This is a genomic window from Algoriphagus lutimaris (genome assembly GCF_017051705.1).
GTDB classification, from domain to species: domain Bacteria; phylum Bacteroidota; class Bacteroidia; order Cytophagales; family Cyclobacteriaceae; genus Algoriphagus; species Algoriphagus lutimaris.
Window position 1 is genome coordinate 1,323,129 of the sequence record NZ_JAFIDJ010000001.1, and the last position, 57,671, is coordinate 1,380,799.

The window sequence follows — 57,671 nt, forward strand, 5'->3', positions numbered from 1 at the left end:
TAAAAAAATCACCTTATCTGAAGAGCATTGTCAATCAATTTCAAGAACACACTACTGTAAATCTGGTAAGAATTCTGAGGCTTGCCCCTGGTGCCAATGTCAAAGAACATACAGACCCTACTTTAGGATTACACATTGAAAAATCTGTCATTCGATTAACTATTCCAGTACTAAATGAAAACACTCATTTTTACTTAAACAAAGAACCAGTCCTGATGAAGCCCGGTGAATGTTGGTACTTGCGTCTCACTGATCCTCACTATATTTTAAATCCCAGTCAAACAGAGCGAATTAATATCACCATCGATATGATTCCCAATCAATGGGTTTATAAACTCATTGGAAATAGCATTCTTTGAAGTTTCCTAGTTTGAATCAGTTTAAAGTAAAATAAACATTCATACTCTTATAATGGATTTTCTATCCCTTAAAGGAGAAATCAATTTTATTGCTTCAGCTTCCTCAAACAATCAAGCAAGCTCGTGGTTTATTGAAAATAACAAGGTTTCAAAAGATTTATCTTAACAACCATTTTGAATACCTATTTGCTCATCAACAAAAAACATAAACCATTGAAAAATTATTTAATCATTGGAGCTTCTTCAGGAATCGGAAACACCCTTGCAAAAATTTTAGCTGAATCTGGGCATACAGTATTTGGAACTTATTTTAAAAATACTGTGGAATCTGAAATCCCAAACCTCTCGTTCAATCCATTGAATGTATTGGAAGAAGACTTCAACCTGGATTTTTTGCCTGAAAAGCTTGATGGAATTGCTTATTGTCCCGGTAGTATCAATTTAAAGCCATTTTCCAGAATTAAACCAGAAGAGTTTGTTCAAGACTATGAACTTCAGGTAATTGGAGCGATTAAAATCTTACAAGCAGTTTCATCCCGTCTTAAAGCTTCAGGAAATTCTTCTGTAGTTTTATTTTCTACCGTAGCTGTCCAAAATGGATTTAATTTCCATACCCAAGTGGCTGCCTCCAAAGGAGCAATTGAAGGGTTGACTCGATCTCTTGCATCAGAATGGGCTCCATCCATCCGGGTGAATGCAATCGCTCCTTCCATAACAGACACTCCATTAGCTCAAAAATTATTGAATTCAGAGGAGAAAAAATCAGCGAATGCACAACGGCACCCGTTAAAAAAAATAGGAAGTACTCAAGATATTGCAGAAATGGCCAATTTTCTACTTTCAGAAAAATCCTCTTGGATCACAGGACAGGTTTTTCATGTAGATGGAGGAATGGCTGGAATTAACTAAAATACATATGTTCGGATTATTCAAAAAGAAGTCTAAAATAGACTTGCTAAAAGAAAAGTATCAAAAGCTTCAACAGGAATCTTATAAGCTTTCTACAGTCAATCGAATGGAAAGTGATAAAAAACTGGCAGAAGCAGAAGAGGTATATCAAGAAATTAAAGCTTTAGAAACGAAAGAAAATTAAATGAAAATTCTGCTGGCAGGTGCCTCTGGATATATTGGAAAAAGAATCCTCCCTGTTTTATTGGAAAAAGGGTATCAGGTTATCTGCTGCGTGAGAGACAAAAATCGTTTTAACCCGCCGGAAGAAAATAATCATCTTTTAGAAATAATAGAAGTAGATTTTCTTGATCGAGATTCACTAAAAAATATACCTCGGGACATTCAGGGAGCTTATTATTTATTACATTCTATGGCCGCTTCCTCAGATTATGAGGAGATGGAAATGAAGTGCGCCCAAAATTTCAAAGAGGTCGTCAATCGCACCGATGCCAAACATGTAATTTATCTCAGCGGAATCATCAATGATTCAGAGTTATCTAAGCATCTAAAATCCAGAAAGGCTGTAGAAGAAGAGCTGGCAAAAGGTAATTACCACTTTACTACGCTTCGAGCTGGAATCATCATTGGTTCAGGGAGTGCTTCTTTTGAAATTATCCGGGATTTGGTGGAAAAACTTCCGGTGATGATTACCCCCAAATGGTTGAATACAAAATGTCAGCCAATTGCAATCTCTGATGTGATCAAGTTTCTAGTAGGAGCACTTTTCAAAGAAGAGCTGTATGATCAAAGTTTTGATATAGGAGGACCAGACATACTAACCTATAAAGAAATGCTTTTGGGTTTCGCAGAAGCAAGAGGCTTAGAAAGGAAAATATTTATTGTACCGGTGATGACTCCCAAAATCTCCTCCTATTGGCTTTATTTCGTTACTTCAACTTCTTATAATTTAGCGACTGCGTTAGTAAGCAGTATGAAAATAGAAGTTATATGTAAAGAAAGTAAAATCAATGAAATCCTGCAGATCACTCCTATTGATTATAAAACAGCCTTAAAAAGAACCTTATACAAAATTGATGAACATGAGATTTTATCCAGTTGGAAGGATTCATGGAGTAGCGGAGTCATCAATAAGAAATTAGCCCTACGGAGAAATGTCCCAACTTATGGTTGCTTCAAAGATGTCCGGACTAAAAAAGTAGAGAGTATTCAAAAAGCCAAGGACAAAATTTGGAATATAGGTGGAGATACTGGTTGGTATTATGGCAATTGGTTATGGGAAATCAGAGGTTTTTTGGACCAATTATACGGAGGAGTCGGGCTCCGAAGAGGGAGAAGTCACCCTTCCAATTTATCACCTGGAGACGCATTGGACTTTTGGAGGGTACTTTATGCGGATAAAGAAGAGGGTAGGTTATTACTTTTTGCAGAGATGAAACTTCCGGGGGAAGCCTGGTTAGAGTTTAGTTTTAAAGATCATGTATTAACCCAAACCGCTACCTTTCGCCCTTGGGGTCTTTCAGGAAGAATGTATTGGTTTGCAGTATTCCCGTTTCACGGATTCATTTTTCAAGGAATGATCAATAAAATCACCGAAAATCTTGATTCTCCAAAATAGCCAATTGAAAACATTTTTTCTTTATCCTACTTGGGCAGGATAGCTAGTTCCATTTTCCCTTTTAAATTAAACTGTATTAATCTGATCCTCAAGGCTACACTTGAAATCTTTTTATTGTTGAGTTGATTTACCCTTTATACCCAAATACCCTTTCCTATGAAGTTATCAAAAGTGACTTTTGCCCTTTTTTGGATTTTATTTTTTCTCAATTCCAGCTTTGCCCAAAAGAAACCCAACATCGTACTCATCATGGCTGATGACCTAGGTGGTCGGGATTTACCGGTATATGGAAATCGCTTCAATGAAGCTCCAAATATTTCCAAACTTGCATCTCAAGGTATGGTGTTTTCAAATGCCTATGCAGCTCCAGTATGCTCCCCTACTCGAGCTAGTATTCAATCTGGACAATATCCAGCACGAGTAGGAATTTTCGATTTTATTCCAGGGCATTGGAGACCCTATGAAGAGGTCACTGTTCCCCATCATGAAGTTCAGCACCTACCCAATCAAATAATAACAATTGGAGAAGCTATGCAGTCCGCTGGTTACAAGACCGGGTATTTTGGGAAATGGCATTTAGGAAACAATCCAGAACATCTTCCTCAAAACAGAGGCTATGACCAAGCCCATACGTATGTAGGAGGAGGTTTTTATAAGCCCAAATTTACTCCTGAATATCAATCAAATGAGAAGAAGCGCTTAAGTGAAGTACTCACGGATATGGGAATTAATTTTCTCGAAGAAAATCAAGAAGAGCCTTTCTTTCTCTTCATTTCCCATTACGATGTTCATGTTCAATTAGATGCTGATAAAGAATTGATTTCTAAATACCTGAACAAAGAAAATGACCCAAATTATTCCAATAATGCAGTTTATGCTGCAATGATCGAACATGTGGATCTCAGCGTTGGAAAGATCATGGAAACTCTTGAGAAGTTAGGATTAGCAGAAGAAACCCTCTTCATTTTTTATTCGGATAACGGTGGAGTCAATAATCGGTTCGATCACATTCCATTATTGGCAGGAGGCAGTTTGGAGGTGTATCCAGAAGGTCATCCATTAAGATATATAGCCACTACAAACATCCCTTTAAGAGCTGGAAAAGGAACGGTGTATGAAGGTGGAGTTCGAGTTCCATTGATTGTGAGATGGCCTGGAAAAGTAAGGTCTGGAATCAAAACTGAAGCCTTGGTTTCCAGTGTAGACTTTTTCCCAACTTTTGTAGAATTAGCACAAGGAACAATGCCTGAAAAACAGGTATTTGATGGAATTTCGATGCTTCCTGTTCTCACTGAAAATAAGATTGATTCTGAACGCGAGCTTTTTACTCATTATCCAGTATACCATCACACGGTCCCCATGTCTGCGCTACGAAAAGGGAATTGGAAAATCATTGAAAACCTGGTATCAGGAGAATTCTCCCTTTATAATTTGGAGTTTGACTTAAGTGAAATGACTGATTTAAAATTCAGCTATCCTGCAAAACTCGAGGAAATGAAAACTGTATTAAAAAAATGGCAACAAAACACAAAGGCACAGATGCCAAAACCAAATCCAGATTTCGATCCAGTCAACAGATATCAATGGGGTAAAAACCCATATGCAAATTAGATAATCCCAATTCTACATACTTTAAACAAATAGCTATCTTGTAACAGGCACACCACCTTATTTTTTTTATGAAAGCAATTGTTTTAGAAAAATATGGACTTCCCAAGGAGGTATTGAGGGTACAAGAAATTGATCTCCCACAACCAAAAGAAAAAGAGGTTCTCGTTAAAATTATCACTACTTCAATCAATGACTATGATTGGAGTATGGTCAGAGGAAAGCCCTATCTCTACCGTCTCATGTATGGGTTAACCAAGCCAAAAAACAAAATTTTGGGAATGGAGCTTTCAGGAATCATAGAAAAAGTTGGGGCTCGAGTCAGTAAGTTTAATGTGGGGGATGAAGTATATGGAGATATTTCAAATTTTGGCTTCGGAACTTTCGGTGAATATATCTGTGTACCAGAACATGAATTACTTCCAAAACCTAAGGCCCTAAGTTTTGAAGAAGTAGTGGCCATTCCACATGCTGCTACCTTAGCCTTTCAAGCTTTACAGGATTTAGGGGGAATAAAGACTGGGAAAAAGATTTTAATCAACGGAGGTGGTGGCGGAGTTGGAACAATAGGTGTTCAACTTGCCAAAACTTACCAATGCCATGTCACCGGTGTAGATTCCGCTGTCAAATTAAGCAAAATGAGGGCGCTAGGGTTTGATGAAGCAATTGATTATACCACCACTGATTTTACCCAAACTGGCGAACAGTACGATTTGATATTGGATTGTAAATCTACCAAATTACCCAAAAGCTATTTGAAGGCATTAAAGAAAAATGGAACCTATGTCACTATTGGTGGTCATATTAAAAGCCTCTTGAGTATTTTTATTTGGAGTAAACTCAAGCGAAAAAGTTCAGGTAAAAATCTGCTCATTCTGAGTTTGATTCCAAATAAAGATCTAGAAAGTATTACTCAATTTATGCTCAAAAATGAGTTCAAACTTCAAATTGATGGGCCTTATTCTTTTGATAAAATACCTGGATTGGTTCAATATTTTGGTAACGGGCTTCATCAAGGGAAAATAGTGATCAAAATAGGATCCAAATGAAAATTTCTTCCGGATTTCAGGGACAAGCCAATCAAAATAGCGAAATTATATGGGCTTCTAACTAGTAATTTATCTCATGGCATTCATAGATTATTATAAAACATTAGGCATTTCGAAAACTGCAACGGAAAAAGAAATAAAAGCTGCCTATCGAAAACTGGCTCGGAAATACCATCCGGATCTTAATCCAGACAATAAAGAGGCTGAATTAAAATTCAAAGAAATAAATGAAGCCAATGAGGTGTTAAGCAATCCAGAAAACCGGAAGAAATACGATAAGTACGGAAAAGATTGGAAGCATGGAGAGGAATTTGAAAAAGCTCAACAGCAAAGGCGTCAGCAATCACAGTATACCCAACATGAATCCGGTCAAGGAAGCTTCTCGGGTCAGGATTATTCAGATTTTTTTGAATCCATGTTTGGCGGAGGTGGAAGAACCTATTCCAGTCACGGTCAAAGAACTCCAAAATTCAAGGGACAGGATTACAATGCTGAATTGCATTTGGATCTCAAAGATGTTTATTCAACCCAAAAGCAAATACTAACTGTAAATGATAAAAAAATAAGATTGACCGTACCTGCGGGAGTAGAAAATGGACAACAAATCAAAATCAAAGGAAACGGAGGGCCAGGTATCAATGGCGGTCCTAATGGAGATTTATACATCAAATTTATCATCACCAACTCCACCCCATTTAAGAGAGAAGGAGACAATTTATATAAAGATGTTGATCTGGACTTATACACCGCCATTTTAGGAGGAGAGATCATCATTGACACATTTGACAGTAAGGTAAAGCTCAAAATAAGTCCAGAAACCAAAAATGGCACCAAAGCCAAATTAAAAGGAAAAGGCTTTCCAGTATACAAAAAAGAAGGGCAGTTTGGAGATTTGATAATTACTTACCATATCAAAACTCCCACGGGGTTAACCGAACGTGAAAAAGAATTATTCAAAGAATTACAAAAACTTAGAACTCATGGTTGAGACTCACTTAATAGCTATCAAAACCATCTGCTTAAACTATGGTATTGACAATTCCTTTGTAGAAGAGCTAAATGAAATTGGATTGATCCATATTGAATTCGTTGAAAAGGACTGGTATATTCATCAAGATCAAATTTCAGATCTTGAAAAAATGATTCGACTGCATAACGAGTTAAATCTTAACTTGGAGGGCATTGACGTGGTTTTTAATCTTTTACAAAAAGAAAAAGAACTGAAAGAAGAGCTTACCATGCTCAGAAACCGGTTAAAATTGTATGAATAGGTTTAAGACATTAAATTTTCTTTTGTAATTGCCACACATGAGGTATCATGGCAGATTATTCAATTTGTCTTCATCATACCTAATCCATTGAATCTTTCTTATATGAAAAAAATACTGATAGTAATCATTTTTTTATGTCTATCTACACAGTCTATCCTAGCCCAATCAACTTCCAATCTTCTTTCTAAAGAAGAGGTTTTGGAAGATTTAGACTACCTATATAAATCTTTAATTGAAGCTCATTATCAAGTATATGCGTATGTCACTGAGCAGGATTTTAAATCTACTTATCAAAAAGTAAAGGGATCCATCGAGCAGGACAGTCTGAGTTTACTGGAAACCACTACAGCTTTCCAACAATTAATCTCAGCCATTAACAATGGACATACAGAAATTACATTTCCAGGTCAATCTTACGCTGAATATGCCTATTCTGGAGGAACAGTTTTCCCTTTAGAAATTGCCTTTGAAAATGGTAAACCATTGATTCGAAAAAATTGGTCGAAAGAAGATCAAATCAAACTAGGCTCAGAGCTAATTAGTGTAAATGGGATTCCGATATCGGATATATTATCAAAAATTTATCCTCAAATTTCTGCTGAACGCCCCTACTTTAAACAAGTAAAATTAGAGTTGTTTTCTTTCCCCAGATACTATTGGCAACTATTTGGCATGCAGGATTCTTTCAGAGTAGAAATAGAGTCAAAGGGTACAAGATCTAATTATACGCTAGATGCCATTCGAGTCATTGAAGATTTTGAAATGAAACGGGATGAGATTCTAAACACTAAGTTGGAATTGAAATTCCTAGGTAATTCGGCCTATTTAAATACTGGCAATTTTGGAGGTGATGAACAAGCATATCAAAAATTCATCGATTCCGCTTTTGTTGAAATTCGGAATAATAAAAGCGAAAATTTAATCCTTGACCTTAGAAATAATGGAGGTGGGGATAACTCTTATAGTGATTATTTGATTTCTTATTTTGCAGATAGACCATTTACATGGAATTCAAAATTCACTTTGAAAACCAGTAGTTTTTTGAAAGACCATGTTAGAAAAAATAATGATACAACTACCCGGTATTCGAGAGAAATTCTTTCACACAAAAATGGGGAAATATTTGATTTTACATTTGAGGATATTCAACCTCAGCCACTAGAAAAGAGATTTACTGGTGAGGTGTTTGTACTAGTAAACAGACAATCTCATTCTCAATCAGCTGTTACAGCAGCTCAAATTCAAGATTATAGATTTGGTAAAATAGTCGGTGAGGAAACTGGAGATTATCCTTCTTTATATGCATCAGTTTTTAGATATAAATTACCCAATTCAGGAATAGAAGTCCAGGTTTCCAAAGGATATATTGTCCGGGTAAATGGAAGTACCGCAGAAGAAGGTGTAATTCCAGATATTTATATAAAAGACTATCTATTAGATGAGAAGGATGAAATTTTAGAAGGCTTATTAAAGCGGTTGAATTAAAGAAATAAAATCATATCCATAAGTTATCAGTCCACCATATGAAGAAGTTATTATTCACACCTTTGATTTTTCTTCAGCTTCTGGTGAATGCACAGGAAGTTGAATTTATTACAAATTCTAGATTGATTCTTGGAGGTGAAAAAGAAAAATCGGCTTCCATTAGCGCTGGAGATATAGATCAGGACGGAGATATAGATGTGGTGGTGGCAGATGGAAGGCATTGGCCTCAAACCAATAAGGTTTTTTTCAATAATGGATTCGGAATTTTTACCGTATCCCGTCTGCTCGATGATGTTTATGAAACAAGTTATGCTACAGAACTGGCTGACTTTGATGGAGATGGGGATCTGGATGTGGCCGTAGGAAACGATATGGCTCCTAATGCTATCTACCTCAATGACGGAAAGGGAAACTTCACCAAGTCTGGTACTTTTGGAAATGATTACTCACCCACAAGAAACCTAAAAACAGTAGATATAGATGCCGATGGAGATATCGATATCTTAATTACCAATCGAGGCCGTGTCAATGAAATTTGTCTGAATAACGGACTAGGGGAATTTAAAGAACGGATAGAGTTTGGATCATCTGATGATTCAACCATCGATGTGGATGTTGCCGATATTGATCAAGATGGAGACATGGATCTGATTTTGGCAAATAGGGATGGGCAACAAAACTATATCTACTTAAATGATGGAAACCTAACCTTTGATGTAAGAATAATTTTTGGAACTGGCTCAGATGAAACCAGATCAGTTGGAGTAATCGATATAGACTCTGACGGCTTTCTGGATATCATTACAGCAAATATTGGAGAGCCAAATGCGATCTATTTCGGAGATTCAAACTTCAGTTACCAACGAAACATTATTTTTGACTCTAGTTCAGATGAATCCTATTCTTTGGATTTTGGAGATTTGGACAATAATGGCAGTATAGATATTGCTATTGCCAATTCAGGAAGTCCTAATAAAGTCTTTTTAAATTTTCAGAATGCTGAAATCTGGAAAGAATTTCAACTTTCCAGTGGGGATTTAGATACCTATGATATCATCATAAATGATTTAAACAATGATCAGAGATTGGATATCATTGAAAGCAATTCCGATGATCTCAATTACTTTTATTTTAATCGAGTGAAACAAACATCCAATAAATGATCTTTTAGATTGGCTTGTAGGTATTTTTTTAGATCCTTCCTCCTGCTTGGTAATCCAATTATACAAATACACCTTCAGCCACTACTAAATACTTACTTATATCTTCCTGATTTTCAATTTTTTTACTTCGTCCAATTCCATGTGCTTTTTATAAATTAAATTGAATTCAATTTTTAGATTTTATGAAAAACCGTATTCAAGTACTTGTTACTTTTGACTTATATTCTTCTTTTACTCACAAAAAGATTCCGAGGAGAATTTGTAATTTGGAACGTATGACATTTCATAATCCTTTATTTTGTTCATGAAAAAAATACTTTTCTCCTCATTTATATTCCTTCTCACATCTACTTCTTTTGCTCAATTAATAGATTCTAATTCAAAAGAAAATTACCTGAATGATATGAAGGATGAGTTAACTGTCGAATGGCCAAAGAACAAAACGATTAATCTGGTATTTCATGGACACAGCGTACCGGCTGGATATTTTAAAACTCCAGAGGTTAATACCCTGAATTCCTACCCTTTTTTGGCTTTAAAAGGAATCAAAGAAGCTTATCCCTTTGCGGTAGTCAATGTGATCAATACCTCTATTGGAGGGGAGAACTCTAATAGTGGGCAAAAGAGATTTAAAAAGGAAGTTCTCCCCCATCAACCCAACATCTTGTTTATTGACTATGCATTAAATGACCGCGGAATTGGCTTGGATCAATCTCGAAAAGCATGGGAAAAAATGATTGTCAAAGCTTTAAAGAAAAATATCAAAGTAATCCTTTTAACTCCATCACCTGATCTTAAAATAGACCTTACAGAGTCCGGAAATGAATTAGATTTACATCGCCAACAGATAATTGGATTGGCAAAAAAATATCAAGTGGGATTGGTGGACAGTTACTCTCTTTTTCAAAAATTAAAAGAGAACTGTAACTGCCTGAATGAGTATATGTCTCAGGGAAACCACCCCAATGAAAAGGGACATCAACTTATAGCTAAAGAAATCTTGACTTACTTCTGATTTACTTTTTTCCAGAATTAATAGTACCAAGTCTGATCGTTCTTCTACTACTCTTTTTTACTAAAAAACAGGTTGGTTTGAGTTTCCTTTGATAATCCGAGAATTCCTATTTCAAAAAGTCCTATTTTGTAGTAAGTAAATTCAATTTCAAACTAATTATAGGTCATTATGAAAAAAAATATTTTAGTAGGCCTGGTCATTTTTTCTAGCATTTTTCTAGCATTTATACTTGTAAAGGATAATCCCGCCGGCAAATTTTTGAATTCCATGAGCCAGCATCAAAGGCAAAAAGTACTGTATTCTTTTGATGACACTACAAAAACCCAATGGCATTATATTCCAAGTTCTATGTTTCCGAGGGCTGGTATTTCGTTGGCAGAGTTAAATGTCACCCAGAAAAAGCTACTACATGAATTACTACAATCTTCTCTTTCTGAAACAGGGTATTTAAAAACCAAAAAGATTATTGATCTAGAAAATGTTTTAAGAGAAATGTCTGGTGACTCGGTGATGCGTGACCCAGAAAAATTCTTTGTGGCATTTTACGGTAATCCTGAAACAGATAGCCTTTGGTCTTGGTCCTTTGAAGGGCATCACATATCCTTAAATTTTACAGTTCTGAATAATAAACAAACCATTGCACCAAGATTTTTTGGGGCAAACCCTGCAGTTATTCCTTCTGGACCAAGAAAAGGGGAAAGAACTTTAGAAAAAGAAGAGGAGCTAGGTTTTCAATTGATCAATTCTCTCGATTCAGAGCAGAAAGCCATAGCTATTTTCCAAGAGGCCCCCATAAATGATATAGTGACAAGAAACTCAATCGAAGTAAACCCATTATCTCCAGAAGGGATCAAATTCGATGGGTTAAATTCCAGTCAACAAAAGGTATTCTTAAGACTTATTGATGAATACCTATCAACTATGCCTGAAGAATTGGCAAAGGAAAGGATGAAAAATATTCAAGAAGAAGAACTGGGTGAAATCAGATTTGGATGGGCAGGAGCTACTAAATCAGGTGCGGGACATTATTATAGAATTCAAGGGAAGTCATTCTTAATAGAATTTGACAATACACAAACCAATGCAAATCACATCCATACAGTATGGAGAGATTTTGATGGGGACTTTGGAAAAGACCTGATCAGAGAACATTATGAAAACTCAGACCACCACAACCATTAAACTTGAATACTAATTTAAAGTCTGAAAAATAGTGATTGATGTGAAATTGCTGCTTTAGAAAACTTTCAATGGCTTGAATGACAGATTTATTTACCTTCTTATAATTTGTGTCAAAGCCACATTATTTGAGTTTATTTATTAATTAGGTAATCCTTCCAAAAAAAAGCATTTGAAATATGAATCATCGGTCAATTTTGATAGGAATATTGTTTTTTACGCTTCTTCCTATTGCTTTAGCCCAAGAAGTAGTCCTTTACAAAGAAGTAGATACGACTCAATTATTCATAGAAGTGATCTATCCCGAAGAAATGGACCCATCCCAAGAATACCCAGCTATGGTCTTCTTTTTTGGAGGAGGATGGGTAAGTGGAGATAGATCCCATTTTGAACACCAAGCTGATTACTTTGCCAAGCGAGGACTGGTTTGTTTTTTAGTGGACTATAGGACAAGAAGCAAGCATCAAACCAGCCCTTTTGAATCCTTGAAAGATGCAAAATCTGCGATTCGATATATCAGAAAAAATGCAGTAGAGTTCCATGTTTCGCCTTCCAAAATCATCGCTTCTGGAGGATCCGCAGGTGGACATTTAGCTGCTGCTACGGCATTGAGTTCTGATTTTAATGAAAGGACAGATCCTTTGGACATCAGCCCAATACCAAACGCTTTGGTCTTGTTTAACCCAGTAATCGACAATGGTCCAGGAGGCTATGGATATGAAAGGATTGGGGAAACATATTCTAGCTTTTCGCCGCTTCACAACATTAGAGCAGGAGCCCCTCCTACTCTTTTGATGCTCGGTACTCAAGACCGTCTTGTTCCTGTTATTACCGCTGAATATTATAAATTGGTAATGGAAAAGGTAGGTAGTATATGTGAATTAAAGCTGTATGAAAATCAGCCTCATGGCTTTTTCAACTATCCCAATTTTGAATACTATCAAAAGACTCTTTTGGCAGCTGATGAATTCCTCCAAACCCTTGGCTATTTAGATGATCAGCCCAAAGTAAAAATTGAATAGCCTAAAAAAACAAAAAGGGAAAGCACAAAAGTACTTTCCCTTTTTGGTGTTCTTTTTTTATTTATTCCCCTAAATTCAAGTCAGTAGCTGCTCCTCCAAGGGATTTATAAAGGCTTACAATACTTGCTAATTGTTGTTTTTTAAGTCCCACATAATTCAATTCAGCCTCTAATGCTCGGTTCTGCGAATTGATGACATCCAGGTAATTAGCATATCCTACTGAAAACATGGTATTCGCATTGGAAATAGATCGCCTCAAAACCAAAACCTCATCCGTTTTCAAATCTAATTGCTCATCTAAGGTAGAATATTCATTAACCACCTGAATTACCTCTAAATACGCATTCAAAACAGTTTGTTCATAATCTAACCAGGCGATTTGTTGGGAAGCTTTAGCCTGTTCAAAACTCGCTTTAATTTGACCTCTATTAAAAATTGGTGCTACCAGTCCTGCTCCCATTTCATAAACAGCCGAACCAGGAGTAAAGAAAAACTTACTGAAATCAAAAGCATTAAATCCAGCCGAACCAAATAACCTTACGGATGGAAAGAAAGCTGCTCTTGCCACTCCCACATCCGCATGAGCTGCCTCCAATTCATTTTCTGCTTGAAGAATATCTGGTCTTCTTTGTAATAATTGAGCAGGAACTCCGATCTGTAATATCTCTGGCATAAAGTTTACCTGCGACAAAGTTGTTCTCTGCAAGGAAACTTCATAGCTTCCTAATAATCCTTTAAGCGCCAATTCTGTGGCTTTCAACTCTCTTTCCTTTTCTATAAGAAGGGATTTAGAATGTAATAGCAACGCTTCAAATTGATCTACCGCCAACTGTGTTTCTTTTCCTGATTCTTTTAAATCCTTAGACAGTCCAAAAGCAATCTCTTGATAAGAAATGTTTTTATTTAAAATGATAATCTCCTCATCAAGCCCCACTAATTGGTAGTACAATTTGGCAACCTGAGCAACCAATTGAGTTTTAATCAAGTTTGCTGCTTGTTGGGTTGCTAACCACCGAGCGATAGAAGCTTTTTTCCTATTGGAAAATTTACCCCAAATATCCAGTTCCCAAGAGAACTGAGCCCCAATTCCAAAATCTTTGTAAGGATCTGGGATTTTCTCATCCTCAGTTATATTATCTGAGAAATTAGTATCGTAATTGCCTACTCCATCCATTGTATACTTGCCAAACTTAGTTTGACTAGCACCAAACATCCCATTGACTTGAGGAAGCATGCCCAATTTCCCCATTTTCATCTGGGCATTGGCAATGCGGATTTTTTCGAGTGTTTTAAGAAGATCGTAATTATTTTGAAGTGCCAATCTGATTAAATCCTTTAACCTAGCATCTTCAAAAAACTGATCCCAGCTTTGATCTGATAAATTTTGAGTAGAATCACTGGTAGTTTCAAACTCAACTGGAACTGCTTTCCTTTCTGGTATTTCATACGAAGCCTTGCATCCCCAAGCCAAAACTACCGCTGCTGTTACTATGCTATATTTGAATCGATTCATTTTGTTACTTCTGTTGCTTCGGGTTTGGTTTTCAGTTTGGTTGACAGTGTTTCAAAGACTACATAAAGTCCTGGGATCAGGAAAACTCCTACAATAGTCCCTATCATCATCCCTCCTGCCGCAGCAGTTCCGATGGTTCTGTTTCCAATGGCTCCTGCCCCAGATGCAATCGTTAATGGAATCAAACCACAAACAAAGGCAAATGAGGTCATCAAAATTGGCCTTAATCTCTCAACCCCTCCGTTCATAGCGGATTCGATAATCCCCAATCCTTTGCTTCTATTTTGAATGGCAATCTCAATGATCAAAATGGCATTTTTACCCAAAAGTCCTATCAACATAACCAAGGATACCTGAGCATAAATATTATTTTCCAAACCTGTTAACTTGAGCAATAAAAACGCCCCGAAGATACCTGCAGGTAAGGATAGGATGACTGGCAATGGCAATAGATAACTTTCATATTGAGCTGCCAAAAGCAGGTAAACGAATATCAAACACACAGCAAAAATATAGATTGCCTGATTTCCCGAAGCAATTTGCTCTCTGGTGATACCGGACCAATCAATATCGAATCCTCTTGGCAAAAACTCCAAGGCTGCAGATTCTACAGCCTGTATCGCGTCACCACTACTAAACCCATCAGCAGCTTCTCCATTGATCATCGCTGAAGTATACATGTTGTATCGAGTCAATTGTTCCGGTCCATACACTCGCTCCAAGGTCACGAAGTTTGAATAAGGAACCATATCACCCCGATCACTTTTTGTATACATGCTAAGTAAAGCTTCTGGATTCGTTCTGTATTCCGGTGCTGCTTGAATCATCACCTTGTACATCTGTCCAAATCGGATAAAGTTAGAGGCATAAAAGCTTCCAATGAAGCTTTGAAGTGTCAGCATAGCATCCTCTACTGGAACACCAAGTTTCGCAGCTTTATCATGATCTACATGAAGAATGTACTGAGGAAAATTTGGATCAAAATTGGTAAATACTCCATTGAGCTCTGGCTTTTCATTTAATAAGGCCACAAAATCTTGAGTAGTCTTAGCCGTAACCCCTAAAGGTCCGCCCGTCTTATCTAGAAGTCGCATCTCAAATCCAGAGGCATTACCAAAACCTGGTACACTTGGAGGAGGAAAAAATTGAATTTCCGCTCCCGTAATATGACTCACACGATCCTGGTAATCCAAAATCAATTCATTGACGCTTTGCTCTCTATCTTCCCAAGCAACCAAGTTAATCATCCCCATTCCGTAAGAGGCTCCAGCAGTTTCAGTCAATAAACTATACCCTGCCAAGGTAGAGATCGTTTCTACTTCCTCCAATGGCAATAAAGCTGCCTGAACGTCATCCAAAATCACTTTTGTTCGCTCCACAGTAGCACCGGGAGGAGTCGTAATATTGACATAAATCATGCCTTGATCCTCTGTTGGGATGAATCCTGTCGGTAGAACGCTTGAAATACCAAATGTTGCCAAAATAAAAATCCCCAAAATCCCGAATGTCACAACCTGTCTTCCCGCAATTTTTTTCAAAACTCCGGAATACTTACCTGACAATTGATCATATCGCTTATTAAAGCCATCGAAGAACTTTTGTATCAATCCTTTTTCATCTTCAGGCACATGCTTGGCCGGCTTCAACAACATGCTACACAGTGCAGGAGATAAGGTCAGGGCATTGACCCCTGAAATCACAATGGCAATAGCCAATGTCAATGAAAACTGCCTATAGAATATACCCACAGGACCATCCATAAACCCAACAGGAATAAATACTGCAGACATCACCATGGTGATGGCAATAATTGCTCCTCCGATTTCCTTCATGGCTTCAATGGTCGCATCCGTCGCATTCATCTTCAGGTCATGCATCTTCACATGGACTGCTTCCACCACGACAATGGCGTTATCCACTACAATTCCGATGGCCAGAACCAAAGCAAATAGGGTCAACATATTGATGGAGAAGCCAAATAAGCCCATGAAGAAGAACGTCCCAATCAAGGAAACAGGAACTGCTATTGCAGGGATTAGCGTAGACCTAAAGTCCTGTAAAAAGAGAAATACAACGATGGATACCAGAATAAATGCCTCAATCAAGGTTTTGATTACTTCCTGAATAGAAGCATCCAAGAATCTCGAAACATCATAGGAAACGTTAAACATCATCCCCGGAGGAAAAGATGTCTGCTCCAGTTCTTCCATTTTACTCTTGATGTTATTAATAACCTCACGGGCATTGGAGCCAGGACGCTGTTTAATCATGATAGAAGCAGAAGGACGACCATCTGTGATAGAAGCCATATTGTAATCCTGGGAATCAAAAGTCACCTCAGCCACGTCTTTAATTTTTAATAAAGAACCATCGGGTAACGCTTTTAGGGTGATGTTTTCATAATCAACTTCTTGGTTAAATTTACCTGTATAACGAAGTACATATTGAAGTGCCTGGGGATCTTGGTCTGAGCTAATCCCAGATTTTCCTGGAGCAGCTTCTACGTTTTGTTTTCTTATGGCATCTGTGATATCCTGAGGAGAAATATTATAGGCAACCATTCGGTCTGGATTCATCCAGATTCTCATGGCATATTCCCTGGATCCCATAATTTCTACAAAGCCTACCCCATCTATTCTCTTAAGTTCCGGAAGTATATTAATGTCAGAAAAGTTGTAAACAAATTTCTCATCTTGGGTGGTGTCAGAGGTCATGATGTTGAGATACATCAACATACTATTTACCTCTTTTTCAGTCATCACCCCTGCTCGGATTACTTCTTCTGGAAGTTCATCAATTACTGTGGCTACTCTATTTTGTACGTTCACTGCCGCCTGATCTGGGTCTGTGCCAACTTTAAAGACCACAGTTATGACTGTGACACCATCATTTGTATTGACAGAGTTCATGTATGTCATTCCCGGAACCCCATTGATGGCTCTTTCAAGGGGAGTGGCAACTGCCTTTGCCAATACCTCAGCATTGGCTCCTGTATATTTTGCGGTTACTGTGACAGAGGGAGGAACGATCTCTGGAAACTGCGTTATGGGCAGGGATGTCAATGACAATAAGCCCATAAAGACAATAATTACCGAAAGGACCGTAGATAAAATTGGTCGTCTGATAAATAATTCAAACATGGATAAAGCTTACTTATTGGGTGGAATTAAGATTATAGCGAATGATAGAGCGTATCATAAGCTTCTTGGTCAGATACTTGAACAGGTTCTATTAGACTTCCATCTTTCACCTGCTGTATCCCCTCATAGATGATTCTATCACCTGCTTGAAAACCATCAGCCACGTAAAAAAGACCAAATCTTCTGATGGGTTTAAAACTTCTCACCTTCACTTTATTATCACTATCCAAAATATAGACGTAAGTATATTCCTGAATTTCAAAGCTGGATTTTTGAGGGATTAAGAATACATCCTCCATCTGATTGGTCATCATTACTTTTCCACTGGCCCCATGTTTAATCAGTCCATCAGGGTTTGGGAACCGAACCCTAAAAGCAATCGACCCAGTCCCTCTCTCAAAATCTGCTTCCATAGTTTCCAGTTTGCCTTTATAAGGGTATTCTTGACCGTCAGACAATACTAATGTGATTTCCTTCTCAGTAAACTCCTCCCCTTTTTCCTGCTTTTCACGCATGTATCGCAAGTATTCATTTTCAGTCACCTTGTAGTATGCAAAAATTTCCGAAATATCAGTAATATGAGTCATTAGGTCTCCAGGGGTGACCAAACTTCCCGTCTTAAAAGGAATTCTATCTACAATTCCATCAAATGGAGCTTTTATGATACTGTAAGAAAGTCCTGTTTGCGCATTTTTCAACATGGACTCTGCCTGAAGGATTCCAGACTCAGCCATTTCCAATTTTGCTTTGGCTAACTCTAATTCAGAATCAGTAATGATGTTTTTATCTACTAAAATCTGAAGACGTTCTACTTCTAACCTGGCCGCTTGAGCTTCCGCCCTTTCTTTCATCAAAAGTGCTTTGCTACTATTGACCACCTCTCCAAGTTCTGCGGAGTTTAGTTTAAATAGCGCTTGACCTTTTTTCACTTCTTCTCCTTCATCAACATAAATTTCTTCCACAAAACCTTCCACTTTGGCTCGGACTTCTACGAATTGAACCGCCTGTATATCACAAACATAGGTTTGAGGAACATCGATATTCCTTGAGCTAAGCTCCATAATCGGAATACTCAATGGTTTGTTTTTCTTTCGGCGGTTACCTTCTCCGTCACCACAAGAACTTAGGGAAAGCAAGGACAGTGCAGAAAACACAATCCAACCTTTAAAGGAAGGTTTTAATTTCCTCTCAGTAAAAATAGATTTCATGGGCAATTATTCAGCTAGTTATTCTCAATTCTTCATCGAACGTTTTTTGAATTACACCTCTTCTTATTAAAATGAGGGGCACCGATCTTAACGTATGAAGGATTCCTAAATTACATTATTTTCAAAAAACAGGGAAATCCATTACATGATTGGCTTATTTAGTAGCAAAAAATTATTACTAAAGTAAAAAAAGTAGATTTTATGTATCTTTTAATGAGAATAATTTAACTATAAACAATTTTCTAAAAAATAAACCATAATCATTTGATTTACAATATTTTATCAGTTAAAAATAAGTACTATTGATTCAATATGATAAATTAGATATGATCTAGTTTGATACGTAAAATCTATGAAATGACCAATAAAAATCTGACTTTGGTTATCCAATATTTAAAAATTGGGGATTCCTTATTTTCTCCAACTAATGTAGACAATCAAAACTCCTTTTTTTATTTTCTTATAAAGAAAAAAGCCCCGAATTTTTAATCCGGGGCTAGAGGTGATTGTGACAACTTTTCACTAATTCCTTATTTCAATGATACCGCTAGAAACGGTACCTGACACGGTATAAGGAGAACCATTATCAATCTTTAATGTTCCGCTGGAAGAACTGTCTCCGACAGAAACCCTTCCACTACTTGTAGCGAGGTTATAGTTATAATCTATCAAATTCGAAAATGTTTGAATTTTAATATTTCCAGAGGACGCTTTGAATAAAGATTCATTACTCAACCCTGAATTAATCGCATTGATTCTACCGGAAGAAACTTCTAATTTACCTAAGCTTTCTACATCGGTTAAATCAATTGTACCTGAGCTAAGAATCGCATGCACCATCCCTTCAATCCTATTCAACTGATATTTCCCTGAAGAACCTGAAAGATTTACATCTCCTACAATGTTTTTCATTTCAACAATTCCAGAGCCTACCTCTACAGTAGTCTTTCCTTGAAGATTGATCACATTTACTTCTCCAGAACCAGCAGTTAAATTAGCTAAGGAGGAATTAATATTCTGAATATTCAACCTTCCTGAACCTGCCATTACATCAAATACTTCAGTTTCCACATTTGAAATAGTAGCGGACCCAGATCCAACCTCCACGTTCATTCCCATTCTTTCTGGCCCTATCAAATGTATGAATCCTCGATCTCGACCACTATTAGATACTCTCTTTTGATCTAACTCAATGATAAGCTTTCCTGATTCCTCTCTATACTCAATTTTATACCTGCCTGCATTTGTAGATTCCAACATTGCACTTAAAGAAACAGATGTCAAGCTTGGATCTCCAGTATAAACCACTTCCAAAAAACCTGATTCAATTTCCACCTCCTCAACCCCTTCAAATTCTTGATTGATGGACTGAACTACTTCCAGATCTTTACTGCAGGAGCTAAGTAGTGCTAATGCTAATAAAATTGAAAATGTATAATATATCTTTATATAATTCTTTATTAAATTCATGACCTTGCATTTTTTAAAATAATATTTTGTTATTTAAATTTTAAAGCGCTGCAAGCATACAAATGTACGGCAATTTGACAGCACTGGTTATCAACTAATTGATTTATTGATCTAAGTCAAAGGACTATGAAAATGACCAATTTTTCAGGTGAAGGTGGTGGTAAGTCACTTGCTCTTCGATTTACTGTGATAGCATGCACATTTTCTTGGATTAAAGCCATTTTGAACAGATTTTTGGTTTAGTTTTATTTCTTTAATCCTAAGACAACCCACAGGGAATTTACCCCTAATTAAAAACTGTAAAAATGTTAGCCCCAACTCCAAAGCCTCCTTATTACGCTGTGATTTTCACCAGCATAAGAACAAGTTACGATCAAGATTATATAGAAACAGCCATAAAAATGGAGCATTTGGCCTCCCTTCAAAAAGGGTATTTAGGGCATGAATCTGCGAGAGAGGATGTAGGAATTACCGTGAGCTATTGGAAGGATCTAGAATCTATTAAGAATTGGAAGGCCCAAAGTGACCATTTATTGGCACAACAAAAGGGCCGAGAAAAATGGTATGCTGCTTTTAAAACAAGAGTTTGTTTGGTTGAAAGGGATTATGGATTTGAACGATAAGAACTTATCTAAAATGTGTAAATAAAAGACCTCAGGATCTATGATCATTAGATATAGCTTATAACTATAGTATATTTGCTTGAGAATTCAAGAATTTCCAGGATTCTTAAAGCCCTATTTGAAAGTTAACGAACCAACATGTTACGTAAAATCTTTTTAGGAATTTTCGGCGCTGCCATGCTATTGGCTATACTCTATATGGTAGGCCCCAAAGTTGAAAAACAGGAGTTAATCATAAAGTACCCAAACATCCCAACTCGAATGGCTGAAATTGAGCAATATGTAGCTCAGAGAGAGGATACGGTAAAAGGATTAAAACTAGGAAATGAAGCTTACATCATTTGGGCAGATAGTATTAATAAAAGAAAAACCCCCTACTCTATCGTTTACATCCATGGATTTGGTGCCAGTCCCATGGAAGGGGATCCTGTTCATCGTTTTATAGCAGCCCACTTTGGAGCTAATTTATTTGTTACAAGACTTCCTGAACATGGTATCAAGCGTGAGAATGGAATGGAATATATGTCTGCTCAAAAGCTTGCTGATGCAGCTGGAGAAGCTTATCAAATAGGCAAAAACTTAGGAGATTCAGTCATTGTAATGGGCACCTCCATGGGAGGAGCATTAACCTTATTGCTTGCCAGTCAACAGCCTGATATAAAATCTGTAGTGGTTTATTCTCCAGCTATAAGGGACTATGGTGAAAGGTTACAAAACTTATTTTCCCCTTGGATGAAAAAATTAATGGAACTGACCATGATGGACAACAAAGTAATTCATCAAGAGCGTACAGGTGATAAAGCAAAGTATTGGTCAGAAGATTATCATATAAACGGCTATGAAAGTTTAGGTGTCTTAATATATAGTATGATGAATAATGAAACATTCGAAAAAATTCATCAACCCTTGTTTCTGGGCTATTACTATAAAAATGAAAAAGAACAGGACTTTGTCGTTTCTGTTCCTTATATACTTAGTATGTATAAAAAACTGGGAACTCCAGAAATTTTGAAAAGAAAGGTAGCCTTCCCTGATGCTGGAGACCATGTGATTGGAAGTTCCATAACCTCCGGAGATTGGGAAGGAGTTTTATTTTCCACCATTGACTTTCTGGAAAATGTAGCTAAAGTACCTTCCAAAGAAGAATATCAAAGAAAAGTAGAGGAATTGAAAAAATTGGATGTAGAACTGGAATCCATGCAATAAAGAAAACTGAATTCTATTCCCCCTTTTTAATCATTTTCAAAACTATATCGAAATGGTACAGCGGGTAAATTTAGATTATTAATCAAATTAACTTCTGGGTTATCTGCCCAAGCATACCTGATCTCAGATATATTCGAGTTCTCGGTTTCAATAGTAATTTCATTATTCCCTGAAATCACAGCTTTGGCCTCTTTAAACCTTCCCCTTGAATCTGCGATTATGAATCCTTTTACCAATTCAGAATTATCAGAAGTTTTAAGTCCTTCACCAACTTCTGAATAATTTAACACCACGGTCCCATCCCTTAAAGTAGCAGATTCTAAGACAGGACCTGAGGAAACAAGCTTTTCCCCATAAGCTACTTTCCTTGCTTGCAGCCATAACCTTTCCCCCACATCTTTTTTATTTTTGGGGTGTATATCCTCTGCCTCTCCGACATCAATAATCACTGCCATTCCTGTATTAGGCAAATCTAATGTTTCTTTCTGCGCATCTCTTAAAAAGGCCCAATTGCTATCTGGTTGTGGGGATTTCCGTTCCATAAAATTGGCCAATTGAACAAACAGAAATGGAAAGTCACCAATACCCCAAACTATCCTCCAATTGGTAATCATAGCAGCAAATAATTCGTGATATTCTTCGGATCTTCCCGCATTACTCTCTCCTTGGTACCAAATTGCCCCCTTGATTGGATAATTTATTAAAGGATAAATCATGGCATTAAACATCATACCAGGCTTCCAATTCAGAAAATCTACTTTTGGAAGTAAAGATTCTACCTTATTATTTGAATAGCTCCAAATGCCTTCCAGGGAAATCTTTTTGTCCCCTTGCAGGATATACATTTCACCTGGCTCCCCAATTCTTGGCTGATTATTCCAAGTATTGATAGCTCTAATAGACAATACATTTCTTCCATCCAAAAGGCTAGAAGCAGGAATTTCCAAATCGGGAGTAGTAGTCCCCCAATCTTTGTAATGAAGTAAATTCCCGTTCAGATAAACGTAGCCCATTTGGTCTATCCTAGGCAAATGAAGCGTTGCTCCTTCAGAAGAATTAGCTTTAAAGACTTTCCGTACCCAAGCAATGTGTTGCAATGGATTGGATTGAGGTAGATTGATCTTTCTCCATTGGCTATCATCATATGCTATACTGGCAACTTCCAACGCTTTTAGGGAATCTGGTTTTGGGACTAATTGATCCCGTAATGCCCTCCTCTCCTCATTAGCAATCACCTCCTCTTGCCACTTATCCTGGTTTTCCAAAATATCCAGAGCCTCTTTACTATAAGAGGCATTCATTCCTGCCAAAACCGATAATTCAGTCCATCCCTCGGCAGGTGTTCCACCCCAATTTGATTCAATAATACCTACTGGAACCTTTTTCTCTAAGTGATTTCGTTTAGCGAAAAACCAAGCCACGGCAGAAAAGTCGGGCATATTTTCCTGAGTAGCTACTTCCCATGTTCCTCCCTCCAAATCATTTTGAGGTTTTGCACTATACGACTTAGGAACTTTAAAAAACCGTATTTTCGGAAACCCTCCTTCCTCTATCTCCTGATCAGCACCAATCACTGCAGATTTTAATGCCCATTCCATATTGGATTGACCTCCTGCCAGCCAAACATCACCTATGTAGACATCTTTAATTTGAATATTATTTACCTGAAGAACATAAGGTCCTCCAGCATTAGAAGCAGGAAGCTTAATCGACCAAGTACTGTCTGCATTTACTTCTGTGCTGCCTAATAATCCTGCTACAGAAACTCGAACTTTTTTGGTAGGAATCCCCTTTCCCCAAACAGATATTTTCTGATCTCTTTGAAGCACCATACCATCTTCAAATAGTTTTGGCATAGTTACCTCAGATTCAAACTTATCTGAATCACAGCCAAAATTCCAAATAAGTAGTAAGACAGCTAAATAACGCTTCATAGGTTTTGGGGTTTACTACTGAAAATTGACATTTTTTTTTGAAAAGGTATACAACGTTGACTCATTTCTATCTTAAATATCCATAAAGTCTATTATTTCCCTTATCCTTCTGGAGAATTCATCATTTTAGCCCAGGAAGCTTGCAATTGATCTCCATTTCAATTGAATTAAAACTTTTTACATTCTCTAATTAATTCTCCTCCAACAAATTACATGGATAAGCCAGATTGGCACTGTTGTCCAAAGTTTAGTACTCCATAAATAGCCCGGTAAGTGACAACTACTGGATGAAGGAAAGCGATAGAGTGAGACGGATGAAATAAAGATTTAGCTTCAAACTCAATCACCTAAAAAAAATCCCGATGAAGAAAAACTTCACCGGGACTTTTATACTTTTTTTTGATAAAAGACAGATTAAATGAATCTGTTCAACAAATTTTCGAAGTATTCTTGTTTACCACTAGTCATGGCAGGCTCACCTTTGGAAGCTGCGTAGTCACGCAAATCTTCCAATGTCAATGCACCATCTTCAAACTCTTTCCCTTTACCAGAATCATAACTTGCATAGCGGTTCTTTCTTCTTTCAAGGTAATCTGACTTTTTCAAGATATCCTCTGCAATCAACATACCTCTTGCAAAAGCATCCATACTTCCAATATGAGCTAGGAATAAATCTTCAGGGTCTGTAGAGTTTCTTCTGATTTTAGCATCAAAGTTTACTCCACCACCTTGGATTCCATCAGAATTTAGGATTACCAACATTGCTTCAGTTAATTCCTGAAGGTTCAGTGCAAATTGATCCGTATCCCATCCATTTTGATAATCACCTCTATTGGCATCAATACTTCCGAGCATCCCAGCATCGGCGGCCACCTGAAGTTCATGCTGGAAAGTATGTCCAGCTAGGGTTGCATGATTTACTTCAATATTTAATTTAAAGTCCTTATCCAATCCATGATGTCTCAAAAATCCAACCACCGTTGCTGCATCATAATCATATTGGTGTTTAGTTGGCTCCATTGGTTTTGGCTCTATGAAGAATGTGCCTTTGAACCCATTTTTTCTTGCATAATCCCTTGCCATGGTCAAGAATTTCGCTAAATGCTCCGTTTCACGTTTCATATCCGTATTCAACAAAGACATATAGCCTTCACGACCACCCCAGAATACATAATTTTCACCGCCAAGGGCAATGGTTGCATCGATGGAGTTCTTCACCTGAGTTGCTGCATAGGCCAACACATCAAAGTCAGGGTTGGTCGATGCTCCGTTCATATAGCGAGGATTACTGAAGACATTGGCTGTACCCCATAATAATTTCACGCCAGTTTCTGCTTGCTTTTGTTTCGCGTAATCGACAATGATCTTCATACGCTCCTCATACTCTGCGATATCTTTTCCTTCATCGATCAAATCAACATCATGAAAGCAATAATAAGGAGCTCCGATTTTTGTAATAAATTCAAATGCAGCATCCATTTTATCTTTAGCTCTCTGCACAGGGTCAGGGTTAGCATCCCAAGGATGAACTATAGTACCTGGTCCAAAAGGATCTGATCCAGTTGCGCAGAAAGAATGCCAATAAGCAATAGAAAACTTGAAATGCTCTTTCATAGTTTTACCTTGGATTATCCGATTTTCATCGTAAAATCTAAATGCCATTGGATTATCACTGTCCTTCCCTTCAAAAGGAATCTTTTCGATATTTGGGAAATACTGTTTTGACATGTTGCTAATATTTAGGTTTGACTTAATAGGTTTAATGTTGTAATTATAGTCTTAATTTTTGAATCTGTTCCAATTGGTTTTTCCAATGGGAATAGACTTCTTCATAAGGCTCATAGAATTGTTCATTGGGTTCAATGGTTTCTAACAATTCCAATCCAGCAAAGGCTTCGCTTTCATTCGAAAACAACCCGATCCCAATCCCTGCTCCTCTTGCTGCTCCTTGAGCTCCATCTGTATCGTAAAGTTCCAAAACTACCTTGTTCATATGTACAAAGGTCTTTCTGAATATAGGGCTGAGAAACATATTTGCTTTTCCAGCTTTGACAGTTTTCAAATCCATGCCCATGGCTTGCATAATCCTAAATCCAAAAGTCAATGCCGAGACAATTCCTTCTTGTGCGGCTCTGATCATATGCTTTTTATCATGCTTCAACAAATCCAGTCCGAGTAAATGAGCCCCTACATGTTTGTTTTGCATAATCCGTTCTACTCCATTACCGAAGGGGATAAAGGTCAAGCCTCCAGAACCTATAGGAGCAGAACTTCCTAAATTATTCATTTCATCATAATCAATTTTCCCTGCCCCCATCAATTTCTTGATCCAGCTATTCAAAATGCCCGTACCATTCACGCAAAGTAATACCCCATAAGAAGGCTTCTCTTTGGTATGATTTACATGTACAAAAGTATTTACTCTGGACAATGGATCATACAGTGGTGTATCACAAACTCCGTATACGGTTCCAGAGGTTCCTGCGGTTGTGGCGAGCTCTCCTGGTTTCAATACCTGCAAAGAGAAGGCATTGTTGGGCTGATCTCCGGCCCTGTAAGCGACAGGAACCCCTACTTCAATTCCAGTCTCATCAGATGCATCTTGAGTCACCTTACCCTGTAAGGAGTATGAAGGTACGGCTTTAGGAATCCATTCTTTATTTATTCCATAATTTCCGATCACCTTTTTACTGATTCCATTTTCTTTGAAATCCCAAAACACCCCTTCCGAAAGACCAGTCTCAGAAGTGAGTACTTCTCCTGTTAACTTCATTGCAATAAAATCACCTGGTAACATGATTTTATCAATTTTTGAAGCCAATTCTGGTTCATTTTCAATGACCCACCTAAGCTTTGAAGCTGTAAAATTCCCAGGAGAATTTAAAAGGTGCGGAAGGCAATAATCTTTTCCTAAGTCTTGAAAAGCCTTTTCACCTATACTTACAGCCCTACTATCGCACCAGATTATTGAAGGTCTTAAAACCTGTTGGTTTTTATCCACCAAAACCAATCCATGCATTTGGTAAGCAATCCCAATCCCCTTTAATTCTCCACTTTTCACACTTGCTTTTTGAAGCACATATCTACTTGATTCTTTAATGTATTTCCACCACATTTCTGGATCTTGTTCAGCCCAGCCTTCGTGAGGAGCTTCAATGGTCATTTCCTCTTCAGGGAATGCCTTCGCTACGATTGCTTTTCCGGTATCAGCATCTAATAAGGATGCTTTTATAGAAGAACTACCTATATCTAATCCTAATAATAACTGTCTCATTTGAATATTTTTTACCAGAATACGATGTAAAGTGCAGCAGTAATTCCCGCAATTAATACTGCTCCAATTTTAAATGAGGTACTGGTTTTGAAAAGTTCTTTATTGATATCTATACTATTTGGATGGTCTTTTCCTTTACCCTCGACCAAGCTGATGATTATCATTAATGTAGCCAATATTAAAAACACTACCCCCATCCGATCGATGAAAGGAAGTCCAGGGAAAGCTATTTTCAATACGATAGATAGTGGAATACTCAAGGCAGCGCCTACCAATGCGGCGTTGGACGTGGTTTTTTTCCAGAATACTCCAAAGAAGAAAATCGCAAAAACTCCAGGGCTGATAAAGCCTGTATATTCCTGAATGAACTGAAAAGCTTGATCCAGTGCTCCTAATGCAGGAGCTACCAAAGAAGCCAATCCAAATGCCACCAAAGCGGTAATCCTTCCTACTTTTACCTGCTTGGTTTCAGAGGCTCCTTTACCTATGTATTTATTATAAATATCCATGGTAAAAATAGTGGAAGTACTATTGGCCATAGAAGCTAAAGAGGAAACAATTGCAGCAGTCAATGCAGCAAATGCCAATCCTTTTAGACCAACCGGTAGTAATTGTAACAAAGTGGGGTAAGCTCTATCCGATTTAATCAAAGAACTAGCTGGATCTTTCATTGATTCAATGAAGCTTATATCAATTCCATTCTCTACAATGACAAAAGCGGCAATACCTGGTATTACCACGATCAAAGGCATTAAAAGCTTCAAAAAGCCTGCGAAAATCATCCCTTTTTGAGCCTCATCTAGACTTTTCGCAGCCAAAGCTCTTTGGGTAATATATTGATTGAATCCCCAATAACTTAAATTGGTAATCCACATTCCTCCAATTAGAACAGAAATACCTGGAAGATCCAAATAAGCATCTTTCACTCCTCCAGATCCATCAGGAATCATCATTTCACCTCTGGAGAAAATCATAGTAAAGTGACCTGGAACTTCTTTTCTTAAGAGACTTAATCCCTCCCATGCATCTCCAGAACCGACCATTTTTAATGCAATGTAAGTGGTGGCTAATCCTCCAGCTACTAAGAACACTACTTGGACTACATCAGTCCAAGCAACTGCTTTCAAGCCACCATAAATGGAATAAAGCATCGCAAATGCCGCCAAGCCAACAATACCCCATATCATAGGTACATCCAAGATGGTATTTAAACTTAGAGCTCCTAGGTATAATACAGAAGTAAGGTTTACGAAGACGTACAATAAAAGCCAAAATATAGCCATGGTAGTTCTTACCCTTGTATCATACCTATCTAGCAAAAAGCCAGGCATGGTATAGATCCCTTTTTTAAAGTAGACAGGTAAGAAGAAAATTGCTACAACTAACAAGGTGGCAGCTGCCATCCATTCATAGGTTGAAATTGCCAATCCCATGGCAAATCCTGATCCTGACATTCCAATAAATTGTTCGGCCGAAATATTGGAGGCAATTAAGGAAGCTCCTACAGCCCACCAAGGAAGCGCCTTGGAAGCTAGAAAGTAATCAGAGGAATTTTTTACATGTCCTTTCTTTTCTCTGGATACAAAAAGACCCATCCCAATGATGAGCATACAATATCCAATGAAAACAATCAGATCTAAGGGTTCTAAAAGCATATTAATTTAGGTTGGTGTTTGGGCTTAATAGATTATTGTTTAAGTCTAAAATCAAGACAAGGCGTTAAATATAAGGTTTTCATCGAAAGGTCTGAAAATAAATTATTGGGATTATCAACTTATTCAAAAATATGGTCTAAAAAAGGAAGAGGATCAGTAGAATATTTCACGCCATTAACATTCTCCAAATAACTAATCCCCATCGCATTACTCACCCAAACACTACTTGCTTTAGCCAAATGCTCAGGTAAATACATTCCTTCGTGAATATCTAGATGTTTTGCTCTTAATGTCTCAAGGATCGCTGCTCTCCCCACTCCTGCTATACATGAACATTTAAGAGATGGAGTAAAAATTTCATCCCCAATTTTCCAAAATATATTGGAAGAGCCTGCCTCCGAAACAAACCCTCGATGATCTAATAGGATTACCTCATTCATTTCATATTCTGCTCTTTCTTGGTTAGCCAACACATAAGTCAAGGAATTCATAGTTTTAGCATTGCACCAATACGTGGGGTATACATGAATCTTCTTTGATATATAGGCCAATTTCTTAACCTGTACCGGCGCATTATATTCTTTGATTTGTAAGGTTTGGACCACCTCTTGGGTAGTAGGCGTATAGGTACCCGATTCAGCTCTAAAAACATTCCATCGAATCCGAAAAATTCCTTTGGGCAACAACCCATTAATCAACGATTCAATTTCCTCAAGATTTACAGAATCTGTTTTTAATTTGAGCAGTTCCATGCCATACTTTAACCGAGCCATATGCTTGTGACCAAACCTAATACTTCCATCAAAAAACACCATGGATTCAAAGAGACCATCCCCAAAATTCATAGCTCTATTGGGAATTTCTATATCTTTAAATGTTTGCCATGATCTGGTCTGTGAATCTAAAATAAAATCTGTCTCAAAATCGCTCATAAACTGTTCAAATACGGTCGTTTTTCAAAATTGTCATTAATTGAACTTGTTAAATCTAATAAAGAAAATTGCCCATACGAGGAAATTTCGTTGATAAATGACATTTTTGGATAGAATAACGAAAGTCTATTTAGCTTAGCACTAATATTGAACCGAAGAATGAGATGGCAAATAAGAGTAGCGTTTTTGATATGATAGGACCAATAATGATAGGCCCTTCTTCTTCTCATACAGCTGGGGTAGTTAGAATTGCAAGAGCTGCAATTCGAGTTTTAGGAGGAAAGCCGGATTCTGCCCTCATCACATTTTATAATTCATTTGCTAGAACCTATGAAGGACATGGAAGTGATCGGGCAATCATTGGTGGACTTATGGATTTTAAGACAGATGACCCTAGAATTAAAGATGCATTAAACATTGCAGAAGAAGTTGGGTTCGAATATAAATTCAAGTCCATTGGTAATTCTTCCATCCACCACCCAAATACCATTAAATTAAATTTAGTCAAAGGAGATAGGTCTGTTGAAGTGATAGGTGAAAGTCTGGGAGGTGGTATTATCAATATTTCAGAAGTAGATGGGTTTGTCGCAAATTTTTCTGCCAAAGATCATACCTTAATCATCAAAGCAGAAGATGTCTCTGGAGCCATTGCATTTATTTCAAGTGTCATCGCTCAAGAAAAAACCAATATTGCCACCATGTCTGTTTCCAGAAAAGGTAAACATGATCGTGCATGTCATGTTATTGAAATGGACTCCGGAATTAAAGGTATCACCATTGAATACCTTAAATCTCTTGCTTGGATCAAAGAATTAATTTATATACCTGACATTGACCTTTAACTACACATAAACACATGAAGAAATGCTTTTTAAGCTTAGCTTTTTTGGCAAGTACAGTTTTTGGAGTTTTTGCCCAACAGGAATACACGGGTCCATACGACCTGGAGACTGCGGTAAATATAGCTTTGGAAAACAACTTGACTTTAAAGAGAAGTGAATTAAACCAACAAACAAATGAAGCCACCTTGCTTCAGAATCAAGGTGCAAGGTATCCAAATTTGACTGCAGGAGGTTCCACCAATTTCAATTGGGGTAGATCTATTAACCCTGCAACCAACCTTTTTGAAACACAAAGAATTGGTAATGTTAATGTAAATGCGAATGCAAATGCAACGCTATTTAATGCAGGACGGGTTAATAATTCAGTCAAGCAATCGAAAGTAAACCTAGAGCAGGGTTATTATAATATTGAAGCAACAAAGAATTCGATCACATTGAATGTGATCAATCTTTATATCAATGTGGTATTCAACCAAGAGCAGGTTAAAATTGCTGAGAATCAATACAAAACCACTGAAGAGCAATTAGAAAGAACTACTAAACTTGTAAATGCCGGATCTTTGCCCTATTCAGACCAACTTGATTTGCAGTCTCAATTAGCAACTAATAATGTGGATTTAATCAATGCGAAAGCAACATTGACTATCTCTTTATTGAATCTTGCTCAGGCTTTACAAATTCCATACACTACAGAGTTTCAGATTGTAAAACCAGAATTAACCATCGATGACACATTTATGGTTACTGAGTCTTCTGCAACCATCTTCGAAACAGCAGAGGAAGTGATGCCAGAAATCAAAGCAGCTTCCCTTGGGGTTCAAAGCGCTGAATACGGAGTGAAGCTTGCTAAAGCGGGCTTCTACCCTTCTATCAACATTGGGGGCAACTTGGGATCTAACTATGTGGATTTGTATGATGAAAAATTTGGGACTCAGCTGGATTTCAACTTTTCACAATCTGCCGGAATTTCCTTGAGCGTTCCTATTTTCTCTAGAATGGCCAATAAAGCTTCCATACAGCGTGCTAGAGTACAAAAAAGCTTAGCAGAAGTTGCTGAAATAGAAGCAAGAAACCAACTTCGCCAGGACATTGAGACAGCATATACCAATGCATTGGCATCTGAGCAATCTTACGAAGCATCACTCAAAAGAGTAGAAAGCTTAGAGGAATCTTACAGAATTGCTCAGCAACGATTTGATTTAGGAGCCATCAACTCTGTTGATTTTCAAATTGCTCAAAACAATCTATTCAGTGCTCAGTCGCAATTGATTTATGATAAATACACTTATATTTTCAGAGTAAAAGTTCTTGATTTTTACTTGGGTAATCCTATTAACTTAAACTAAACCATGGCTAATAAAAAGTCGAACAAGCTATTGTATTACCTACTCGGAGCAGTAGGATTAATTATTGTTTTTGCAATCATCGGCCGTTCTGCTGGATGGTTTGGTGGAGCAAAGGAGATCGAAGTGGAATTTGCCCAGGCAAAAAAGACTCAGATCATTGAGAAAGTAAGTGCTTCAGGAGAAATTCAACCAGAAGTTGAAGTGAAACTATCTCCAGATGTGGCGGGAGAAATCATAGAATTGAATGTAATAGAAGGTGATTCAGTCGCTGAGGGTAAATTGTTGGTCAAAATTCGTCCTGACAACTTTATCTCTGCATTGGATAGATCAAAAGCCAACTTAAATCAGCAAATGGCAAATCTTTCTCAAGCAAAAGCTAGCCTACAAAGATCTGAGGCTCAATTCACCCAAGCTGAATTGAACTTCAATAGACAAAAGACATTGTTTGAACAAAAAGCAATTTCTGAAGCTGATTTTGAAACCGCCCAAGCCAATTATATCACTGCTCAAAAAGACCTTGAAGCAGCTAGACAAAACGTAATTGCTTCCGAATTTATCGTAAAAAGTTCCCAAGCGACCGTAAACGAGGCAGCAGAAAACCTACGCTTGACGAATGTATATTCTCCAGTTGATGGAATTGTATCAAACTTATTGGTTGAAAAAGGTGAGCGTGTGGTAGGTACTCAACAAATGGCGGGTACAGAAATGCTTACTATAGCTGATCTTTCAAAAATGGAAGTACGTGTAGATGTCAACGAGAATGACATTATCAGACTTAGTATGGGTGATACTACAATCATTGATGTTGACTCTTATTCTTCTTTAGGCAAAAAATTTAAAGGGGTAGTTACTAGTATTGCCAATACTGCCAATACCAAAGCTTCCGCTGATGCCGTTACGGAGTTTAAAGTAAAAATCAGAATATTAAACAGCTCTTACCAAGACCTAGTAGCAGAAGGTAAAAAATATCCTTTCCGTCCAGGAATGACTGCCTCCGTTGATATTATTACCACATCCAAAAACAATGCTTTATCGGTTCCATTATCAGCGGTGACCACCAGAGACAACAAAGTTGATACTTTAGCCGCTGGTACCACCAAACCAAAAGAATTGGTTTTTGTGAGTGAAAATGGAGTAGCGAAATTGAAAGAAATCAAAACTGGAATCTCTGATTTCGAAAACATTGAGGTATTAGAAGGTATTACCGAAGGAGAAGAAATTATCTCAGGTCCTTACTTTGTAGTCTCCAAACAGTTGAAAGAAGGAGATAAAGTAGTAAAAATGGAAGCTCCTAAAGCAGGGCCAGCCGCCAATAACAATTAATCACAAAAAAGCCCCGAATTGATCGGGGCTTTTTTTATGACCATTTTTTTAACTGTTCATAGACCAGATGAAGGGGAAATCCCATTACATTAAAATAGGAACCTTCCATTTTCGTCACTCCGATATATCCTATCCATTCTTGGATCCCATATGCCCCAGCTTTGTCCATGGGACTGTAGTTTTTGATATAATGCCAAATCTCCTCCTCTTCCAAAAATCTAAAAGTGACTTGGGTTTCATCTTCCACCGTAATTTGTCTTTTATGATCTCTGAAAGTAACCGCAGTCATTACTATATGGCTTGTACCTGAGAGACTCTTAAGCATATCAAAAGCTTCTTCCTCTGTGTTTGGCTTTCCTAAAACATGCTTATCCAGAATCACTACTGTATCGGAAGTTATTAAGAGTTCATTCTCATTTAATTCGTCCAAAAAGGATTCAGCTTTCAATTTGCTAAGGTAGGCAGCCACAAACTCAGGTTTCATGTCTACGGGAATCTTCTCCTCTACAGAGGTCGGACGAATCTCAAATTCAACTTCCAGTCCCTTTAATAACTCCTGCCTTCTTGGCGAGTTTGATGCAAGAATTATCTTTTTGCTTTTTAAGCTATTTAAAAAAGGCTCCATAATCGAATTCGAATTCTTGTTGATTAATACTCGCAAAAAGTAAGCCTCCCAAAGCTTTAGGATAAAAGTAAGTGGATTTTTGAGGCATCACATACCCGGACCTACAAACCTCTAGAACCTGACTCAATTCCAATTCGCGAGTGATGACTGCAAAACTAGCCTTTCCAGATTGGACTTCATGGATACATCTAGAAAAATTTCTCTCATAACTGATATTTTCTGAAAAGCGCTGTTCTTCCAGTGGAATACCCAAAATCTTATCGAAGACCAATCCGTGTAAAACTGCCAGATCTAACTTTTTTATGATGTCTGGGTAATTAGATTCTATTTTATCAAATTTCTCTGGTTTCAACTGGAGCAGATAACACTCCTCCTCCAGAATCAATCCATAGGACCACTTTTTGGCAAAGGAATAGGTACCTAACTCTTCTTGGTCATGAAACTTTTTCACCTCAAACCATTCTTCTAAAGCCTGGACAAATTCGTGGTTACTTAATTCCAATCCTTTGAAAATCCGGTGTGTTGGAAGAATTTTTAAATGGTTACCATTAGTATTTGTCAAATACATCATATGGTAGTCAAATCCATTCCATGTTGAAAGGGAAGCGGTTTGTTGCATGGATTTCCGGTATTGGATTGCTCCTTCCAATCGGTGATGTCCATCAGCCAAAATCACTTGTTTATTTCTCAAAACAGTCAAAAACTTGGCAATGATTTGAGGATTTCGAATGACACCAAGTACCTCTTTCACACCTTGATAATCCTCTAGTTCATAGATGGGGTTTTCCATGGCCTCGTCCATAAAGGACTCCAACTGATTTTCAGGATCTTCATATAACCCATGAGTGGGACTAGCTTGTATTTCTGTTGCCTTCAATAAATCAATTCGATCATTTACTGCATGGACAATGGTGTTTTCATGTCTAAGAATTAAATTTTCATCCCAGTCATATGCCTTGATATGTGCAATAAAACCTTTTCTACATCGTGCATCATGCTCGCCGGGTAATCTGAAATATTGATAATACACATAGATTCCAGGCTCTTCATCTTGCACAATTATTTGTTCCTGCTTCCACTTTTCCAATGTCTTTCGAGCTTGTTCTGCTGGATTGGGGCCATTGGGGACAGAAAGATGAATGCTATTGAATGGGTTTTCGTATAATAACTCCCTTTGTTTGGATGATACCACATCAAATAAAGGAGCAGTCAACTCCTCCATTTTACCTAATAGACGGTCATGGTATCTCCAGGCCCTAATTGGTAGGATTTCTGCCATGCTTAATCTAATCTATTTCTCCAAGCTGAAACTGTTGCTGCTTTTTCTTGTTCAGGTTTTTGCACAAACTCTTTTTTAGATTTATCATAAAACTCTACCGCCAGGGCAGCGAGTAACTCTTCTTCTTCCTTTGAAAAAGTTGGATCCAAGGATTCAGGATTGAAATACCTTTCAACAAATTTGGTGTCAAAATTTCCCGAAACAAAAGCTTCATGATTCAAAGCAAATTTGCAAAAACCCAAAGTAGTTTGGATTCCAGTAATTTGATATTCTTCAATAGCTCTGATCATTCTTTCAATTGCAGCTTCTCTTGTGGATGCGTGAGTGATCAATTTTGAGATCATAGGATCATAATAAATAGGAATCTTCATCCCTTCTTCAAACCCATCATCAACCCTAACACCAGGACCTTGTGGTCGCTGGTAAGTTTCCAAAGTACCAATGTCAGGAAGGAAATTATTTTTAGGATCCTCAGCATATACCCTTACTTCAATTGCATGTCCGTGAATGCTTAGGTCTTCTTGGGAAAAGGACAGTGGATTGCCTTCAGCTATCAGAATCTGTTCTTTAACCAGATCCTTGCCTGTAATCATTTCTGTCACAGGGTGTTCTACTTGAAGACGGGTATTCATTTCTAGGAAATAAAAATTCAAGGCATCATCTACGATAAATTCAACCGTTCCTGCTCCATAGTAATTGCAGGCTTTTGCCACTCCAACAGCAGCTTTCCCCATCGCTTCTCGCATTTCAGGAGTCACCACCGCCGAAGGGGCTTCTTCAATTACCTTTTGATGTCTTCTTTGGATGGAACACTCTCGTTCAAATAAATAAACAATATTTCCTTGCTGGTCTCCTAAAACCTGAATTTCAATATGGCGGGGAGATGTAATAAATTTTTCTATAAAAACTGCACCATCTCCAAATGCGGAAATGGCCTCACTAATCGCTCGATCCATTTGGCTTTCAAACTCAGATTCATTTTCGACAATCCTCATTCCTTTTCCACCTCCTCCAGCGCTAGCTTTTATTAAAATTGGATAACCAATTTGTGCAGCTATTTTCTTTGCCGCGGCGATATCTGATATGGCTTCTTCCGTGCCAGGAACCAAAGGGATATTGTAATTCCCAACAGCTTGTTTAGCAGCTAATTTACTCCCCATTACCTCGATGGATTCAGGAGAAGGACCGACGAAAATCAAACCGGAATCAGTAACTTTTTTTGCAAAACCAGCATTTTCCGAAAGAAAGCCATAGCCAGGGTGAATAGCATCTACATTTAATTCTTTGCAGACTTCAATAATTTTATCACCTAAAAGGTAGGATTCTGAAGAGGCTGCTGGACCTAGACAAACTGCCTCATCAGCGAACTTCACATGGGGAGAAAGGCGATCCGCTTCACTGTAAACAGCTACGGTTTGAATTCCCATTTCTTTTGCTGTTCTCATAATCCTTAAGCTTATCTCACCTCTATTGGCTATTAAAAGTTTTTTGATGTTAGGCATGCTTTTTTTGGTTTATTAAGTTTTATTTGGGTCGTCGGCTAAGTAAAGAAATTTATCCAAGTTATGTTAAGAAAGCTTGGAAACGAAAATCGTTTTTTGCTTAGACGGCATTAAAGTTTTATTTTTGACGGATTTTACAAGAAAAGATCACAATTTCTTAATCGTAATAGCACACACCTAAAATAAAAAATCACTTTGGATCTATTTGCTAAATTAAAAACGAATATGGGCCCACTGGGCAAACATTCTAAGTATTCAGATGGTTATTTTATGTTTCCCAAACTTGAAGGGGAAATTGCTCCACGAATGATGTTCCAAGGAAAGGAAGTATTAACATGGAGTTTGAATAACTACCTTGGACTAGCTAACCACCCTGAAATCCGTAAAGCAGATGCCGATGCAGCAGCCAAATGGGGAGCAGCCTATCCTATGGGAGCTAGAATGATGTCAGGCCAAACCAATCTTCATGAAAAATTGGAGGATGAGCTTGCCAAATTCGTAGGTAAAGAAAAAGCATATTTGCTAAACTACGGATACCAAGGCATCATGTCTGTGATTGATGCTCTATTGGATAGAAAAGACGTAGTAGTATATGATTCTGAATGCCACGCCTGTATCATAGATGCATTAAGAATGCACATGGGTAAACGTTACGTATTCCCTCATAATGATATTGACAATTGTGAAAAACAACTTGAACGAGCCACAAAATTAGCCGCAGAAACTGGAGGAGGAATTTTATTGATTACCGAAGGTGTATTCGGCATGACTGGAGATCAAGGAAAATTGAAAGAAATTTGTGCTCTAAAAAGCAAATTTGATTTCAGATTACTTGTGGATGATGCACATGGTTTTGGAACAATGGGTAAAACAGGAGCAGGTACTCATGAGGAGCAAGGAGTAATCGATGAAGTTGATTTATATTTCTCGACCTTTGCAAAATCAATGGCTTCTATTGGTGCTTTTATCGCAGGTAATGAAAAAGTGATCCACTACCTACGCTTTAATATGCGCTCTCAAATTTTCGCTAAGTCTCTTCCAATGTTATTGGTGGAAGGAGCTTTGAAAAGATTAGAGTTGTTGCAAACTAAGCCTGAGTTGAAGGATAATCTTTGGAAAATTGTAAATGCTCTAAGAGACGGATTACATAATAATGGTTTTAGTACTGGAAAATCAAACTCCCCTGTTACTCCTGTAGTCTTAAATGGGACTGTGGGTGAAGCTGCAGCACTTTCCCACGATTTAAGAGAAAACTACGGAATCTTCTGTTCAGTGGTCATTTACCCAGTTGTTCCTAAAGGAATGATTATCTTGAGATTGATTCCAACTTCAGTCCATACCTTATCCGATGTTGAAGAAACTGTGAAGGCCTTTGCTGAAATCAAGGAAAAATTAACTTCAGGTATTTATAAGAATTCAGAGTTGGCAATTTCCTTTGGAGAATAAAAAAAAAATCAAAAAAAATGCCCTCCTGATTGATTTAGCAAGTATTTAGGCTATATTGAACTGAATAAACTTATCATCAACCTAAACAATAATCACTTTTACTATGAGCAGATTTAGTGAAGTCCAAGATCTTGTAAATGGCTTAGAAGCCGATTTTGAAAAATTCTATGAAAAAGGCAACCAAGCAGCCGGCACTAGAGTTAGAAAAGGAATGCAAGACTTGAAGAATATGGCACAAGATATCCGTAAGGAAGTTCAAGAAAAGAAAAATGCCTAATTAGTAAGGCAAATAATAAAAAAAGGTGGTCAATTGGCCACCTTTTTTAGTTTATAGCTAATAAAGCGGAGCATTAAAACTCCACTTTATTATTTTCTTGTTCTACATCTGCCAACCGCTTACTCGGATCAATTTCAATAGATTTAATGGAATTCATTTTCCTATCAATAGTAATTTTCTTGGTAATATTAGTCCAAGGCCAATCTTCGGTTAATATCCTTTTCGGAGCCCCTTCCTCAGGTGTTTTTTCTCCTCTCATGATCGCTAAAGGCAAATAAACCATTTCTTGGCTTCCATCTTTATAGGTGATCACCAAGTCAATAGGCATTGGCATTAGACCGATTCTTTCTAAAATAATGTCTGTATGATCTCCCTGAGGATTCACTTCTTTGATCCCGTAATTGATGGTTTTGGTCGTATAAACAAAGTATTCTTTATACCAATCCAATTCCAAACCACTCTCTTTCTCCATCACCCTGATCAAATCATTAGCATTAGGATGCTTAAACTTCCAAGTATTCCAATATCTGTGCATGCCTTTATCTCGCACATCAGCACCGATGATATAGCCCATTTGCTCCAGGAATACAGCACCTTTGCTGTAAGCTGCAGAACTATATGCTGAATTTGTGTGATAGTGATCAGAATGAGTACTCATTGGTTCTTCCTTACCAGATTTCACTAGTCGATAATAACCAGAGTAAGAACCTGCTAAAGGATTTTCGGAAGGGCTATAGATTTCTGACATCGTTAAACTTGAGGCATAACTGGTAAAACCTTCATCCATCCAAGGATATAATGCTTCGTTAGATGCTAACACTCCATGAAACCAGCTATGTGCTAACTCATGTGCCATTACTCCTACTAAGCCTCTTAAATTTCTTCCTCCTGTAATTAAGGTAGACATGGCATACTCCATCCCTCCATCTCCCCCTTGGATGACAGAAAATTGCTTGTAGGGATATTGACCAAAATGTTCAGATAGAAAGTTAATTGCCTTTGGGGTATATTCCTTCAGTTTTTCCCAGTTCTCAGTGGTCTCCTCAGTTGGGATAAATAAATGGTGAACTGTGATCCCATTCTCCATTTTTACTTTTTCATGTCTGTATTTTGGATCAGCTGCCCACATGAAATCATGAACCATTGGTGCTTTGAAATGCCAAGTAAGTGTTTCCCCTGTAGGCTTCGGCACAGTAACTCCCTCATCTTCATACCCATGTCCAATCTGATTAGGATTTTGAAGATATCCTGTTCCTCCTAAGGTATAAGATTTATCTATGGTGATTTTCACATCAAAATCTCCCCAAATCCCATAAAATTCTCTTCCTACATAAGGGTTGGAGTGCCAGCCTTGCTCGTCATAATTAGCCATTTTAGGATACCACTGCGACATAGAATACCTTACTCCTTCACTACTATCTCTACCTGAACGTCTGATTTGAACAGGTACCTGACCTATAAATGACATATTGAATTCTACTTCTGAATTGGGTAAGATCGGTCTAGGAAGAGTCACTTCCAAAATGGTTTCCACTTCCTCAAAATCTACTTTCATCCCATCCATGGTCAATGAATTGACATGAAGGTATCCAATTTCATTAGGAGAGAGCGCATTGATTCTATCCCCCACTCTTCTATCAGGATCAGAAATAGATCTTGATCTTTCATCCATCATGCTTCCAGGCTGGAACGCATTAAAATACAAGTGGTAGAATACTTTGTGAAGAGTATCTGGAGAGTTGTTGGTGTACTTTAGAACTTGGGTTCCTGAGTACTGATTGGAGGTGACATTCATATCCACATCCATTTTGTAATCAACCGACTGCTGGAATCTTCCTGTTTGTGCAAAAGCAGCAGTTCCAGTAATCACAAAAAGAAAAAGCCCTAAGAAAGGCTTATTCACAATGTTAAGCATAGGATTATTTTTTATCACAAATAAAATCAAAATGAATACCAGCCACAAACCACCGGTAAAAAATTAACCCTAGGATTCTTAAAATAGCATGGAGGTAAAAACCGATACTATAATAAACAATGGATGTTATTTGGGATTTTACTTTATTTATTACAGATATAAACCAAAAAGCAAACATGAGAAAAATTTACCTTTTGACTTTGGCGATTTTGCTGAGTTTTTCAGCTCATGCTCAAGAAGTGGATATGGACTTATTTAAGTCTATGAAAGCAAGAAGCATTGGGCCAGCAGCCATGAGTGGAAGAATTACTGCCATCGATGCCATTGATGACAATCCTTCCGTTATTTACGCTGGATCTGCATCCGGAGGGCTATGGAAAAGTACTTCAGGAGGAGTAACATGGGAACCAATTTTTGATGATCAGAAAGTACATTCTATTGGTTCAATTTCCATTTATCAGAAAAATCCAAACATCATTTGGGTAGGTACCGGAGAAGGTAACCCTAGAAACTCCTTAAGTCTAGGAGGTGGAGTTTATCGCTCCATGGATGCAGGTGCAACATGGGAGCTTATGGGTCTGGAAAATACCAAAGCCATACACCGGATCATTGTGCATCCCGATGATCCCAACACCGTATACGTTGGAGCAATTGGATCACCTTGGGGAGAGCAAGAAGACAGAGGATTATACAAGACTACAGATGGTGGTAAAACCTGGGAAAAAATTCTATACATCGATACCAAGACAGGTGTCGGAGAAATGATCATGGATCCCAATAATCCAAATAAGATTTTTGTCAACATGTGGCAACACAGAAGGCACCCTTATTTCTTTGAATCAGGAGGTCCTTCCTCCGGGCTTTTCGTTACGTATGATGGTGGAGATAATTGGAAGGAACTAGATGAAAGCAATGGCTTACCTAAAGGTGATTTAGGAAGAATGGGTCTTGCTATTTCAGCTGCCAATAGCAGTAAAGTGTATGCTTTGATAGAGTCCTCCAAAAATGCCTTGTATGTTTCAGAGGATGGAGGAGAAAATTTTAAAATGATCAATTCGGATGGTTCTATTGGGGATAGACCTTTCTATTATTTTGATATTCACGCTGATCCAAAAAATGAAAACAGGTTATATACCTTATATTCTCGAGTAGGTATTACAGAAGATGGTGGCAAATCATTTTCTGAATTACTTCCTTACCGAGGAGTTCACCCGGATCACCACGCCTGGTATATCAATCCCAATGACCCAAAGATCCTTATAGATGGAAATGATGGTGGACTAAACATTTCAAGAGATGGAGGCAAAACCTGGTTTTTTGCTGACAATCTTCCTGTAGGTCAATTTTACCATGTTAATGTAGACAATGAGCTTCCATATAATATTTATGGTGGAATGCAGGATAATGGCTCCTGGACTGGTCCTGCTTATGTATGGAGAAGAGATGGAATCAGAAATAGTTATTGGCAGGAAGTATCATTTGGAGATGGCTTTGATGTAGTTCCACATCCTGCAAATTCTAGGTTTGGATACACAATGTCCCAAGCAGGCAATGTTTCCAGATTCGATAAGGAAACCGGGCACAATAAAACCATCAGACCTACCCATCCTGATAAAGATGTTTTCCTTCGATTCAATTGGAATGCCGCAATTGCGCAGGATCCACATGATGAAAACACGCTTTATTATGGATCTCAATTTGTACATAAATCTACCGATAGCGGGGATACTTGGGAAATCATCTCACCTGATTTAACAACCAATGATAGTACCAAACAAAGACAGCAAGAAACCGGAGGATTAACTTATGACATCACAGGCGCTGAAAACCATACGACTATCATCGCTATTGCTCCAAGCCCTGTGGATCCTAATGTGATCTGGGTTGGAACTGATGACGGCAATGTACAGGTCACTAAAGATGGAGGTGCTACCTGGACCAATGTGGTCAATAAATTAACTGGACTTCCAAAAGCCTCTTGGATTCCTCAAATTCAAGCTTCTTCCTACGATGCAGACGAAGCTTGGGTAATTGCCAATAATTATAGAAATAATGATTTTTCAGCTTACGCTTACCATACAGCAAATGGTGGAAGCTCCTTTACTAGGATCGCTGATGACTCTAAAGTCTCAGGATATGCACTATCTATTATCCATGATCCTGTAGAACCCAACTTGGTGTTCTTAGGGACCGAATTTGGTCTCTATGTAAGTTTTGACCATGCAAAATCCTGGAATAAGTGGGAGCATGGGTATCCAAAAGCTGTTTCTACTTACGATATGGCCATCCAAGAAAGGGAAGCTGACTTAGTAATCGGCACATTTGGAAGAGCCTTTTATGTTTTGGATGATATCAGGCCATTACGGATTTTTGCTGCTAATGGTGGATCTGCTCCAGAAGCCAAAATTACAGCTGTTCCAGCTCCAGATGCTTATCAAGTAGAAATCCAACAACCAGTAGGAGAACGCTTCCCTGCGGATGGAATTTTTGCAGGTGAAAACAGAGAAACCGGTGGAAGATTGAGCTTTATTATTCAAGACGATAAAGAAAAACTGGACACCGTAACTGTGTCAATTTTTAATGAAGCCGGTGAGCAAATCAGAACTTTAAAAACAGTTCCAAAAAATGGAGTCAATCGAATTATATGGAATTTGGACAGAAAATCTTCTGTAGAAAATCCAAGTGGCTTTGGAGGTCGTAGAGGCAATAGAAGTGGTTTTTACGAAGCTTCAGGAGGAGAAGCACTTCCGGGGACTTACAAAGTAGTATTCACTTATGGAGATCAGGAAGATGAAACCAATATCAATGTGTATTCAGACCCTCGAATCGATATCAACCTTGCTGACCTAAAAGCCAAAGATGAATTCCTTAAAAAACTGGAAGCTTTAACCAATGAGGTTTCTGAATCAACCAAAAGATTAGATGAAGCCCAAAAGGTAATCGATAAAGTCTTGACTTTAACCAAGGATGTGGATACTGAAGAAGCAAAAGAACTATCCAAAGCGGCCAAAGACATCAAGAAAAAGCTTGATACTGCAAGAGAGGCCTACAATGGTCCAACCCGAGAAGGTCAGGGGATTGTTAGAAACCTATACCCTACCACCATGACCATGGTATTTGCACCTAGAAGGTATGTAGGATCTTCTTATTCCGCTCCAGGTTCCACTGAGGAAAGGTTGTACCAACAAGGAGTCGAAGCAGCAGCAGTAGCTAAATCCATTGTTGATGAATTTATCAATGGGGATTGGAAAGCTTTTGAAGATAAAGTAAAAAATACTCAAATCGATTTATTCGAGAACATGAAATAAGTTCATATAACTACCAAAGCCAACCTAGTTTAGGTTGGCTTTTTTTATGTAATAGAATTAGATATTTTAAATTATCAACTCCTTTCTTTGCATGATTGATCACAATAAAATTGGATGGAAAACAGCAGCAGGATTAGTGATTGCCAATATGATTGGCACTGGAGTTTTTACCAGTCTGGGTTTTCAATTAAATGAAGTCCAAAATACCTGGTCTATTTTCATCCTTTGGATTTTTGGTGGCTTCATGGCACTCATTGGAGCATTCGTGTATTCCGAACTAGGAACCCACTTCAAAAAATCAGGAGGCGATTATATTTTTCTTTCGGAAACAATCCATCCATCTATCGGCTATTTATATGCTTGGGTTTCGCTTACAGTTGGATTTTCTGCACCAATTGCTATTGCCGGAATAGCTATGAACGACTACTTGCGTCCTTTTTCAGGAAATAGCAACTTACCTGGTTTATTGACTATTTTATTAATTCCAATTGCCCATGTCATTTCCATCAAAAGAAGCGGTCAGATTCAAAACTTGCTTACCCTAATAAAAATATTATTCATTGTTTCATTAATTCTGATCGGCTTCACTTTACCCTCCAAAAGCCTATCCTCTTCCCTGGATTTTTCCAACTCATGGACCCGAGAAATTTTCAAACCTGGCTTTGCAGTTTCTTTGGTTTATGTATTCTATGCCTATACGGGATGGAATTCTGCTGCCTATATCATTGAAGAGGTACAGAATCCCAAAAAGAACCTACCAAAGGCCTTGATCACTTCGACTATTTTGGTATTGATCATATATGTTTTCTTCCAATATGTATTGCTAAAACATGCTTCAATGTTTGATTTAAAAGGAAACGTGGAAGTAGCTAAGATCTCTTTTGAAAATTTACTTGGTTCTTTAGGATCTGTTTGGATCAGCTTTTTCATTGCTATTCAATTAATAGCTACCATCAGTGGATATACTTGGGTGGGTCCGAGAATTACCCACGCCATGGCCAAAGATTTCAAGCTTTGGAAACCTCTTGCTATAGAAAATAAAAATGGGATTCCTATTACTGCAATTGGATTAAATACACTCATCAGCTTACTTTTATTTATATCTGGCTCTTTCGAACAAGTATTGATTTATGCCGGATTTGTACTCCAATTGATGGGAACAATTACCATTTACTCTTCCCTTAAAGTTCGAGAAAGCTCTGGGTTCCAAACCCCATTCAAACCTCTATTGCAATGGATCTATATCGTTTTTAGTCTTGCCATAAGCTGCTACTTGTTTTGGGACAGACCTTGGGAGAGTTTAGCAGGACTTGGAATCATGGCTTTGGGATTAATCCTTTATTTATTTGACAAAAAAAAGCCTGACTTCAAAAGTCAGACAAGGCTATAAGGAGAAAAACCTATCTATTTTCATATAATTCTGAATAGTAGTCCTGATAGGCTCCAGAAGTAACATGATCAAGCCATTCCTGGTTATTAAGGTACCAATCTATGGTAATCTCTATCCCTTCTTCAAATTGCAAACTAGGCTCCCATCCCAATTCTTCTTTGATTTTGGTTGCATCAATTGCATATCGGTGATCATGTCCAGCACGATCTTTAACAAAGGTGATTAGCTTTTCAGAGGTACCTTTCTCCCTTCCTAATTTTTCATCCATTTTCTGACAAAGCAGTCTGACAATGTCAATATTTTTCCATTCGTTGAAGCCTCCGATATTATAGGTTTCTCCAGGTTTACCCTGATGAAAAACTGTATCAATTGCTCTTGCATGGTCAATAACAAACAACCAGTCCCTGATATTTTCTCCTTTTCCATACACTGGTAGAGGCTTGTTGTTCTTAATATTATGAATACACAATGGAATCAACTTCTCCGGAAAGTGATTCGGCCCATAATTATTGGAGCAATTGGAGATTACCGTATTCATTTGATAGGTATTGGCATAGGCTCTTACGAAATGGTCTGAAGAAGCTTTTGACGCAGAATAAGGAGATTGAGGATCATAGGGAGTAGATTCCAAAAAGTACCCACCATCTTCCAAGGAACCATAAACCTCATCGGTTGAAACATGGTAAAATAAGTGATTAGCTAATTCACCATCCCAGGCTTTTTTAGCAGAATTCAGCAAATTCACTGTTCCAAACACATTGGTTTTCACAAAGGCCAAAGGGTCAGAGATAGAGCGATCTACATGAGATTCAGCTGCTAAGTGAATTACATCGGTAATCCCATGTTTAGAAAAAACCTCATCAAGTGCTTTCGCATCTTGAATATTTACTTTTTCAAAAAAGTAATTAGAGGCTCCTTCTATTTCTTTCAAGTTTTCAAGATTTCCAGCATAGGTCAAAGCATCCAAATTTACGATAGTATATTCTGGATACTTCGAGACAAAAAGTTTAACCACATGACTTCCTATAAAACCAGCCCCGCCAGTGATCAAAATTGATTTTTTCATGATTAAGAATGTTATTTCTTATAATAATCTAAATACCATTTTGTAAACTCATTTACGCCATCCTTAATAGAGGTTTCTGGCTTATACCCGGTATCTCTCACTAAGTCAGAGACATCTGCGTGAGAAGCAGGAACATCACCGGGTTGTAGAGGCAATAATTCCATTTCTGCTTTCTTTCCAAGGCCATCTTCAATCGCATGGATATAGTCCATCAAGAGTACAGGAGATGAATTTCCGATATTATAAACTTTGAAAGGTGCTCTGGCACTTCCTGGATCAGGATTTTGAGGATCAAAGTCCTTATTAGGCGAAGCAGGTTTATCAGCAACCCTGATTACTCCTTCCACAATATCGTCTATATAGGTAAAATCCCGCTTCATTTCCCCGAAATTAAAGACCTTAATTGGCTCTCCTTTTAGGATTGCTTCCGTGAATAAAAATAATGCCATATCAGGTCGGCCCCAAGGTCCATACACTGTAAAGAATCGCAAACCTGTGGTTGGAATATTAAATAAATGACTATAGGTATGAGCCATCAATTCATTGGATTTCTTAGAAGCAGCATATAAACTGATGGGATGATCAACAGAATCAGAGGTTGAAAAAGGAAGTTTTTCATTGGCACCATATACCGAACTTGAGGATGCGTAAACTAAATGCTTGACAGGATGAAATCGGCAAGACTCTAAAATATTTAGGAAAGCAATAATATTACTCTCTATGTATACCTCAGGGTGCGTCAAGGAATACCTCACTCCGGCTTGGGCAGCCAAATGAATCACTACATCAAATTTTTCCTGAGCAAACAGATGAAGTAGATCTTCTTTTATCGATAAATCTAATTTGATAAACCTATAGGTTGGTATTTCAGAAGATTGCACCAATTTATTATTAGAAATTTCTTCTTTGGCAATCCCCATAGATGCTAATCGCGCATACTTTAAATTTATGTCATAATAGTCGTTGATGACATCGAGCCCCACAACCTCATCCCCTCTCTCCAACAATTTTTTTGCAACATGAAATCCAATAAATCCTGCAGTTCCGGTTACCAGGTACTTCATAAAAGAGTGTATTACGTGATTAAGGCCTAAATATACGTCATTCTGGTGGACTGACCGCCTCTAGCAACTGCTGGTATCGATCAAAAATTTCTTGATGAACTTTTGGTCTATTGTAATTGACCTTAACTTCCTCATAAAGAGCGATCCCCAGTTGGGTCATTTTTTCTCTTTTCACAAACGCAAACTCCAAAGCCTCCTTTAAAACAGCAACATCTTTTACAGGAAAAATTAATCCAGACTTTTGCTGGGTGATCAAATCAGTATTTCCAATTATTCCGGAACAGATGACTGGTAGTTGCATCGCTCCAGCTTCCAATAATACATTAGGAAACCCTTCCCGATGTGATGGATGGACTAAAACATCTGCCAAGGCCATATAATGGGCAACATGATCCGACCAGTCAATCTGCACTATTCTTGGATGGTCCGTAATTGTCTGAATGGTTTCGGGTGATAATGGGTCCAGCTCTTGCTCATAACTGCCAAGCAATACGAGTTTAGATTTATTGACAATTTTTGAATTCGTAAAAGCTGCTACCAATTCTTCAATCCCCTTGTCTTTGACCAACCTTCCAACTGTCAAAATCACAAATTCATTTTCTCCAGGAAGAATTCTCATGGTCGCAGCCACTAAATGGTTTTCCTTTAAGGAATCCCGACTGAATTTTGTAAGATCTACTCCATTTGATGAACCCTTACCAATGATGTGTATTTTATCCTCATCACAAAGGTTTTCTTTTAAAATGAATTTCTTTAATCCATAGGAATTAGGCCAAACTTCGGTAGCATATTGGTAGGTGTATTTTTCCACTTTTTCCAAAAGTCCTTTTTTCCCCCCTTCTGCGGACATGAAAGGAATACCAGCCAAGGTATGGATCCGTACTTTGACTCCCGCTAATTTGGCAGCAAGCATGCCCAAAATCCCTGCCTTTGGAGTATGGGTATGAACAATATCTGGTTTTTCAACTTTAAACAATTGATACAATTGCCACAAGCATTTAAGATCATGAAAGGGGGTGATTTTCCTTGTAAATGGAATTACTTCATGCCTGACTCCTTCATTCTTAAGCACCTGTACCACTTCTCTCCCATCACTGCTCACCATTACTACGTCAACGCCCTTTTCCTTCATAAACTTCATTTGCCCGGACAGCAATAGTTTAAGTGAGATAGGTACAGTGGTGATTCGAATCAGCTTGGTCATGAAAAAGATTTGTAAAGTCGCAAAGGTAAGACATTCTAGTCTTTTGTCCCTTAAAAAACGCAAATGGTATTCCAAGAAATACACAACCTCCTAATCTCCTTCTTCTAATTCAAATAATTCTTCTAAAGGCACCAAAAACACTTTGGCAATTTTCAAGGACAAGACGGTAGACGGAACATATTTACCAGCCTCTATGCTATTGATGGTTTGCCTAGATACATTGACTCGTTCTGCCAGATCCTGTTGGGTCATATTATTTCTGGCCCGCTCTACTTTAATTGTGTTTTTCATATTGTGCCCCCTAAAAATCCCCTCTGTTTATTTATGATCCATTGAAATTGAATAGAAAGTAACAAGGTTCCCAAATCAGTTGATGAACAAAACATACGCCATCTCCTATTTTTAAAATAATACAGCATTAAGATCTCAGTTAATTTCATAAGTTTTATTATTAAGCATCAGTCTTTTGAGGCCATATATTTTTGATATTGAAAAGCAGCATATACATAGGCATTTAAAAGAAACAGCACCAAATAGGCTGTAAAGATTTCGGAAGTGATCCTATCATACCTCAGATAATTAATTAACATAAGTGCTCCTAATCCCCAGATCAGCCAGTAAAAGCCTGTTTGAAATGCTTGCAACCTAAAAGATTTAATCATTTCATCCTCTTCTTTTTCCCGGGATAGATTCAATAACCCAAAGCCTATGGCCCAAAAACCATAGATGATTTGAGCCGAATCATCTGGGCTGATATCCATTCGTGAAAAAGCCATTCCAATTACTAAAATGACAGGTAATGGAAAAAATATAAATGCAACTTTCTTCCATGCTGGAGAAAGTAAAGGGACATGTAAGATGGATTTCTCTTTCATAAGTCAACTATTTTTTACCAAATGTAAAATTAACTTTACATTTTGTCAAATAAAATTACCATATCAAGTATGAGAATGTTTCAGATATAAATAATATTCCCAATAAAATTTTATCACTGGGGTTAAAACATGCCTTTTGATTAACTTTATTCCTCATTACTTCTTACTTATTTGATTTCTTATGATTTCTACTCAAAAAATTGCCATTATAGGCTGTGGTAACCTAGGTTCTTCCATTGCCAATGGATTGCTGGAAAAAGATAGCTTTGATGCCAAAAATCTTACCCTTACCAAAAGAAATACCATCAGTTTATCTGACTTTGAGGCAAGAGGAGCTCATGTTCATTCAGACAATTTTACTGCAGCCAAATATGCGGATATCATTTTATTGGGTGTAAAGCCCTATAATGTACGCCCTATACTACGTGAGATCAAAGAGGTTTTAGATCCAAAAAAGCAAGTAATCATCTCTTTAGCCACTGGAATCAGTTTGGACGAAATGTATCAGGAACTTGATCCAAAAATGGTGGCTTTTAGAGCTATGCCAAATATTGCCGCAGACATTCAGGAATCCATTACCTGCGTTTGTCAGAAAGGTGCTAATCCTGAACAAATAGCGTTGGTAAAAGAATTGTTTAACTCTATTGGTATTACCATCGATATCGATGAATCCCTGATGGAAGCTTCTACTGTACTGGGAGCTTGCGGTATTGCTTATGTATTACGGTTTATGCGTGCCATGATCCAGGGAGGAATTCAGATTGGATTTGATTCCAAAACCGCCAGCAGAATAGTGAATCAAACTGTCAAAGGAGCTGCTGAATTGATGATTCAACAAAATATTCATCCGGAGGAAGCCATTGATAAAGTCACTACTCCAAAAGGCTGTACCATTGTCGGACTAAATGAAATGGAGCATCAAGGTTTTAGTTCAGCAATGGTAAGAGGAGTCATTGCTAGTTTTGAAAAAATCGAAAAAAAATAGCTTGTTTTTTCCTATTATGAAAAAATCAAGGAATAGTTAAGTTAAATCACCCAAAAACACAATTAGTTAAAAAAAGAATAATTTAATTTTTGTTTTTCTTTTAAATCTTTTTACTAGTTTTGTCTTGGGTGATAAACAACTTTTGCTATTCCTTTTTAAGTGACACGATTTTTCAAGGAAGGACTGTTTGGTAATTTTTTCCTCCTTCCTTTTGTTTTAGTTAAAATTTAAAAAAAATGCCTTCTGATTTTTGATCAGAAGGCATTTTAGTTTCTAAACTGGATTCGCTTATTCGAAGATCTCTTTCAGCTTGCTTTCGAGACTTGGACCTCTTAAATCCTTTCCAATAATTTTACCATCTGGATCAATTAAATAAGTCGCAGGAATGGCGTTTATCTGGTACAATTCTGCAGCCACAGAATTGAAATATTTTAAATCAGAAACTTGTGTCCAGGTTAGTCCATCTTCAAAAATTGCATCAACCCACGCTTTACGGGTTCTGTCAAGAGAGACTCCAAAAACCTCAAAACCCTGATCTTTGTATTGATTATATAATCTTACCACATTTGGGTTTTCTTCCCTACAAGGTTTACACCACCCAGCCCAAAAATCAATCATTACATATTTTCCTCTAAAGTCTGATAATTTGACTATCTGACCCTCTGGATTAGGCAGCTCTATTTCTGGAGCAATCTGTCCCATAGAAAGCGCTCTCATCTCATCCAATTGCTGCTTTAATTGAATGATCATTTTGGTATCTGGATACTTTTTATCCAATTCAGCTACGAGACTATCCAAGAACTGAAATTCATTTTTGGAGTTCAATAGACCAATGGCAGCTAATGAAGCAAAACTATCCCCCATGCTATTGATCACCTCTTTCACTTGTTTGGCCTGGTTGTCTTCTAAAAGCAAAGCATCTGACTGGATTCTTTTGATTGCATCCGTATCATTATTGCTCATAGCCTCGTAATAAGCCTCATTCAACTCATTTACCTTATTTTGATAACTAGTGATCAATCCATCAATTTTTTGCATCTCCTGACTGTCCTTAGAACCTGAAATTTGTAAACTTTCAGCGTCTGAGAAGTCATAATTCACTTGTACATCCTCTTTAAACAGTGCAAGTCTTACAGATCTTTGGTCGAATAAATTCAACTCAAAAAAGGTTGGAACTTCCACTCCCACCGTATAATCAAAAGACCCATCTGATTGTAGAGTTAAGGTATCTACCACCACAGGTCTACTTTCGGTAAACCGGGAGAGAATAATCAAACCCTCAGGAGTGTTTTCCACTTTTCCTTCTAGCGTTACTTTTCCATCATTTTCTTCTTCAGCACTTCCGCAAGAAAGCATTGTTACGCTTAGAACAAAGGCAACTAATATTGAGGTATATTTCATGTTTTATTTTTGTAATAATTTAGTCAATAGCTTGGTAGCAACTTTTGGATCTGCCTTTCCTTGGGACTTTTTCATCACTTGCCCCATAAACATTCCCATCAGTCCTTTTTTACCGGATTTAAATTCTGCCACTTTTCCTGAATTTTCGGCTAATACAGCCTCTATTATTGGCATTAAGGATGATTCATCACTTTCCTGAATCAAATTTAATTTTTGAGCAATCTCAATCGGATTTTCCTCTGAAGATTTAAGCATCTCAGGGTATATCTTTTGAGAAGCTACTGTGAAACTCACTTTACCTGCATCGATCAATGCAATTAGTTCTGCAAGTGAATCCGTACCGATTGGAAAATCTTTTATCTGTACTGATTCTTCATTCAAATAGGACTTTATGGGGCCCATCATCCAGTTAGACGCAGATTTATAATTTTTGGTTTTACTACATAGTTCATTAAACCAAAGAGCCATTTCTTTTGATTCAGTTAAGAAACTGGCATCGTATTCAGGCAAACCATATTTCTCTACAAATCGCTGATGTAATTCCCTAGGAAGGTCAGGCATACTTTCCTTAATGGAATTCAACCACTCTTCAGAAATCACTACTGGGCTTAAATCAGGTTCAGGGAAATATCTGTAATCATTCAAGTCCTCTTTGGTACGCATGCTAGCCGTAGTACCAGTGGCAGCATCAAACGTTCTTGTTTCAGAGATAACCTCCTCACCTGCTTCCAATAATTCAATGATCCGAATATGCTCATGTTCTATGGCACGGAATACGTTCCGGAAAGAATTCATGTTTTTCACTTCGACTTTCTTTCCATATTCTTTGGCTCCTTTAAGCATCACGGAAACATTGGCATCACAGCGAAGTGATCCTTCTTCCATATTTCCATCACAGATTTCAAGATATTTTACCAACTTCTTGATCTCCGACAAAAAAGCGTAAGCCTCTTCTGGACTTCTTAGATCTGGTTCAGAAACAATTTCAATCAGCGGAGTACCAGCACGGTTAAAATCCACTAATGTGTCGGGTTCACCTGCTAGGTGGATGGATTTACCTGCATCTTCCTCCAAATGAATTCTATTCAATAGTACCTCTTTAGTTCTTCCATCCTCTAATTTGATGGGGACGGTACCACCTACACAAATTGGACCTTTATCCTGGGTGATCTGGAAGCCTTTTGGAAGGTCAGGGTAGAAATAATTTTTTCGGTCAAATACATTATGTCTAGTAATTTCACAATTACAAGCCAAACCCATTTTTATGGCAAATTCAATGGCCTTCTTATTTACTTTCGGTAAAGTACCAGGATGACCTAGGGTAATTACAGAAACCTGTGTATTTGGAGCCCTTCCATAATCAGAGGCATCAGAGGCAAACATTTTACTATTCGTAAGAAGCTGAGAATGTACCTCTAGACCGATGACTAATTGATATTTATTCTTGATTTCTTCGCTAACCATTCGAGCGTTTTTTACTGTCTTTTAAAGGTACAATTCTTTGGCTTTGCTCACTACGTTTTCTAGACCAGCGAGATCTTTTCCTCCTGCAGTGGCAAAAAACGGCTGTCCACCGCCTCCACCTTTAATTTCTTTGGCCAATTCTCTTACTATTTGACCAGCATTTAGACCTTTTTCCTTTACGAGTGAATCTTCTATAATCACTGCAATTTGAGGTTTACCATCTATGTCAGCTGCCAAGATTACGAATGCGTTTTCTACTTCATTTTTCAATTCGTACACCAGCTTTTTCAAGGAATCAGCATTTGGTAAATAGACACTTGCTATCAAAGTATTGACACCATTGACTTCAGCGAATTGCTTCATTAATTCACTTTTTACCGCACCAGCTTTTTCTTGCTGTAAACTCTCTACTTCCTTCTTCAGCTCATTTCTCTCTTGAATCAAGGACTCCAATGCTTTCTTCAAATCTTTAGGATTTTTCAAAAGCTCCTGAAGCTCCTTCACCAGATGATCCTGGTGTCTCAAACTTGCTTCAGCAGCCTTTGCGGTTATTGCTTCTATCCTACGGACACCAGAAGCACTGGAGCCTTCAGAAACAATCTTAAACAAGCCTATTTGACTTGTATAAGGAACATGTGTTCCTCCACAAAGTTCCACAGAATAGCTTGGATCAAATGTGATTACTCTTACAAAGTCCCCATATTTTTCACCAAATAATGCCGTAGCTCCCATTTTCTTGGCTTCTTCAATCGGTACATTTCGTTGCTCTACCAAGGGAATATTCTCCCGAATCTTGGCATTTACGATCTCCTCCACTTGGGTTAGCTCCTCTTCGGTTACTTTACCGAAATGGGAAAAGTCAAATCTCAATAATTGGTCATTCACCAAAGATCCCCTTTGTTGAATATGATCCCCAAGAACTTGCTTTAATGCAGATTGAAGTAAGTGGGTTGCGGTATGGTTATTCATGCTGAGTATTCTCTTTTCACGATCTACTTCAGCAGAAAATTTAACGCTTGGATTAGCAGGTAACTTTTCAACAAAATGAACAATCAAGTCATTCTCTTTCTTCGTATCAATAACTCTTATCTTCTCCTCTTCAGAAACCAACCAACCTGTATCACCTACCTGCCCCCCGCTTTCGGCGTAAAATGGTGTTTTGTCTAATACGATTTGGTATTTATCGCCCTTCTTATCCGAAACGACCCTGTATTTAATAATATGTGAATAGGTTTCCAGAAAATCATAGCCAACAAACTCAACACCTGAATCCTCATGAACCAGTACCCAATCTCCCGTTTCAGATTCTGAAGCTGCGCGGGATCTGGACTTTTGCTTTTCCATTTCCTCATTGAATCCTTTTTCATCCAAAGACAAACCATTTTCCCGAGCAATCAGCGAGGTTAAATCCAAAGGAAATCCGAAGGTATCATATAGTTCGAAAGCCGTTTTTCCAGGGATTACATGCTCATTCTTCTCCTTTAACTCCGCTTTAATTTGGTCTAGGATCTTCAGGCCATTATCCAAAGTGCGAAGGAAAGAAGCTTCTTCTTCGTAGATCACTTTAGAAATGAATTCTTGTTGCTGTTTTACTTCAGGGAAAATCCCTCCAAAGTTTTCAGAAATTAAGGAGGTTAATTCGTATAAGAAGGGTTCATGGAATCCCAAAAAGGTATATCCATAGCGAACCGCTCTTCTTAAAATTCTACGAATCACATACCCCGCTTTGTTGTTGGATGGTAATTGACCATCAGCAATAGTAAAGGCGATTGCCCGGATATGATCGACAATTACCCGAAATGCAATGTCAGTTTGTTCATCTTTACCATATACTTTACCTGATTTCTTTTCTAATGCAGCCAAAAATGGCGCAAACAAATCGGTGTCATAGTTGGAAGATTTTTGTTGAATAGCTCTCACTAATCGTTCAAAACCCATCCCAGTATCTACATGCTTGGCAGGAAGCTCTTTTAAACTTCCATCAGCTAATCTATTGAATTGCATGAATACCAAATTCCAGATTTCAATGACTTGTTCATGATCATTGTTGACCAAATCCTTACCTGCAATGGTAGCACGTTCCGCATCAGGTCTTAAATCAATATGGATTTCGGAGCAAGGCCCACATGGACCTGTATCTCCCATTTCCCAAAAATTATCTTTTTTGGAACCCATGATGATTCGATCTTCGGGAACAATTTCCTTCCAAAAATCAAAAGCCTCTTGATCCAAGCCCAAGTTATCTCCTTGATCTCCCTCAAAAACGGAAACATATAAACGGTCCTTGGGAAGTTGGTACACCTCTGTCAAGAGTTCCCATGCCCATGCAATCGCTTCCTTTTTGAAATAATCTCCAAAAGACCAGTTTCCCAACATCTCAAACATGGTATGATGGTAGGTGTCCACCCCTACTTCTTCCAAATCATTATGTTTTCCACTGACGCGAAGACATTTCTGAGAATTGGCCACACGGGAATACTTGGCAACTTCATTGCCTAAAAAAGCATCTTTAAACTGATTCATCCCTGCATTGGTAAACATCAACGTAGGATCGTTTTTAACTACAATCGGGGATGAAGGAACGTAATGATGTTGCTTGGATTGGAAAAACTCAATAAAGGTACTCCGTATTTTCTTTGCTTCCATGAAAGGTTTTGAGGCAATTTATAACTCTATCTGGCTAAATAATAACCATTTTATCGGGTGACAAAATTAATAGAATTGGCGGTGTTACCTGCATCTGACCTCAAAATCTTATGATTTCACTGTACATCTATGGAAGAGTTCAAAAATTATGTCTTTAAACTAACATTTTTCGAATTTTAGGAATAAATGCTGTTTATTCGATTTCACTGGAAACATTTGATTTAATTTTCTATTCTCCATTTCCGAAGTTACTTTCATAAAAAAATCAATAAACTCAATTACAAATTCATCTCAGTACAAAATTCTAGGATCAACTTTTATTTTAATTATGAGCTACCTCCAACTAATCACCTCTCCAACTCTTTTACTGGACGAAAAAATTTGCCGGGCCAATATTAAGAAGATGGCCGATAAGGCAGCCCGTCATCACATGAAGTTAGCGCCACATTTTAAAACTGCGCAATCCAAAGAAATCGGAAATTGGGCTAAGGATTATGGAATAACTGAAGTGACCGTTTCTTCCATAAAAATGGCTGAATATCTGAGTGGAGAGGGCTGGGAAAATATACATATTGCCTTCCCATTTAACCCACTGGAAACTCCTAAACTTGATAAAATCGCTGAAAATCAATCAATTTCTGTACAAATCATCAACGCGAAAACGGCTCAGATTCTTTCAGAGCAACTACATCATCCTGTAGGTTTTTTTATTGAAATTGATGCAGGTTATGGAAGGACTGGAGTAGAAGTAACTGATTTCGGGCTGATAGAAGAGATTTTATTGATTGCAAAGAAATCGGATCAACTGAATTTTAAAGGCTTTTATCTTCACCCTGGACATAGTTACTACATGCCTGACATTCCAGGTATTTATGAGGAATCAAGAAATGCCTTGTCCATGCTTAAAACCAAATACAGTACGGAATACCCTGACTTAGTTACACGCATTGGAGATACCCCTGGCTGTGCCGTGATGGAAGACTTTGGAGACATCGATGAAATGGGACCTGGAAATTTTGTATTCTATGATTTAATGCAGTCTAATCTTGGAGGTTGTGAAAAGGAAGATATTGCTGTTTGCTTAGCTGTACCTGTAGTGGATATCAAAAAGGGACGGAAAGAGATTTTGGTACACGGAGGTGGAGTCCATTTAGCAAAAGATGTTTTGATCGATAAGGAAGGAAATAAAAACTTTGGTGAGGTAGTTTACTTGAACGAAGATGGATGGACGATTCCTGAAAACAGGTCTTACTTAAAAAGTATCTCCCAAGAACACGGCATCATCAAGGCATCCGACGAATTATTGAGCAAGGTCAAAGTAGGAGATCTGCTTGGCATTCTACCGGTCCATTCCTGTATGACTGCTGATGCCATGGGAGAATATTTAACCTTAGAGGGAAAAACCGTAGACCATGCCGAGGGAGTTCATGAATAATTGTATTGATTTTAAGAAATTAGAGTAACTAAAAGCCCGGGAACTTCTCGGGCTTCATTTTTAGCAAATATTTCCTATCCATGATCCAGAATATCAAATTATTAAAAACAGAGATTCTCTCTGATAATTGGTATAAACTTCAAAAAATAACTTACCAATTCACCAAGAAAGATGGTACGGTCATCACCCAAAATCGGGAAGCTTATGATCGTGGTAATGGCGCCACGATATTACTATACAACCAAGCCCAAAAAACGGTGATATTGACCAGGCAATTTAGACTTCCTACTTACATCAATGGGAATGAAACAGGAATGATGATTGAGGCATGCGCAGGATTATTGGATCAGGAAAATCCAGAGGATTGTATTAGAAGAGAAACCGAGGAAGAAACAGGCTATCAAATTAAAGATATTCAAAAGGTCTTTGAAGCCTACATGTCCCCGGGATCAGTCACTGAAATTTTATATTTTTTTATCGCTGCCTATTCCAAGGATATGAAAGTAAGTGAAGGTGGAGGCGTAGACCATGAAGAAGAAAACATAGAAGTCCTGGAAATTCCTTTCGATGAAGCCATGAATATGGTTAAATTGGGAGAAATAAAAGATGCCAAGACCATCATGCTTCTTCAATATCTGAAACTGT

46 protein-coding genes (2 of these 46 cut by a window edge) are annotated in these 57,671 nt (G+C 37.8%); 25 read left to right on the forward strand and 21 right to left on the reverse strand.

Going from position 1 to position 57,671, the window contains the following annotated elements; translation table 11 throughout:
- The 13 genes from JYB62_RS05365 to JYB62_RS05425 form a co-directional block, all read left to right on the forward strand.
- A protein-coding gene (locus JYB62_RS05365) for an aspartyl/asparaginyl beta-hydroxylase domain-containing protein (RefSeq protein WP_205644384.1) crosses the window boundary here: on the forward strand, positions 1-359 show its 3' portion. The gene continues 235 nt to the left of window position 1, outside the view; 359 of the gene's 594 nt are visible here — the last part of the coding sequence; its start codon lies off the left edge, out of view; the stop codon is at positions 357-359.
- 213 nt (positions 360-572) lie between these two features.
- Positions 573-1,268, forward strand: a complete 696-nt coding sequence (locus tag JYB62_RS05370; RefSeq protein WP_205644385.1) for an SDR family NAD(P)-dependent oxidoreductase — start codon at positions 573-575, stop codon at positions 1,266-1,268.
- Between the two features lie 7 nt (positions 1,269-1,275).
- Complete coding sequence (locus tag JYB62_RS05375; RefSeq protein ID WP_205644386.1) at positions 1,276-1,452, forward strand: Lacal_2735 family protein; 177 nt, start codon at positions 1,276-1,278, stop codon at positions 1,450-1,452.
- Complete coding sequence (locus JYB62_RS05380; RefSeq protein WP_205644387.1) at positions 1,453-2,886, forward strand: SDR family oxidoreductase; 1,434 nt, start codon at positions 1,453-1,455, stop codon at positions 2,884-2,886. It abuts the gene before it with no gap.
- A 156-nt stretch (positions 2,887-3,042) separates the two neighbouring features.
- The gene (locus JYB62_RS05385) at positions 3,043-4,497 is read left to right on the forward strand and encodes a sulfatase (protein WP_205644388.1); all 1,455 of its coding nucleotides are present in this window, start codon (positions 3,043-3,045) and stop codon (positions 4,495-4,497) included.
- A 68-nt stretch (positions 4,498-4,565) separates the two neighbouring features.
- Positions 4,566-5,543, forward strand: coding sequence for an NAD(P)-dependent alcohol dehydrogenase (locus JYB62_RS05390; protein WP_205644389.1), 978 nt, complete (start codon positions 4,566-4,568; stop codon positions 5,541-5,543).
- 76 nt (positions 5,544-5,619) lie between these two features.
- The gene (locus tag JYB62_RS05395) at positions 5,620-6,531 is read left to right on the forward strand and encodes a DnaJ C-terminal domain-containing protein (protein ID WP_205644390.1); all 912 of its coding nucleotides are present in this window, start codon (positions 5,620-5,622) and stop codon (positions 6,529-6,531) included.
- Positions 6,524-6,814, forward strand: a complete 291-nt coding sequence (locus JYB62_RS05400) for a chaperone modulator CbpM (RefSeq protein ID WP_205644391.1) — start codon at positions 6,524-6,526, stop codon at positions 6,812-6,814. The genes JYB62_RS05395 and JYB62_RS05400 overlap by 8 nt, the downstream gene beginning before the upstream one ends.
- A 102-nt stretch (positions 6,815-6,916) precedes the next feature.
- Complete coding sequence (locus JYB62_RS05405) at positions 6,917-8,299, forward strand: S41 family peptidase (protein ID WP_205644392.1); 1,383 nt, start codon at positions 6,917-6,919, stop codon at positions 8,297-8,299.
- A 38-nt stretch (positions 8,300-8,337) separates the two neighbouring features.
- A complete protein-coding gene (locus JYB62_RS05410) occupies positions 8,338-9,462 on the forward strand; it encodes an FG-GAP repeat domain-containing protein (protein ID WP_205644393.1) in 1,125 nt (374 codons plus the stop codon).
- 304 nt (positions 9,463-9,766) lie between these two features.
- Complete coding sequence (locus JYB62_RS05415) at positions 9,767-10,477, forward strand: SGNH/GDSL hydrolase family protein (RefSeq protein ID WP_205644394.1); 711 nt, start codon at positions 9,767-9,769, stop codon at positions 10,475-10,477.
- 168 nt (positions 10,478-10,645) lie between these two features.
- A complete protein-coding gene (locus JYB62_RS05420) occupies positions 10,646-11,659 on the forward strand; it encodes a DUF3500 domain-containing protein (RefSeq protein WP_262897656.1) in 1,014 nt (337 codons plus the stop codon).
- 176 nt (positions 11,660-11,835) lie between these two features.
- Positions 11,836-12,678 (forward strand): alpha/beta hydrolase, encoded by an 843-nt coding sequence (locus JYB62_RS05425; RefSeq protein ID WP_205644396.1) that lies wholly within the window; start codon positions 11,836-11,838, stop codon positions 12,676-12,678.
- 61 nt (positions 12,679-12,739) lie between these two features.
- Here JYB62_RS05425 and JYB62_RS05430 read toward each other — a convergent pair whose 3' ends face one another.
- The 4 genes from JYB62_RS05430 to JYB62_RS05445 all read right to left on the reverse strand — a co-directional run bounded on the left by JYB62_RS05430 (position 12,740) and on the right by JYB62_RS05445 (position 20,009).
- Complete coding sequence (locus JYB62_RS05430) at positions 12,740-14,191, reverse strand: TolC family protein (protein WP_205644397.1); 1,452 nt, start codon at positions 14,189-14,191, stop codon at positions 12,740-12,742.
- On the reverse strand, positions 14,188-17,331 hold the full coding sequence (locus JYB62_RS05435) for an efflux RND transporter permease subunit (RefSeq protein WP_205644398.1): 3,144 nt from the start codon (positions 17,329-17,331) through the stop codon (positions 14,188-14,190). Before JYB62_RS05435 ends, JYB62_RS05430 begins: the two co-directional genes overlap by 4 nt.
- Before the next feature lie 32 nt (positions 17,332-17,363).
- A complete protein-coding gene (locus JYB62_RS05440; protein ID WP_205644399.1) occupies positions 17,364-18,539 on the reverse strand; it encodes an efflux RND transporter periplasmic adaptor subunit in 1,176 nt (391 codons plus the stop codon).
- 522 nt (positions 18,540-19,061) lie between these two features.
- Positions 19,062-20,009 (reverse strand): DUF4097 family beta strand repeat-containing protein, encoded by a 948-nt coding sequence (locus JYB62_RS05445; RefSeq protein ID WP_205644400.1) that lies wholly within the window; start codon positions 20,007-20,009, stop codon positions 19,062-19,064.
- A 305-nt stretch (positions 20,010-20,314) separates the two neighbouring features.
- Between JYB62_RS05445 and JYB62_RS05450 the strand changes: the two genes are divergently transcribed.
- Both JYB62_RS05450 and JYB62_RS05455 read left to right on the forward strand, forming a co-directional pair.
- Entirely contained in the window at positions 20,315-20,632 is a 318-nt protein-coding gene (locus JYB62_RS05450; RefSeq protein ID WP_205644401.1) for an antibiotic biosynthesis monooxygenase family protein, read from the forward strand.
- A 138-nt stretch (positions 20,633-20,770) separates the two neighbouring features.
- On the forward strand, positions 20,771-21,838 hold the full coding sequence (locus tag JYB62_RS05455) for an alpha/beta hydrolase (RefSeq protein ID WP_205644402.1): 1,068 nt from the start codon (positions 20,771-20,773) through the stop codon (positions 21,836-21,838).
- Positions 21,839-21,864: 26 nt separating this feature from the next.
- Here JYB62_RS05455 and JYB62_RS05460 read toward each other — a convergent pair whose 3' ends face one another.
- From JYB62_RS05460 to JYB62_RS05480, 5 genes are all read right to left on the reverse strand, one after another.
- Positions 21,865-23,772 (reverse strand): sialate O-acetylesterase, encoded by a 1,908-nt coding sequence (locus JYB62_RS05460; protein ID WP_205644403.1) that lies wholly within the window; start codon positions 23,770-23,772, stop codon positions 21,865-21,867.
- Positions 23,773-24,186: 414 nt separating this feature from the next.
- Positions 24,187-25,500 (reverse strand): xylose isomerase, encoded by a 1,314-nt coding sequence (gene xylA, locus JYB62_RS05465; RefSeq protein WP_205644404.1) that lies wholly within the window; start codon positions 25,498-25,500, stop codon positions 24,187-24,189.
- A gap of 43 nt (positions 25,501-25,543) precedes the next feature.
- The gene (locus JYB62_RS05470) at positions 25,544-27,046 is read right to left on the reverse strand and encodes a xylulokinase (protein ID WP_205644405.1); all 1,503 of its coding nucleotides are present in this window, start codon (positions 27,044-27,046) and stop codon (positions 25,544-25,546) included.
- Between the two features lie 11 nt (positions 27,047-27,057).
- Positions 27,058-28,701, reverse strand: a complete 1,644-nt coding sequence (locus JYB62_RS05475) for a sodium/sugar symporter (protein WP_205644406.1) — start codon at positions 28,699-28,701, stop codon at positions 27,058-27,060.
- A gap of 119 nt (positions 28,702-28,820) precedes the next feature.
- Complete coding sequence (locus JYB62_RS05480) at positions 28,821-29,633, reverse strand: aminotransferase class IV (protein ID WP_205644407.1); 813 nt, start codon at positions 29,631-29,633, stop codon at positions 28,821-28,823.
- Positions 29,634-29,797: 164 nt separating this feature from the next.
- Between JYB62_RS05480 and sdaAB the strand changes: the two genes are divergently transcribed.
- The 3 genes from sdaAB to JYB62_RS05495 are packed head-to-tail and all read left to right on the forward strand — an operon-like array spanning position 29,798 to position 33,144.
- Entirely contained in the window at positions 29,798-30,475 is a 678-nt protein-coding gene (sdaAB, locus tag JYB62_RS05485) for an L-serine ammonia-lyase, iron-sulfur-dependent subunit beta (RefSeq protein ID WP_205644408.1), read from the forward strand.
- A gap of 14 nt (positions 30,476-30,489) precedes the next feature.
- Entirely contained in the window at positions 30,490-31,821 is a 1,332-nt protein-coding gene (locus JYB62_RS05490) for a TolC family protein (protein ID WP_205644409.1), read from the forward strand.
- Between the two features lie 3 nt (positions 31,822-31,824).
- Entirely contained in the window at positions 31,825-33,144 is a 1,320-nt protein-coding gene (locus JYB62_RS05495; RefSeq protein ID WP_205644410.1) for an efflux RND transporter periplasmic adaptor subunit, read from the forward strand.
- Between the two features lie 34 nt (positions 33,145-33,178).
- Here JYB62_RS05495 and JYB62_RS05500 read toward each other — a convergent pair whose 3' ends face one another.
- From JYB62_RS05500 to accC, 3 genes are read right to left on the reverse strand one after another with little or no spacing between them, the layout of a single operon-like run.
- The gene (locus JYB62_RS05500) at positions 33,179-33,769 is read right to left on the reverse strand and encodes a Maf family nucleotide pyrophosphatase (protein WP_205644411.1); all 591 of its coding nucleotides are present in this window, start codon (positions 33,767-33,769) and stop codon (positions 33,179-33,181) included.
- Positions 33,750-35,048, reverse strand: coding sequence for a DUF1015 domain-containing protein (locus JYB62_RS05505; protein WP_205644412.1), 1,299 nt, complete (start codon positions 35,046-35,048; stop codon positions 33,750-33,752). Before JYB62_RS05505 ends, JYB62_RS05500 begins: the two co-directional genes overlap by 20 nt.
- Before the next feature lie 2 nt (positions 35,049-35,050).
- A complete protein-coding gene (accC, locus tag JYB62_RS05510; RefSeq protein WP_205644413.1) occupies positions 35,051-36,550 on the reverse strand; it encodes an acetyl-CoA carboxylase biotin carboxylase subunit in 1,500 nt (499 codons plus the stop codon).
- Between the two features lie 195 nt (positions 36,551-36,745).
- Here accC and JYB62_RS05515 point away from each other — a divergent pair, with 195 nt between their 5' ends.
- The gene (locus tag JYB62_RS05515) at positions 36,746-37,996 is read left to right on the forward strand and encodes an aminotransferase class I/II-fold pyridoxal phosphate-dependent enzyme (RefSeq protein WP_205644414.1); all 1,251 of its coding nucleotides are present in this window, start codon (positions 36,746-36,748) and stop codon (positions 37,994-37,996) included.
- 103 nt (positions 37,997-38,099) lie between these two features.
- Positions 38,100-38,273 (forward strand): histone H1, encoded by a 174-nt coding sequence (locus JYB62_RS05520; protein ID WP_205644415.1) that lies wholly within the window; start codon positions 38,100-38,102, stop codon positions 38,271-38,273.
- Between the two features lie 73 nt (positions 38,274-38,346).
- Here the strand turns inward: JYB62_RS05520 and JYB62_RS05525 are convergent, their stop codons facing one another.
- Positions 38,347-40,188, reverse strand: a complete 1,842-nt coding sequence (locus JYB62_RS05525; protein ID WP_205644416.1) for a M1 family metallopeptidase — start codon at positions 40,186-40,188, stop codon at positions 38,347-38,349.
- A 176-nt stretch (positions 40,189-40,364) separates the two neighbouring features.
- Here JYB62_RS05525 and JYB62_RS05530 point away from each other — a divergent pair, with 176 nt between their 5' ends.
- A complete protein-coding gene (locus tag JYB62_RS05530) occupies positions 40,365-43,496 on the forward strand; it encodes a WD40/YVTN/BNR-like repeat-containing protein (RefSeq protein ID WP_205644417.1) in 3,132 nt (1,043 codons plus the stop codon).
- Between the two features lie 91 nt (positions 43,497-43,587).
- Positions 43,588-44,886, forward strand: coding sequence for an APC family permease (locus JYB62_RS05535; RefSeq protein ID WP_205644418.1), 1,299 nt, complete (start codon positions 43,588-43,590; stop codon positions 44,884-44,886).
- Between the two features lie 10 nt (positions 44,887-44,896).
- Here JYB62_RS05535 and rfbB read toward each other — a convergent pair whose 3' ends face one another.
- The 5 genes from rfbB to JYB62_RS05560 all read right to left on the reverse strand — a co-directional run bounded on the left by rfbB (position 44,897) and on the right by JYB62_RS05560 (position 49,095).
- On the reverse strand, positions 44,897-45,952 hold the full coding sequence (gene rfbB, locus JYB62_RS05540) for a dTDP-glucose 4,6-dehydratase (RefSeq protein WP_205644419.1): 1,056 nt from the start codon (positions 45,950-45,952) through the stop codon (positions 44,897-44,899).
- 11 nt (positions 45,953-45,963) lie between these two features.
- On the reverse strand, positions 45,964-47,016 hold the full coding sequence (locus JYB62_RS05545; RefSeq protein WP_205644420.1) for an NAD-dependent epimerase: 1,053 nt from the start codon (positions 47,014-47,016) through the stop codon (positions 45,964-45,966).
- 37 nt (positions 47,017-47,053) lie between these two features.
- Entirely contained in the window at positions 47,054-48,220 is a 1,167-nt protein-coding gene (locus tag JYB62_RS05550; RefSeq protein WP_205644421.1) for a glycosyltransferase family 4 protein, read from the reverse strand.
- A gap of 90 nt (positions 48,221-48,310) precedes the next feature.
- The gene (locus JYB62_RS05555) at positions 48,311-48,511 is read right to left on the reverse strand and encodes a helix-turn-helix transcriptional regulator (RefSeq protein WP_205644422.1); all 201 of its coding nucleotides are present in this window, start codon (positions 48,509-48,511) and stop codon (positions 48,311-48,313) included.
- Between the two features lie 167 nt (positions 48,512-48,678).
- The gene (locus tag JYB62_RS05560) at positions 48,679-49,095 is read right to left on the reverse strand and encodes a hypothetical protein (RefSeq protein WP_205644423.1); all 417 of its coding nucleotides are present in this window, start codon (positions 49,093-49,095) and stop codon (positions 48,679-48,681) included.
- A 181-nt stretch (positions 49,096-49,276) separates the two neighbouring features.
- On the opposite strand from JYB62_RS05560, the gene proC reads away from it, so the two are divergent.
- Positions 49,277-50,080, forward strand: coding sequence for a pyrroline-5-carboxylate reductase (gene proC, locus JYB62_RS05565; protein WP_205644424.1), 804 nt, complete (start codon positions 49,277-49,279; stop codon positions 50,078-50,080).
- Positions 50,081-50,368: 288 nt separating this feature from the next.
- Here proC and JYB62_RS05570 read toward each other — a convergent pair whose 3' ends face one another.
- The 3 genes from JYB62_RS05570 to alaS are packed head-to-tail and all read right to left on the reverse strand — an operon-like array spanning position 50,369 to position 55,591.
- Positions 50,369-51,481: a TlpA disulfide reductase family protein gene (locus JYB62_RS05570; RefSeq protein ID WP_205644425.1), complete on the reverse strand. Its 1,113-nt coding sequence runs from the start codon at positions 51,479-51,481 to the stop codon at positions 50,369-50,371.
- Positions 51,482-51,484: 3 nt separating this feature from the next.
- On the reverse strand, positions 51,485-52,945 hold the full coding sequence (gatB, locus tag JYB62_RS05575) for an Asp-tRNA(Asn)/Glu-tRNA(Gln) amidotransferase subunit GatB (protein WP_205644426.1): 1,461 nt from the start codon (positions 52,943-52,945) through the stop codon (positions 51,485-51,487).
- A gap of 21 nt (positions 52,946-52,966) precedes the next feature.
- Complete coding sequence (alaS, locus tag JYB62_RS05580) at positions 52,967-55,591, reverse strand: alanine--tRNA ligase (RefSeq protein ID WP_205644427.1); 2,625 nt, start codon at positions 55,589-55,591, stop codon at positions 52,967-52,969.
- A 328-nt stretch (positions 55,592-55,919) separates the two neighbouring features.
- On the opposite strand from alaS, the gene JYB62_RS05585 reads away from it, so the two are divergent.
- Together JYB62_RS05585 and nudK are read left to right on the forward strand one after the other, a co-directional pair.
- Positions 55,920-57,026: an alanine racemase gene (locus tag JYB62_RS05585; RefSeq protein WP_205644428.1), complete on the forward strand. Its 1,107-nt coding sequence runs from the start codon at positions 55,920-55,922 to the stop codon at positions 57,024-57,026.
- Positions 57,027-57,106: 80 nt separating this feature from the next.
- Positions 57,107-57,671: the 5' portion of a GDP-mannose pyrophosphatase NudK gene (nudK, locus tag JYB62_RS05590; RefSeq protein WP_205644429.1), read on the forward strand. 17 nt of this gene lie beyond the right edge of the window; the window shows 565 of its 582 coding nt (coding positions 1-565); it begins with the start codon at positions 57,107-57,109; the stop codon falls past the right edge of the window.

Coding starts and splice junctions, on each gene's coding strand:
- JYB62_RS05375 (WP_205644386.1), top strand. CDS start 1,276: ATGTTCGGATTATTCAAAAAGAAGTCTAAAATAGACTTGCTAAAAGAA.
- JYB62_RS05380 (WP_205644387.1), top strand. CDS start 1,453: ATGAAAATTCTGCTGGCAGGTGCCTCTGGATATATTGGAAAAAGAATC.
- JYB62_RS05385 (WP_205644388.1), top strand. CDS start 3,043: ATGAAGTTATCAAAAGTGACTTTTGCCCTTTTTTGGATTTTATTTTTT.
- JYB62_RS05390 (WP_205644389.1), top strand. CDS start 4,566: ATGAAAGCAATTGTTTTAGAAAAATATGGACTTCCCAAGGAGGTATTG.
- JYB62_RS05395 (WP_205644390.1), top strand. CDS start 5,620: ATGGCATTCATAGATTATTATAAAACATTAGGCATTTCGAAAACTGCA.
- JYB62_RS05400 (WP_205644391.1), top strand. CDS start 6,524: ATGGTTGAGACTCACTTAATAGCTATCAAAACCATCTGCTTAAACTAT.
- JYB62_RS05405 (WP_205644392.1), top strand. CDS start 6,917: ATGAAAAAAATACTGATAGTAATCATTTTTTTATGTCTATCTACACAG.
- JYB62_RS05410 (WP_205644393.1), top strand. CDS start 8,338: ATGAAGAAGTTATTATTCACACCTTTGATTTTTCTTCAGCTTCTGGTG.
- JYB62_RS05415 (WP_205644394.1), top strand. CDS start 9,767: ATGAAAAAAATACTTTTCTCCTCATTTATATTCCTTCTCACATCTACT.
- JYB62_RS05420 (WP_262897656.1), top strand. CDS start 10,646: ATGAAAAAAAATATTTTAGTAGGCCTGGTCATTTTTTCTAGCATTTTT.
- JYB62_RS05425 (WP_205644396.1), top strand. CDS start 11,836: ATGAATCATCGGTCAATTTTGATAGGAATATTGTTTTTTACGCTTCTT.
- JYB62_RS05430 (WP_205644397.1), bottom strand. CDS start 14,191: ATGAATCGATTCAAATATAGCATAGTAACAGCAGCGGTAGTTTTGGCT.
- JYB62_RS05435 (WP_205644398.1), bottom strand. CDS start 17,331: ATGTTTGAATTATTTATCAGACGACCAATTTTATCTACGGTCCTTTCG.
- JYB62_RS05440 (WP_205644399.1), bottom strand. CDS start 18,539: ATGAAATCTATTTTTACTGAGAGGAAATTAAAACCTTCCTTTAAAGGT.
- JYB62_RS05445 (WP_205644400.1), bottom strand. CDS start 20,009: ATGAATTTAATAAAGAATTATATAAAGATATATTATACATTTTCAATT.
- JYB62_RS05450 (WP_205644401.1), top strand. CDS start 20,315: ATGTTAGCCCCAACTCCAAAGCCTCCTTATTACGCTGTGATTTTCACC.
- JYB62_RS05455 (WP_205644402.1), top strand. CDS start 20,771: ATGTTACGTAAAATCTTTTTAGGAATTTTCGGCGCTGCCATGCTATTG.
- JYB62_RS05460 (WP_205644403.1), bottom strand. CDS start 23,772: ATGAAGCGTTATTTAGCTGTCTTACTACTTATTTGGAATTTTGGCTGT.
- xylA (WP_205644404.1), bottom strand. CDS start 25,500: ATGTCAAAACAGTATTTCCCAAATATCGAAAAGATTCCTTTTGAAGGG.
- JYB62_RS05470 (WP_205644405.1), bottom strand. CDS start 27,046: ATGAGACAGTTATTATTAGGATTAGATATAGGTAGTTCTTCTATAAAA.
- JYB62_RS05475 (WP_205644406.1), bottom strand. CDS start 28,701: ATGCTTTTAGAACCCTTAGATCTGATTGTTTTCATTGGATATTGTATG.
- JYB62_RS05480 (WP_205644407.1), bottom strand. CDS start 29,633: ATGAGCGATTTTGAGACAGATTTTATTTTAGATTCACAGACCAGATCA.
- sdaAB (WP_205644408.1), top strand. CDS start 29,798: ATGGCAAATAAGAGTAGCGTTTTTGATATGATAGGACCAATAATGATA.
- JYB62_RS05490 (WP_205644409.1), top strand. CDS start 30,490: ATGAAGAAATGCTTTTTAAGCTTAGCTTTTTTGGCAAGTACAGTTTTT.
- JYB62_RS05495 (WP_205644410.1), top strand. CDS start 31,825: ATGGCTAATAAAAAGTCGAACAAGCTATTGTATTACCTACTCGGAGCA.
- JYB62_RS05500 (WP_205644411.1), bottom strand. CDS start 33,769: ATGGAGCCTTTTTTAAATAGCTTAAAAAGCAAAAAGATAATTCTTGCA.
- JYB62_RS05505 (WP_205644412.1), bottom strand. CDS start 35,048: ATGGCAGAAATCCTACCAATTAGGGCCTGGAGATACCATGACCGTCTA.
- accC (WP_205644413.1), bottom strand. CDS start 36,550: ATGCCTAACATCAAAAAACTTTTAATAGCCAATAGAGGTGAGATAAGC.
- JYB62_RS05520 (WP_205644415.1), top strand. CDS start 38,100: ATGAGCAGATTTAGTGAAGTCCAAGATCTTGTAAATGGCTTAGAAGCC.
- JYB62_RS05525 (WP_205644416.1), bottom strand. CDS start 40,188: ATGCTTAACATTGTGAATAAGCCTTTCTTAGGGCTTTTTCTTTTTGTG.
- JYB62_RS05530 (WP_205644417.1), top strand. CDS start 40,365: ATGAGAAAAATTTACCTTTTGACTTTGGCGATTTTGCTGAGTTTTTCA.
- JYB62_RS05535 (WP_205644418.1), top strand. CDS start 43,588: ATGATTGATCACAATAAAATTGGATGGAAAACAGCAGCAGGATTAGTG.
- rfbB (WP_205644419.1), bottom strand. CDS start 45,952: ATGAAAAAATCAATTTTGATCACTGGCGGGGCTGGTTTTATAGGAAGT.
- JYB62_RS05545 (WP_205644420.1), bottom strand. CDS start 47,016: ATGAAGTACCTGGTAACCGGAACTGCAGGATTTATTGGATTTCATGTT.
- JYB62_RS05550 (WP_205644421.1), bottom strand. CDS start 48,220: ATGACCAAGCTGATTCGAATCACCACTGTACCTATCTCACTTAAACTA.
- JYB62_RS05555 (WP_205644422.1), bottom strand. CDS start 48,511: ATGAAAAACACAATTAAAGTAGAGCGGGCCAGAAATAATATGACCCAA.
- JYB62_RS05560 (WP_205644423.1), bottom strand. CDS start 49,095: ATGAAAGAGAAATCCATCTTACATGTCCCTTTACTTTCTCCAGCATGG.
- proC (WP_205644424.1), top strand. CDS start 49,277: ATGATTTCTACTCAAAAAATTGCCATTATAGGCTGTGGTAACCTAGGT.
- JYB62_RS05570 (WP_205644425.1), bottom strand. CDS start 51,481: ATGAAATATACCTCAATATTAGTTGCCTTTGTTCTAAGCGTAACAATG.
- gatB (WP_205644426.1), bottom strand. CDS start 52,945: ATGGTTAGCGAAGAAATCAAGAATAAATATCAATTAGTCATCGGTCTA.
- alaS (WP_205644427.1), bottom strand. CDS start 55,591: ATGGAAGCAAAGAAAATACGGAGTACCTTTATTGAGTTTTTCCAATCC.
- JYB62_RS05585 (WP_205644428.1), top strand. CDS start 55,920: ATGAGCTACCTCCAACTAATCACCTCTCCAACTCTTTTACTGGACGAA.